This is a genomic window from Nocardiopsis coralliicola (assembly GCF_054779695.1).
In genome coordinates this window covers 1-57671 of sequence record NZ_BAAGXT010000036.1, presented here as the reverse complement: position 1 = coordinate 57671, position 57671 = coordinate 1, and the positions used below count along the sequence as shown (strand labels likewise).

The following is a 57671-nucleotide window of genomic DNA, read 5'->3' as shown; positions in this document are numbered from 1 at the left end:
CCCCCCCGGCGGCGAGGCCGGTGCGCTGCCCGCCCGGGTGGGGCCCGTCCAGTGCTCGGCATCGACCCGCAGAACGACGGCTCCGCCGGAACGCCGCCCGGCAGGCGTGTCCCCGTGCCGGGCGCGCTACCGCGCGCCGGCGCAGGACGAGCAGGCGGTCTCCGCGGTCACGAGCGGGCGCTTCGCCCCGGCCGCGCCGGACGTAGGGACGGCGTGCCGACCCCGCTGGAGCGCCCGGGAGGCGCGGCCGCAGCGCCGGCACGGGCGTGCTGCCGAAGGGCCGTGTGGGCGGTGAGGCCGGTGCGGCCGAGCGGCCGGAGCCGGCTGCGCCGTGCCCACCGTCGCGCCGCGCCCGCTCCTTCTCCGCTGCCGGTCGGGGAACCGCCGCCCCGCTCTGCTCCGTCCCGCCTCAGCGGCCGGTCACGCCCTAGGCGCCGGCGACCTCGCCGTCGACGCCGGCGCCGACCGGGAGGTAGCGGTACAGGTGGGAGCGCTCGCCGCCGTCCAGGCGGCGGACGCCCTGCCGCTCCAGGTCGAACCCGACCATCACCGACGTGCCGCGCAGGTACACGTGCTCCTCGTCGGCCAGCACATACCGGAGCCGGAAGCTGGCCGTGCGGACCTCGGCCACGTCCATCCGCACGGTCACCGGCGCGCGGCGCAGCAGCAGCGGCCGCACGTAGTCGACCTCGTGCCGCGCCACCACCAGCGACCCGAACAGCGGGCCGCCCTCCTCGTCGGAGGCCCACTTCAGGAAGCCCACCCGGGCGTCCTCCAGGTAGGTGAGCATCCGGACGTTGTTGACGTGGTTCAGCGGGTCCAGATCGGCGAACCGGATCTGCGCCTCGTGGACGTGCACCTGCCCGCCGCCGAGCGCCGCACCGGACTCCGCCGCGCCCTCGGCCACCGTCTCCACCACTGCCGCTCCTCGCTGACGACGTCGAACGGCCCCGCCCGTTATGGGCGGGGCCGCCATCAATCCTCCCAGCCGCCGGGCCGGCGGGGCGGGGCAGCCCCGCCCTGCGGGACTACGCCGTGCCCGACGGGACCGCGAGGCCGGTTCCGCGCGCAAGGTAGGCGAGCTGCTCGGCGCCGAGCTGGATACTCCGGCTCACCGACCGCGCCGAATGCCCCACCTCCGACTCGCGGCGCAGCAGCACCGGGCGCTGCGAGGGCGGCGACGCCGTCGCGTACTGCAGCGCCGCGCACATCTTGCGGGCGTGCAGCGGATCCACCCGGGTGTCGTTGTCGAACACGGTGAACAGCACCGAGGGGTAGTGCACCCCCTCCGCCACCCGGTGATAGGGCGAGTAGCCCAGCAGCCAGCCGAGCTGCTCCGGGTCGTCGGCCGAGCCGAACTCGACGTTCCACAGCCGGCCCAGGCCGAACCGCTCATAGCGCACCATGTCCAGCAGCGGCGCCGAGCAGACCGCTGCGGCGAACAGCTCCGGGCGCTGCGTGATGGCCGCTCCGACCAGCAGGCCGCCGTTGCTGCCGCCCATCACGGCCAGCCGCTCCGGATCGGCGGTGCCGCGCGCCACCAGGTGCTCGGCGGCCGCCGCGAAGTCGTCGAAGACGTTCTGCTTGCGGTCGAGCATGCCGTCCCGGTGCCACTCCTCGCCCTCCTCCAGGCCGCCGCGCAGCCCGGCGATGGCGTAGGCCCCGCCGGCCTGCACCCAGGCGAGCGCGTTCGCGCTGTAGCCGGGCGTCAGCGGCAGCCGGAAGCCGCCGTAGCCGTACAGGACCGTGGGCAGCGGGCCGCGCGCACTGCACGGCGTCAGCACGAGCATCCGCACCGTGGTGCCGTCCGCGGACGCGAACGCGGCCTGCTCGACCCGCACGCCCGGCAGGTCCAGCTCCGCCGCGCCCGGAGCCTGCGCCCACGGCTCCAGCGCGCCGGTGTTCACGTCGAGCCGGTACACCGCCGGGGGAGTGGTGTGGTCGGTGTAGGAGAGCCAGACCTCGTGGCCGCCGTCGTCGCGCACCGTCGCCGCGGTGACGCTGCCCAGGCCCGGCAGCTCGACCCGGCCCAGCAGAGCGCCGGTCTCCAGGTCGTGCCGTGTCACCTCGCTCACCGCGTGCCGCGACCAGAGCGCGACCAGCTGCGCCTGCTCGGCGCCGGCACCGTCGGCGATCACATAGCCGTCCAGCACCGCCTGCGGGTCCGGGCCGACCAGCGTCCGCCACTGCGCATAATCCGGCTCGGCCGGGTCGCAGACGCACACCCGGCCGCGCGGGGAGTCGCGGTCGGTGAACAGGTACAGGCGGCCGTCCCGCCCGATCCGCGGGTCGACCTCGGCGTCGGCGCCGACCTGGATCGGGGTGAAGCGCGGCGCCTCGGGCCCGGTCGCCGACAGGTCGGCCACCCAGGCGTCGTTGGCCGCGGAGGTGCCGAGGGCCGCCGTCAGCAGCAGGTACCGGCCGGAGTCGTCGGTGTCCAGCGCGTAGAACTCCGTCATGTCCCGGCCCGCGCCGAAGACGAGCACGTCCTCCTCAGTCGGGCGGCCCACCCGGTGCAGGTAGACGCGGCGGTGGTACTGGGCCTCGCCGGCCGGCACCTCCTCCGGCGGCAGCCGGCGGACGTAGTAGAAGGCGTCCCCGCCGGGCAGCCACGCCGGTGCGTGGTGGCGGGTCCGGTCGATCGGCCCGTCGACGGTCTCCCCGGTGGCGATGTCCATCACGCGCAGCCGCGACTCCTCGTCGCCGCCCTCGGAGAGCAGATAGGCGAGGAGCCGGCCTTCCTGATCGGGGAACCAGCCGTCGAGGGTGGTGGTGCCGTCCGGGTCCAGCGCCCCGGGGTCGATCAGCACGCGCTCCGGCTCGCCCGGCGCCGCGGTGAGCAGCACGCCGTGCTCCTGCCCCGGCGCGCGGCGCATCCAGAAGGAGCGCTCGCCGCGCCAGACCGGCGCGGCCGTGTAGCCCGCACCGAGCAGCCGCTCCAGTGCGGCGGTGAAGTAGCCGGTGGCGCCGTCGCGCGGCTCGCGCTCCTGCGCCCACCGCCGGTAGAGCTCGTCCTGTGCCGCGGACCAGTCCTTTGCGGCCGCCGAATCGGCGTCCTCCAACCAGCGGTAGGGGTCGGCGACGGGCTGCCCGTGCAGCATCTCGACGGGGCCCGAGCGGGCGGCATTGGGGTAGCGGAGATCGGCCATGGCGGCAGCCTATCGGCGCGCTTTCCCGGCCCGGGCGGATCCGTGCGCGATGATCGGAAGGCAGCACCGCAGGATAATTGGGGTGGCGCGGTACCGTCCGGACCCAGCACACTGAATGCGGGACGCAACACTGCGGGAACCACCTACGGGAGGTCCGTGTGAACGAGTCGACAGCGCCGGTCCCCCGACCGGCCCACAAGGAGGTCTCCTGGCTGGCCGACTGGCTGGCTGGGGTAGAGACACGCACGGTCGGGGCGGGACGATGAGCGCGCCCGCGACAGGGGAGCTACGCCGCCACGTGCTCCTCCTCAACGCCAGCTACGAACCCCTCACTACCCTGCCCCTTCGCCGAGCCGTGCTGCTCGTGCTGCGCGATAAGGCCGAGGTCGTCCACGGTGACGAGGCGGGTGCCGTCCTCCATTCGGCGACATCCGTGCTCTCGGTGCCGTCGGTGATCCGGCTGCGGCGCTACATCCGGGTGCCCTACCGGCGGCGCGTGCCGCTCACCCGGATCGCGCTGATGCGGCGGGACAGCAACCACTGCGCGTACTGCGGTAAGCGTGCCGAGACCATCGACCACGTCATCCCGCGCAGCCGCGGCGGCGCGCACGTGTGGGAGAACGTCGTCGCCTCCTGCAAGCCCTGCAACCACCGCAAGGCCGACCGGCTGCTCGACGAACTGGGCTGGACGCTCAACGTCACGCCGAGCGTGCCGCGCGGACTGCACTGGCGGCTGATCAACGGTGATCAGCACGGCGACCCCCAGTGGGCGCCGTACATGGCGAAGCAGGCGGCCTAGGCGGTCTCGGGGCGGTGCCGCCCCGGTGCGGCCGTCGGTGGCACGGTCGCGTTGACTGCCCGCGGCACCCCTGCGGTGCCGCGACAGGCTCCGCCATCGGCGGCGCCGGCTCAGCGAAGGGCGTTCCCGGACCGAACCGGCCCGGGGGCGCCCGTTCTGCTGTCTGCACCGGCGTCGTGGTGCTCCGGTGCCCGGCGGCAGCCGCCCGCGGCGGCGCCGGGGGGAGGGGCGGTCTGCTGGCCGCACGTCCGGTGCTGCGGTGGCCGGGGAGCCGCGACGCCAGCCGCGGCCTGCGGGGATGGGCGTGCCGGACGCGCCGGGCTGCCGGCTCGGCGTGTGGCTGGCGGGGGTCGGCTGTCCCGTGTACCACGGCCCCTGCGCGAGTGAGCGGGGCGGTGAGGGGGCTGTCGGTCGGGCGAGTCCAGCGCGGCCCGACGTGCTCTGTGAGCCGCGGTGACGCCGTCCGCGGTCCGGCCGGGTGGTGGCCGGAGCCGGCGCCGGGAGCGACGGTGTCTGTATGGCGCGTCGGCGCTTGCCGCTCCGCTGCCGTGTGCGGGTCGACCGCAACGTCCGCGCCGGTGCGGTGGTGAGCAGCTGTCCTTGCGGCGGGTCCGGGGGCGCTGGACGGGGTGCCGGCGGCGCGGCACCGCGTGAGGTGCTCGCAGAGCGGCGATGGCTCCGCCGGCGGGATTCGGGGAGGTGGCCGCTGCCGGGTGCGCGGCGATGTCTGCGCGGCGCGGGCCGGCCGGGGCCGCTGCCCCGAGCTGGTCGTCCACAACCTCCGTGCCGGGCCTCCGCCGGCGGGGCGGGCTCCCTATCCTGGGTCCATGCCTCGTTACGAATACGCCTGCCGCACCTGCGGCGACTCGTTCGAACTCTCCCGCCCCATGGCAGAGTCGTCCGACCCGGCCTCCTGCCCGTCCGGGCACGGCGACTCCGTGAAGCTCCTGTCCAGTGTCGCCGTCGCCGGCAGGGCCGCGGCCCCCGCGCCCCAGGGCGGCGGAGGCTGCTGCGGGGGCGGCTGCTGCGGCTAGGGCGTGTTGGGTGGGCACCTGTCCTGCTGCGCTGCGCCCTGGCACGCCCCTCGCGGGGTTCTCCTTAGTCGACAGGAAAACCCGCCCTGACTCCTTCGTCGGCCTGGCGATGGGTGCACCAGGACGCCGCTCGCGGTGAACGCCACCCGCCCAACACGTTCCGGACGTGTTGGGCGAACACCTGTCCTGCTGCGCTGCGCCCTGGCACGCCCCTCGCGGGGTTCTCCTTAGTCGACAGGGAAAACTCGCCCTGACTCCTTCGTCGGCCTTGCGATGGGTGCACCAGGACACCGCTCGCGGTGAACGCCACCCACCCAACACGCCCTCGGGCGGGTTCGGCGAACACCTGCCCTGCTGCTTCTCGCCCCGGCGCGCCCCTCGCGGCGTGCTCCCGATCGAGCAGAAGCCTGCCCTGGTTCCCCTGTCAGCCGTGCGGAGGGTGTGCCTGGCGACGCCGCTCGCGGTGAACGCCATGACATCCCCGGGGGCCGGCTCGGCCGCCGTGCCGACTGCGCAGGCCGGCACCGTGTCGGAGCGGGGGCCGGTGCAGGCAGCGCAGCCGCCGTGCGCTGCACCGGAGTGCAGCACCGCAGGTCCGGGTTTCCGCCCGTGTGCGCCGCCGGAATCCGGTGGTGCCGGGCCGACGGGGCGAGAGCCCGTTCTCCGGTCGCGGCCGTGCGCGCCGGTGAGAGCGGTGCGGCCCGCCTGCCGAATCGCGGCCCTCCGCGGCCCCACTTCCTGACTTCCTGCGCTGCACGGGCGAATCCCCGGCCGGCGTGGGGCCGTGGCTCGCCGCGGCTTCCGTGCCGGCTCTACCCAGCGGTTCGGCGAACCGCTGCGCTCCGCTCCGCCGGGCCTGAGCCGAATGCGGACCCGGGCCGATGCGCGGACCGAGGCGGCCTGCCGGCCCGGCGAGGGAGGTTCGCGCCGACAGTCTTGGAAGGGCGGCACACGGGGGCGGGGCGGGTGCCGGGCGCCGCAGCCGCACCGTGTCGGCAGGGCAGGCCCGGTCAGCACCGTGTGCGTCCCGGAGCCCGGATCCGGCAGCGGGCCGTCAGCGGGGGACGGCCGGATGCGTGCCGGGTGCGAGCGGAACCGGAGGAGCGGGCCGGCGCCGGCCGAAGCGCTGCGGCCCTCGTGCGATGCTCCGGCCTGCTGCTCCAGCCCGGATTGGGCCTTGCCCCGCTCGGCGGCGGGCTCGCCCCGCCGCGACGCGGAGGCGCTCGACCGCGGCGGCCGCGGCACGCGAACGGCCGGATCCCGCCGGGAAGGCGGGGTCCGGCCGTCCGGTACTGCCGGGCGCGGTCAGGAGGTGCGGTCCGCCGCGCGCTGCTCGATCTGGGCGACGTCGCGGGCGGCACCGGTCGAGGCCGAGGTGGCCATGGCCGCATAGGCGCGCAGCGCCGCGGTGACCGGGCGCTCGCGGTTGCGCGGCTGGAAGCCGCCCAGCTCCTTCAGCAGCCGCTCGCGGCGCGCCCCCAGCTCCTCGGCGCTGACCTCCAGGGTGAGGCCGCGGTTGGGGATGTCGATGGTGACGGTGTCGCCGTCCTCGACCAGGGCGATGTCGCCGCCGGCCGCCGCCTCGGGCGAGGCGTGCCCGATGGACAGCCCCGACGTGCCGCCGGAGAACCGGCCGTCCGTCACCAGCGCGCACGCCTTGCCCAGGCCGCGGCCCTTCAGGAAGCTGGTCGGGTACAGCATCTCCTGCATCCCGGGGCCGCCCTTGGGGCCCTCGTAGCGGATCACCACGACGTCGCCGGGCTCGATCCGCTTGTTGAGGATGCCGTCGACCGCCTCCTCCTGGCTTTCGAACACCTTGGCCGGGCCGCTGAAGGTCAGCAGCTCCTCCTCGACGCCGGCGGTCTTCACCACGGCGCCGTCCTCGGCCAGGTTGCCGAACAGCATCGCCAGCCCGCCGTCGGCGCTGTAGGCGTGCTCCACGGAGCGGATGCAGCCCTCGGCGCGGTCGGTGTCCAGCGAGTCCCACCGCACGTTCTGCGAGTAGGCCTTGGTGGTGCGCTTGCCGCCGGGGGCGGCGTGGAACAGCTCGACCGCCTCCGCGGTCGCGGTGCCGGCGGCGATGTCCCACTCGGCGATGAACTCGCCGACGGTCTTGCCGTGCACGGTCGGCAGCGACGTGTCGATCAGCCCGCCGCGGGCCAGCTCGCCGAGGATCGCCGGGATGCCGCCCGCCCGGTGGACGTCCTCGACGTGGTACTTCTCCGTGTTCGGTGCGACCTTGCACAGGCACGGCACCCGGCGGGAGAGCGCGTCGATCTCGGGCAGGCCGAAGTCGACGCCGGCCTCGGTGGCGGCCGCCAGCAGGTGCAGGATCGTGTTGGTGGAGCCGCCCATCGCGATGTCCAGCGCCATGGCGTTGCCGAACGCCTCCGGCGTCGCGATCGACAGCGGCAGCACCGAGGAGTCGTCGCCCTCGTAGTAGCGCTTGGCGACCTCCACCACCAGGCGGCCGGCGTCGCTGTAGAGCTGCTTGCGGGCGACGTGGGTGGCGAGCACCGTGCCGTTGCCGGGCAGCGCCAGGCCCAGCGCCTCGGTCAGGCAGTTCATCGAGTTCGCGGTGAACATGCCCGAGCAGGAGCCGCAGGTGGGGCAGGCCGCCTCCTCCAGGACGCTGAGCTCCTCGTCGGAGACGCTCTCATCGGCGGCGGCGATCATCGGGTTGATCAGGTCGAGCTTGCGCTCCTTGGTGGCGGTGCCCTCGACCACCGTGACCTTGCCGGCCTCCATCGGGCCGCCGGAGACGAAGACCGTGGGGATGTTCAGCCGCATCGCGGCCAGCAGCATGCCCGGCGTGATCTTGTCGCAGTTGGAGACACACACCAGCGCATCGGCGCAGTGCGCGTTCACCATGTACTCGACGGCGTCGGCGATGTGCTCGCGGCTCGGCAGCGAGTAGAGCATGCCGCCGTGGCCCATGGCGATGCCGTCGTCGACCGCGATGGTGTTGAACTCGCGCGGGACGCCGCCCGCCTCGCGCACCCCGTCCGCGACGACGTCGGCCACCTCGCGCAGGTGCACGTGGCCCGGAACGAACTGGGTGAAGCTGTTGGCCACGGCCACGATGGGCTTGCCGAAGTCCTCGCGCTCTACGCCGGAGGCGCGCATGAGGGCGCGGGCGCCGACCATGTTGCGGCCGTGGGTGACGGTGCGTGAGCGCAGCTGCGGCATGGGGATGCTCCCAACGGATACGGGTTTTCATCCCGATGGTAGCGCTGCCCGCGACCTGCTTGTGTCTCGAAAAAGAAGATCGCCGTTCCGCATCGTGAGATGCAGGGCCGGGTGCCCCGGTGCGCCGGGGATGCGGTCCCGTGCGGCGGCGCTGCCCGGGTCGGCGGGAGGGCGCCCTCGGGTCCGCCGGCCCCCCCGGGCCACGCAGAACGGCCCGCCCGGGGTGCAGGGGGCGGGCCGTCGACTTGCGGTGCGGCGGGTGCCGCACACCGGCGGCGGAGCGGAAGGGGGCCGCCGGTCACTCGGTGGGGCGCAGCACCTTCTCGGCAGCGCGGTGGATGTCCTCGATCTCCTGCTCGTTCAGCCGGCTCTTGCCGGTGCGCAGCCACTTGCGGACCTTGGTGCCGCGGATGATGTCGACACCGCGGAGGTTGTGGCTGTCCCAGGGCATGCCGGGGCCGTAGATCGCCAGCGAGGCGCGCACCCGGACGTCCTTGCCGAGCTCGGTGCTGATCAGCTCGGCCGCGGTGCGGGCCTCCTCGAGGGCTTCGTCGATGCGCTCGTTCTTGGAGAACCGGCCGTGGTAGAGGCTCTCCAGCTTGTTGCGGAGGGGGAGGCGCTTGTCCCACGCCTCGGAGTCGATGGCGAACGCGCCCCGCCGGCCGACGATGAAGTGGTCGATCTGGCCGTTGCCGCCGGGGGTGGCGCGGGCGTGCAGGACGCGGTAGCCCATGCGCTTCATGACGCGCAGCTGCGCCTCGGTGCGCCGCTGGGCCATGTTGGGCTTGCGCCAGCGGGGCACCTCGGAGCGGCGCCGCGACTGGTGCACGATCAGGCCGATCAGGACAGCGGCGGCTGCGGTGGCGCCGATCCTGGGGTCGTCACTGGTCAGCCCGAAGACCAGGCCGGCGGCGATGGCGGCCGCGCCGCGCACGCCCCACTGGCGGAGGACCTCCGGGGTGACGAGATCGCCGAGTGCCGGGCCCGGGCTGTCGCGCGAGCCGCGCTTGCCGTCTTGGACGAAGAAGGGCGACACCGGGCTCGTCTCGGTGTCCCGTGCGCCGTTCTTCTCGCTCGTTGCCGATTCCACATTGGAGAGACTAGTTCGATCCATATGCGAGTCCCAGTCTGTAGAAACTCACACTTTTCTTGCCCCAACCTCGTGGATCTCTCACGTGTCCGGAGTGCCCGACAGGGAAAGATAACCGGTTCGCCGGCATCTCTAGAGAGGTTGCCGCCGGATAGGGCGATCCGATACCGCGGTGCCAGCGGCGTCGGCGCGCAAAGCAGGGCATACGGCGCCAACCGGGCGGTTCGGGGGGTCTGATGGCCGCCCAAGTGCCGCGCGGTGGGTCGCCGGTCCCGCCCCTCGGGGCGCAGGGCCCCCGCGCGCCCCGTTTTCGGTCATTGGGTAATGCAGATTTCGGAACCGAATAAACAGGGGAAAATCGGACGGGATTGCGACACGCGCGCGCCACCCGGATGCGAGCGGCTCTGGGGAGGGCGGTAATGGAGCGTGCCGGAGTCCGGGTACCGGTCCGTCCGGGTCCGGCCGCCGGGTCCGCGGGGAGGGTGCCGGGCCCTAGCTTGCGGCGCTGTGCGGTTCGACGGGCCCCTCGGGGCCGCCCTGCTGGGCGGCGGGGGACTCCTCGGCGGGGGCCCGCAGCGCCAGGCTGAGCAGCGCCGCGGCAACCGCGAGGCAGGCCGCGCCCGCCACCCCCAGCGCGATGCCGCCCTGGTCGACCAGCCAGCCGGTGAGCGGCGAGGCCAGCGCGATGCCGCCGGTGGTCGCCGTCGTCATCCAGCCGTACGCCTCGCCGCGGCGGTGCTCCGGCGCAAGCGCGCCGACCCGCTCGGTGACGGCCGCCACCGTCGGCGCGATCGCCAGCCCGGCGGCGAACAGCACGGGGGCCACCAGCCACGGCGTCGGCAGGTGCAGGACCGGCGGGAGCAGCGGGATCAGCAGCAGCGGCCCCGCGGCCGCCCCGAAGGCGCGCCGGGCGATCCGCGGGCGCCCGGCCAGTGTGCCGGCGATCAGGCCGCCCACCAGCGACCCGAAGGCGTAGACCGCCATCAGGCCGCCCGCATAGGAGGGCGCGCCGAGCTCGCGTGCCCAGGCCACCATGTTCAGGTCGATCGAGCCCAGGCCCGCCACCAGCAGCATGATCACGCCGATGACGATCAGGATCTGCCGGTCGGCCAACAGGGAGCGGCTCTTCGCCGGAGCGGCGCCCCTGTCGCCGGGCGGGGCGGTGTGGCCCGCCCGGCGCAGTGCCGCGGCGAAGCCGGCCGCGCCGACGCAGGCGATGCCGCCCAGGACGGCGATCCCGATCCGGCCGCCGCCGAAGCCGACGACCAGGGCGGCGAGCAGCGGGCCCACGATGAAGAGCAGCTCCTGCAGGGTGGCCTCGGCCGCGAAGAGGGTCTGCCGCACCTCGCCCTTGGTGATGCGCGGCCAGAGCGAGCGCCCGATCTGGGTGGCCGGCGGCTGGAACAGGCCGGTGGCCACGGCCAGCGGCACCGCCGCCCACCACAGGTCGGCCGGAAGGACCGCCATGGCCGCCAGGCCGGTCCCGTAGACCGCGGCGGAGACGGTGAGCAGCCGGTCGGCGGGGCGCCGGTCGGCCATCCGCCCGCGCACCGGCCCGCCGAGTGCGGTTCCGACCGTCAGTGCGCCGGCGACCAGCCCCGCGAACGCGTAGGAGCCCGTCCAGTCGGCGACCAGGAACGTGACCGCGATCGGCATCCCCGCGATGTGCAGCCGCGCCGCCAGCGACCAGAACATGAGCGAACCGAGCGAGGGCACGCTGAACAGGCGGCGGTAGGAGCTGAGCACCGGCCCAGTCAACCACAGGATCGTCCGATGTCTCGCCGGGTTTTCCGTTCGGCGGACCCCTCCGCGGCGGCTCCGATCCACTCCGTTCTGCCTCCGGCGGCGGGTGTCTGCGGCGGACGCTCGCGGGGCGCGGCCGCCCGGGGCGTGCAGGGTGCATCGCCCGGGTGGTCCGGGTCACCCGAATACCGCACCGGGGCGGGCACACGTGCGGAACGCGCCCCCGGCAGTGGACCGGTCTGGGCTGACGCTGCCTCCGCCGGCACATGTCTGCGTGCTCGGTGGCCGAGTGCCGGGGTGCGGCCGCCGGGGCGGGCGAGCTGTTGCGCCATGCCCGGGTACGCGCCGGGGCGCTTCGCGAAGGGCCCGCGGCAGGGCTGAGGACAACCGGCCAGGGGGCGGGCAACGCCGCAGCGACGGGGTCCCTGCGGCGGACTGTACCGGGGCGGACGCGCGTGTGGCGCTTGTCCGACGCACCGAACACTGGTCGGCCGGCCGCAGAGCTGCGGGAGCCTCCGGTCGTATCCCGGCCCGCGCCGCGACCAGCGGAGATCCCGGTCGCTCGCCGGTTCTGCAGTGGCGGGAGAGAGCCGATAAGGCTGTAGGCGAAGCCGCCCTTGTCTCGATGCCGTGAGCCCAGCCTGCGAGCACCGACGACTCTGGTTGGAGCGCGCTGGAGCGGTGGACCGGCCTGGGTCGGCTCTGCTCCGGTCGCCGGACCCCCTGCGTGCTCGGTGGCCGCGTACCGGGGTGCGGCCGCCCGGGGCCGGTCGGCGAGGCGGGGCGATGGCCGAGGCGCAAGGCGGGCACTCCGGTGGCCGCGCCTGGCGGGGTGCCGGAAGGCGTTCCGCGGAGTGCGCGGCAGCAGTGCGGTGGGTGTGCCTGACGCCGGTGGTTCTCGGCGGGGGAGCGGGGGCCGCTGGGCCAGCGGCCGGAAGCGGCGCGTGGGCGGTCGGTCGGTACCGGGGCGGGCGGAGAACGGTCCGCCGCCCGCCGCGCCGGTGGTGCTCGGGGGCCGGCGACGAAAGCGGTCGTGGCCGGGGCGCTTTCGCATCCGGTGGACCGGGCGGACGGCGCCGTGGAGCGGCGGCGGGTCCGGCGGCGGACTGCGTCGGGGCGGACGCGCGTGTCGAGCGCACCGGGGCGGCGGCCGAGGTGTGAGGCGGACATGCCGGCGGCCGCGCCTGACGGGGTGCCGGAAGGCGTTCCGCGTAGTGCGCGGCAGCGGTCCGGCGGTTGTGCCTGCCTCCGGGGGCTCGTGGCGGGGGAGCGGAGGCCGCTGGGCCAGCGGCCGGAAGCGGGGCGTGGGCCGTTGGTCGACGCAGGGCGGACACCACGGCCGCGGCCGGTTCGGCGGGGTCGGCGGGGGAAGGGCGCATGGCGTTCCCACGCCGACACGGGCGGTATGGGGCATCATCGGATGCTGTGAGCGATGAGGACCTGGCCCTCCTGGCCGAAGAGCACGGTGTGTCGGCGACCTATGCGGACTGGCGCGGACACCGGAAGCGGGTCGGCGCCGACACCCTCCGGTCGATCCTGGGCGCGCTGGGGGTCGACGCCGCCGATCCCGGTGCGGCCCTCGGGGCGGCCCGCGAGCGGCGCGCCCGCGCGGTCCTCCCGCCGGCCGTCGTCACCCGGCAGGGGCGCTCGCCGCGGCCCGGCCTTCCGGAGGGGGCGCGGCTGCGCGTCGAGCTCGCCGACGGTACCGACGCCGAACCCGGCCCCGCCCTCCCCCTCGGCGTGCACACGCTCCGCGCCGAACACGGCCGCACCGTCGCCTCGGCGCCGCTCCTCGTCGTCCCCGAGCGGCTCGATCCGCCGCCGGCCAGCGCCGCGGGCCGGCTGTGGGGCATCACCACCCAGCTCTACTCGGTCCGTTCCCGGGCGTCCTGGGGCATGGGCGACCTGCGCGACCTCGCCGAGCTCGCCGACTGGAGCGCCCGCGACCTCGGCGCCGCGTTCACCCTGGTCAACCCCGTCCACGCCACCGAGCCCCTGCCGCCGCTGGAGCCCTCGCCCTACCTGCCGGTGGGACGCCGCTACGCCAGCCCGCTCTACATCCGCGTCGAAGACGTGCCGGAGTACAGCCGGCTCGAACCCGCCCAGCGCGAAGCCGTGCAGCGCCTCGCCCGACCGCTGCGCGAACGCGGCCGCACCGCCGACCTGCTCGACCGGGACGCCGTGTGGACCGCCAAGCGCGCCGCCCTCGAAGCGCTGTACCGGGTGGCGCGCTCGCCCTCGCGAGAGGCCGCCTACCACGCCTACCTGGAGCGGGAGGGCGCCACCCTGATCGAATACGCCACCTGGTCGGCGCTGGCCGAAGAGCACGGCCCGGACCATCGGCGCTGGCCGTCGCTGCTGCGCGACGTCTACGGCCACGAGGTCGGCGCCCTGGCCCTGCGCGAGTGGGACCGGATCGACTTCCACCGCTGGATGCAGTGGATCCTCGACGACCAGCTCGCCGCCGCACAGGCCGGCGCGCGCGCCGCGGGCATGCCCATCGGCATCGTGCACGACCTCGCGGTCGGTGTCCGGGCCGGCGGCGCCGACTCCTGGATGTTCGGCGACGCCCTGGTGGACGGGGTGAGCGTCGGCGCGCCGCCGGACGAGTTCAACCAGCAGGGCCAGGACTGGACGCAGCCGCCATGGCATCCCCGCCGCCTCGCCGAGCGCGGCTACGAGCCGCTCCAGCAGATCCTCCGGCAGAGCATGCGCCACTCCGGCGGCGTGCGCATCGACCACGTGATGGGGCTGTTCCGCCTCTGGTGGATCCCCGAGGGCGGCTCGCCCGCCGACGGCGCCTACGTCCGCTACGACCCCGAGGGCATGGTGGGCTCGCTGCTGCTGTGCGCGCAGGAGACCGGATCGCTGGTGATCGGCGAAGACCTCGGCACGGTGGAGCCCGAAGTCCGCGAGCACCTCGACGAGCGCGGCGTTCTGGGCACCTCGGTGCTCTGGTTCGAGCGCCGCGCCGACGGCACACCCAAGGAGCCGCAGGAGTGGCGGAGCGACTGCCTCGCCACCGTCGCCACCCACGACCTGCCGCCGGTCGCCTCCTACCTCACCGCCGAGCACGTCGACCTGCGGCACCGGCTCGGTCTGCTGGACCGGCCGGTCACCGATGAGCTCGCCGAAGCCGAGGCACTGGTCGGAGCGTGGCGGGAGCGGCTGATCGGTCTCGGCCTGCTCGACCCCGCCGTCGACCCGGTCTCCGACCCGCACTCCGTCGTCGCCGCCCTGCACGCCTACCTGGTGCGCACGCCCGCGCGGCTGGTCGGCGTCGCACTGACCGACGTGGTGGGGGAGCGGCGGATGCAGAACCAGCCCGGCACCGCCGACGCCTACCCGAACTGGCGCATCCCGCTCACCAGCGGAGAGGGCGAGCCGGTGCTGCTCGACGAGCTGATGGCCGACCCGCACCTGTCCGGCGTGGTCCGGCGCGCACTGCAGCCGCTCACGGCCGCGCCCACCTGACCCGCCGCGGCGCACCGGCAGCAGCAGGGCCCCGCCCCGCCGGATCCGGTGCATGCCGGTCCGGCGGGACGGGGCCCGCCAGCGGGTGCGCCGCCGGTGCGCCGCGGGGCAGCGGCACCGGCCGGCGTCACTGCGCCGTGCAGCCGACGCCGGTCAGGCGTCCTCCTCCGCGTCGCGGCGCTGGGCGCGGAGAGCGCGCTCGACGCCGGCCCGTCCTTCGATGAGGAGCCGGCGCAGCGCCGGCGCCGGCGCTGCCGACTCCAGGTAGGCGTCGGTGGCGCGCAGCGTCTCCTCCTCCACCAGCTGGCCCGGGTAGGCCATCGCGGCGAAGGTCTGCGCGAACTCGCCCGACCAGGTCTGCCACAGGCCGGCCAGCCGCTCGAAGTAGTCCGGCACGAACGGCCGGACCAGCTCGCGGTGGCCCGGCTCGCTGAACCCGCCCAGCGTTGCGCGGAACTCGGTGTTGGCCAGGTCGGAGCCGAGCACCCGATCCCAGGCGCGCGCCTTGGCCTCGGCGGTGGGCACCGCCGCCCGCGCACCCGCGGCGTTGCGCTCGCCGGCCGCGGTCGGGTCGGCGTCGAGCTCGGCCGCGATCTCCTTCTCCTCGGCGCGGCCCGCGGCGACCAGCCGGCGCAGCAGCGTCCACCGCAGGTCGGCATCGACGGTCAGGCCGTCCACGGTGATCGCGCCGTCGTAGAGGCCGCGCATCAGCGACAGGTGCTCGTCGCCGACCGCGGCGTCGGCGAACCCGTTGGCGTAGACGAGCTGCAGGTCGCTGCCGGGCTCGGCGGCGGTCAGCAGCTCGCGCAGCCGGCCGGCGAGCCGGTCGAACCCGGTCTCCCGCCAGCTCGGCGCCGCGTAGTTGACCAGCGCCGACACGGCCTGGCGGAGCAGCATCTGGGCGACCGACACGTCGCTGACGCCGCCGATGCCGCTGATCACCAGCTGCACGTAGTCGCGGGCCGCCATCTCGGCGTCGCGGGTCATGTCCCAGGCCGCGGAGAAGCACAGCGCGCGGGGCAGCGACTCGGTGATCTCGCCGACGCCCTCGATGACGGTGCGCAGCGACCGCTCATCGAGCCGGATCTTGGTGAAGGTCAGGTCGTCGTCGTTGACCAGCACCAGGTCGGGCCGGCGCTGCCCGACCAGCGCCGGCACCTCGGTGCGCGGGCCGCTGACGTCGAGCTCGACGCGCTCGCGGCGGACGATGCCCTCCGGCGTGCGGTCGTAGAGGCCGATCGCCAGGCGGTGCGAGCGCAGCGTCGGGTAGTCGGCCGGCGCCTCCTGCAGGACGGCGAACGAGGCGAAAGCGCCGTCGGCGTCCTCGGTGAACTCCGGGCGCATCGTGTTGACGCCCGCGGTCTCCAGCCACTCGCGGGACCAGCCGGAGAGGTCCCGCCCGGACGCCGTCTCCAGGTGCCGCAGCAGGTCGCGGAGTTCGGTGTTGCCCCAGGCGTTCTCCGCGAAGTAGGCGCGCACGCCGGCGAAGAACGCCTCGGTGCCGACATAGGCCACCAGCTGCTTGAGGACGGAGGCGCCCTTGGCGTAGGTGATGCCGTCGAAGTTGACCTCGACCGCCTGCATGTCCGGGATGTCGGCGGCGATCGGGTGGGTGGAGGGCAGCTGGTCCTGGCGCAGCGCCCACGCCTTCTCCACGTTGGCGAACGTGGTCCAGGCGTCCGTCCACCGGGTGGCCTTGGACTGGCAGTAGGTACTGGCGTAGGTCGCGAACGACTCGTTCAGCCACAGGTCGTCCCACCACCGCATGGTGACCAGGTCGCCGAACCACATGTGCGCCATCTCGTGCAGGATCGTCTCGGCGCGCCGCTCGTAGCGGGCGTCGGTCACCCGGGAGCGGAAGACGTAGTCCTCCAGGAAGGTGACGGCGCCGGCGTTCTCCATCGCGCCGGCGTTGAACTCCGGCACGAACAGCTGGTCGTACTTGCCGAACGGGTACCGCAGCCCGAACAGGCCGTGGAAGAAGTCGAAGCCCTGCTTGGTGACCTCGAAGATCGCGCCGGCGTCCAGGTATTCGGCGAGCGAGGCGCGGCAGTAGACGCCCAGCGGGATGCCGTCGTGCTCGTCCCGCTCCACGTGGTACGGACCGGCGATGAGCGCGGTGATGTAGGTCGAGATCGGCTCGGTCGCCGGGAAGCGCCAGCGGACCTTCTCCGCGTCGGCGCCGCCGCCCGCGAGCTGCTCGCGCTCGCCGCTGGGCGCGCTGTTGCTGACGACCTCCCAGTCGGCGGGTGCGTCGACCGCCAGCGCGAAGCGCGCCTTCAGGTCGGGCTGGTCGAAGCAGGCGTACATGCGGTGCGCGTCGGCGGTCTCGAACTGCGAGTACAGGTAGACGCTGCCGTCGACCGGGTCGACGAAGCGGTGCAGCCCCTCGCCGGTGCGGGTGTAGAGCGCCTCGGCCACCACCCGCAGCTCGTTCTCGGCCTGCAGGTCCGGCAGCGTGATCCGGTCGCCGGAGACGACCTCGGCGGGGTCCAGCCGCGTGCCGTTGAGCACCACCTCCGACACCGACTCCGCGACGAGCTCGATGAAGGTCGAGGCGCCCGGCTCCGTGCAGCTGAAGCGGACCGCGGTGGCGGAGCGGAAGTTGGTGTCCCCGGTGGTCAGGTCGAGCTCGACGTCGTAGGAGGCGACGTGGAGGAGCCGCGCCCGCTCCCGTGCCTCATCGCGTGTCAGATTGCCCGCCACGTAGTGCTCCCTCCGTGGCCGTCGCCGTCGACGGCCGCCGTCCGATGGCCCCGGTGCGCCGCACGCGCCGCGGCCCTGCTTCGTCTGGTTTCCCGGCCCGATCCTGCCACCTTCTCGGCGGATACGCCGCCCCGACGCCGATGCGCGTGGTCGCTCCGGCCGCGTATCCGCCCCGGTGGCGGCCTGATGCCGGGGCCGGGGCGCGGAGCGGAGCACCGGGCGCCGGTGCCGCCGCGATCGGGGGAATGCCGTGGCCCAGGCCGCGGTTGTGGTTCTCCAGCGGGACCGGGGCGGCGGCTGGGGCCGCACGCCGGACGAGACGAGACCGAGGAGCAGCACGTGAACGCCACCGCATCCCCCTCCAAGACCGCGGACTTCTGGTTCGACCCGCTCTGCCCGTGGGCGTGGATGACGTCGCGCTGGATGCTCGAGGTCCAGAAGGTGCGGCCGGTCGAGGTCCGCTGGCACGTGATGAGCCTGGCGGTGCTCAACGAAGGGCGCGACCTGCCCGCGGAGTACCGCGAGCTGATGGACCGCGCATGGGGGCCGGTGCGGGTGGCGATCGCCGCCGAGCAGCGCTTCGGCAACGGGGTCCTGGGCGGGCTCTACACCGCGATCGGCGAGCGCGTCCACCTCCGCGGCGAGAAGACCGACGACCCGGCCATGCTGCGCGGCGCCCTCGCCGACGCCGGCCTGCCCGAGGACCTGGCCGAGGCCGCGCAGAGCGGGGAGTACGACACCGAGCTGCGCCGCTCCCACCAGGACGGCATCGACCGCGTCGGCCAGGAGGTCGGCACCCCGGTGATCTCCGTTGAGGGCGTCTCCTTCTTCGGGCCGGTCGTCACGCCGGCGCCGAAGGGCGAGGACGCGGGGAAGCTGTGGGACGGCGTCGTACTGGTCGCCTCCACCGACGGCTTCTTCGAGCTGAAGCGGAGCCGCACCCGCGACCCGATCTTCGACTGACCGCTGCCGCAGCTGCCCCAGCTGCCCGCGCCGGCCGCACCGGCCGCCGCGGTGCCGGGCACGCGGCAGACTGGGGGCGGACCACCCTGACGCGGTGCGTCTCCGAGGGCCCGGCCGGGCCCTCGGAGACGCACCGCCGAGCGCACGGAGGCGCGCCATGACAGCACCCGACGGGGAGCGCCGGGTCGCCCCCTCGTTCTTCGACGACGACCTGGAGATCCTGCCGGACATCACCGATGACGAGCGGGGCGACTCCTGGGGCGAGTCCGGCGCCGACGACGACACCGCGCGGCTGACCGCGGACCGGCCCCCGCACTGGGGCTGACCTCCGCCCGCGGGCCCCGTCCCGCCGCCGCATAACCGGCCCCCGATGCGGGAAGGGGGGCCACATGCGATCCCTCTACATCGACGGCGCGTGGACGGCGTCCGCGTCGGATGCTCCCCTCGACGTCGTCAACCCCGCCACAGAGACCGTCATCGACACCGTGCCCGCCGGCGACCCGGCCGACGTCGACCGCGCGGTCGCGGCCGCGCGGGCCGCCTTCCCCGGCTGGGCGGCGACCGGCGTCGCCGAGCGCCGCGCGGTCCTCGCCCGCGGCCTCCAGCTCTTCAACGAGCGCGCCGAGGACATCGCCGCCACCATCGCCACCGACATCGGTGCGCCGCTCAAGTTCTCCGCGAAGGTCCAGGTGGGCCTGCCCCAGCTGATGTGGGGCACCTTCCTCGACGTGGCCGAGCGCGTCGGCGAGCAGTACTTCACCGGCGAAGAGGTGAACAACTCCCTGATCGTGCGCGAGCCGTTCGGCGTCGTCGGTGCGATCACCCCGTGGAACTATCCGCTCCACCAGATCATCCTGAAGGTGATCCCGGCCGCGCTCGCCGGCAACACCGTCGTGCTCAAGCCGACCGAGGTGGCCCCGCTGGGGGCCTACGCCTTCGCCGAGGCGCTGCACGACGCTGGCCTGCCGGCCGGCGTGTTCAACATGGTCAGCGGCACCGGTCCGGTGGTGGGCGAGGCCATCGCGGCGCACGCCGACGTCGACATGGTGTCCTTCACCGGCTCCGGCCGGGCCGGCAAGCGCATCACCGAGGTCGCCGCAGCGACCGTCAAGAAGGTCGCCCTCGAACTCGGCGGCAAGTCGCCCAACGTCGTCCTCGACGACGCCGACCTCGGCGCGGCCGTGAAGAACGGCATCGCCGACGTCATGCGCAACACCGGCCAGAGCTGCAATGCGCTCACCCGGATGATCGTGCCCCGGGAGCGCTACGACGAGGCGGTCGAGCTGGCCAAGGCGGCCGCCGAGAAGTACTCCACCGGCGACCCGTTCGACGAGTCCACCCGGATGGGCCCGGTCGTGTCCGAGCAGCAGCTCAAGCGGGTGCGCGACTACATCAACGCGGGCGAGGCCGAGGGCGCGCGCATCGTCACCGGCGGGGCAGAGCCGCCGGAGGGCGCCGACCGCGGCTACTACGTCCGGCCCACCGTGTTCGCCGACGTCAGCAACGACATGCGGATCGCCCGGGAGGAGATCTTCGGCCCGGTGGTGGCGCTGATCCCGCACTCCGGTGAGGACGACGCGGTCGCGATCGCCAACGACACCGTCTACGGCCTGGCCGCGGCGGTGTGGTCGGGCGACGCTGAGCGGGGCCTGGAGGTGGCGCGGAAGCTGCGCGCCGGGCAGGTCTCGGTCAACGGCGGCGGTGTGAATCCGCTCGCACCGTTCGGCGGCTACAAGCAGTCCGGCACCGGCCGCGAGTGGGGCCAGTTCGGCCTGGACGAATTCTGCGAGGTCAAGGCGATCCAGCGGTAGCCCTGCCGGGACCGCGGTGCCGGATGGGGCCGGTGCCGAGCGGTGGGGAACCCGGAATACCATGTGGGCGACGTTTGTCCGGGTTCCCCATCATTGGCAGGTGTGTGTTGAGCAGCAAGCCCGCGGTGTCGAAGGCCGGTCCGATCTCCAAGGACCTCAAGGCCATCGTGGTGATCAACGCGGTCGCCGTCATCTCCATGGTCCTCTTCGCCGTTCTCGGGCTCTCGGTGGCCTACGCGGCCAACGGCTCGTTCGCCTTCTAGCGGCGCCCCTTCCGGCCTCGCCGCGCCCGGAAGCACCGGCGGCCCGCCCCGCACCGCGGGGCGGGCCGCTTCGCGTGCGCGGCGGAGCTCCCCGCGGCAGCGCGGGCTGGCCGCTGCAGGCGCGCTGACCTGCCACACTGGGGGCGTGCGAGTTTATCTGGGATCCGACCACGCCGGCTTCGAACTGAAGGAGCACCTCGTCTCCTGGCTCAAGGAGAGGGGGTACGAGGTCGTGGACGCGGGTCCGGCGGTCTACGACGCGGTGGACGACTACCCGCCGTTCGTGCTGCGCGCCGCCGAGGGCACCGCCAACGACCCGGGGTCGCTCGGCATCGTCATCGGCGGCTCCGGCAACGGCGAGCAGATCGCCGCCAACAAGGTGCAGGGCGTCCGCGCCGCCCTCGCCTGGAGCGAGGAGATCGCGGTGCTGTCCCGCGAGCACAACGACGCCAACGTCGCCGGCATCGGCGCCCGCCAGCACACCCTGGACGAGGCCACCCGCATCGCCGAGGCCTTCCTCACCACGCCCTACAGCGACGAGGACCGCCACTCCCGCCGGATCGCCATGATCGGCACCTACGAGGAGACCGGCGAGCTCCCGCCGCTCCCGTAGCCGGAGCCTCCGCGGCACCCCGCCGCGCGGTCCAGGGCCGCCGCTGCGCGCTTGCACGCAGCGGCGGCCCTGCTGTGTTCCCGGAGCAGGCCGCCGGCCAGGGACGGCAGGCGCACGGCGCGCTCGCGCGCTGCAGGGGCAGAGCGGGTCCCAGCGGGGGCGGTGCGCCTGCGCGCTCAGTGCAGCGGCCGGTGCGAGTGCAGGATCCGGTCCGGATCGAGCCGCGCGGCCAGCGCGGTGAGGCGCGGCTGGTCGGCCGGGTCGTACGCCTCGGCGACCTCTCCGGGCGTCTGCGGTCCGAACGCCAGTGTCGCTGAGCGGCCGACCGCGTGCTCGGCCAGCAGTCCCGCGGCCGTATCGCGGAAGCCGCGCATTGCGGCGGTGTCGGCCGGGTCGCCGCCGACGCCGGTGAAGGCCAGCGCCGTCGCGGCGAAGGCGGCCGAGCGGTGGCCGACCGCGTTCGCCACCGCCGGCGGGCGGGCGAGCGCGCCGCCCAGATGGCGCAGCCCCGCCACCGTGAAGAAGGGCGCGTCCGCGACTGCGTGCACGAGTCCGGCGCCGGCGCTGCCGGGCAGGTCGTCGACGAGGACACTGCGGCCCGCGAATGCCGCCGGGTCCTCGGGGTCGTTGAAGATCCGGCCCGATTCGGCGTAGGGGAGCGGGCCGAGGGCGCCGTCCAGGACCGGTGCCGCCGCCCGCAGCGGCTCGACCAGCGCGGCGCCCTCTGCCGGAGGCCCGGACCAGGCCAGCGACACCTGCGCCACCGTGCGCCCGCGCACCGGCGGAGGGAAGGCCGGATCGTCGGGGAACCCGGCCACCGAGAGCCCGGAGGTGAACTCGTCGGGCAGCGTCGTGCACCAGGACCGCCACGCCTCCACCACGCCGGGCTCCGCGGCCGCGTCGAAGGAGAGGCTGCCGCCGTAGAGCTCGCCGACCGGGAACAGCCCGATCTCGATGCCCGTCGCCACACCGAGCGAGGCGCCGGCGCCGCGCACGGCCCAGAACAGCTCGTCGTCGGAGCCGGCCGCCACGGTCCGCGCGGCACCGTCCGGGGTCACCAGGTCGATGCGGTGCACGTGGTCGGCCGCGAACCCGTACCGCCGGGCGAGCAGCCCCACTCCGCCGCCGAGCGTGTAGGAGACCGCCCCGACGCCGGGCGCGCTGCCGGACAGCGGTGCCAGCCCGTGCGGAGCCGCTGCGCCGATGACATCGGCCCAGCGCGCTCCGGCCGGCACCCACGCCGTGCGCCGCCGCGGGTCGACCCGGACGCCGCTGAGCCCGGCCGTGGCGATCAGTACGCCGCCGGACATGCCCGCACCGCGCCCGTGGCCGGTCCGGTGCGCGGCCACCGGCACCCCGAACCGGGCCGCGGTCTGCACGGCCGCGCGCACATCGCCGGCGTTCTCGGCGGCCACCACCACGGACGGCCGGTGCGCGTCCAGCAGCTGCACACCGGTCCGGTGCGCATCGAACCCGGCCGATCCCGGCACGTGCACCGGCCCGGTGGTCCGCGGCCGCAGTGCCGCGGCGAGCTCTTCGGCAGCGGCGGCCGGCTCGGCGCTGTCCTGCGTGGTCTGCTTCGTCGTCTCCATGGCGGCCACGCTAGACACCATCGCGGCCACATCATGGCCGCGATGCGTGCGATCGTGGAGAACATGACCGAACAGGGCCGATCCGTCCGCGCCGACCTCCCCCAGCGCCTGCTCCGCCTGCTGTCCCTGCTGCAGACGCGCCGCACCTGGACCGGCCCCGAGCTCACCGAGCGGCTCGGCGTCAGCCCGCGCACCCTGCGCCGCGACGTCGAGCGCCTGCGCTCCCTCGACTACGCGGTGGAGAGCGTCTCCGGTGCGGCCGGCGGCTACCGGCTGGGGCCGGGGAGCGGGGTCCCGCCGCTGGTGCTGGACGATGAGGAGTCCGTGGCCGTCGCGGTCGGCCTCACCACCGCGACCGGGGTGGGTGAACCCGCGCTGCGCGCGCTGGCCAAGCTGGAGCGGATCCTGCCCGCGCGGCTGCGGCCGCGGCTGGCGGCCGTGCGCGGCAGCACTGACACCGTGCAGCACCCGCGCGGGGCCGACGTCGACCCCGCGGTGCTGGGAGTGCTGGCCGGCGCCTGCCTCGACCGCGCCGTGGCGGACTTCGTGCACCAGTCCCGGTCCGGCCGGGCCACCGAGCGCCGCGTCGAGCCGCACCACCTCGTCGTGCACGGCGGCAACTGGTACCTCCTCGCCCACGACACCGACCGGGACGACTGGCGCACGTTCCGGGTCGACCGGGTGCGCGAACCGCGCACCACGCACCGCAGGTTCGTGCCGAGGGAGCTGCCCGCGCCCAGCCCGGCCGCGTTCATGCTGCAGCTGTTCGGCGCGGCGGTCTACCGCTACACGGCCGACATCGCGCTGGCGCTGCCCGCAGAGGAGGCCGGCCGCCGGCTGTTCGGTCCGGTGCTGGGCCGCATCGAGCCGGACGGCCCCGGCGCCTGCCGGGTGCACATCAGCGCCGACTCCCTCGACCTGGTCTGCCAGTACGCCGCGCGGGTCGCCTCTCTCGGCGCCACGACCGGGGTCGGCGGCCACCCGGACGCCGTGGCGCGGCTGTCGCGGATGGGCGGGCAGCTGGTCGCGGCCGGCCCGCCGCAGGACACGGGAGAGGGACGAGCACTGCCGTGACCCGCTTCCGGCCCACCCCGGCGGCAGTTCGGGTGCGCGGCTGCCGGGGTGGGCTCGCCGGAGTCGGAGGGCGCCCGGCCCGGCGCCGGGCTAGAAGATGACCGAGCAGTGCGGGGCCCGGGGCAGGGTCAGGGCGGTGTCGAGGGCGTGCGCGGCGGACGGCGTGCGCTCATCGACCAGGCCCGCGTCCGCGGCGGCGGCGAGGCGGTGGGCCCCGAAGTAGGCGGCCGCGAGGCGGGACACGTCCAGGCGGAGGTCGGGTTCGGCCCCGGTGGGCAGGCACTCGGCGCCGCCGGGGCCGGCGCGCAGGCGCCACCGGCCCGCGTTCCACGGGGCGTCCCGGTCGGCGACCTCCAGCACGGTGTCGACCGGCGCCGCCCACGAGCGCTCGGTGAGCGCCGCGGCGACGTCCACCAGGCGCAGCCACAGGCTGTCCGCCAGCAGCGCGCGCACCCGGAACGGGTCGGTGGCCAGGTGCAGCAGCACGTCGTCGACCGGCAGCATCTCCGCCTCGATCCGGGTCACCAGGTCGCGCTCTGCCAGGTGCCGCCAGAGTGCCGTGCGGACCCCCGGCCGCTCCCCGTACACCTCGACCACCTCGGCGGAGGAGTCGGCCGGCCCGTGGTCCTGCCAGTGGCGCCGGACCCGGTAGACGATGTGTCCGGCCGGCTCGCCGCCGACCAGGGCGACCGCCGCACGCGGCAGCGGCGCGTCCTTGTCCTCCAGCTGCCGGCGCAGGGTCGTCCACCAGGCGTCGGTGCGGCGGAACTCGCCGACCCGCGCGGCGAACGCCGCCTCGTGCGACGCGCGCAGCAGCGGCAGCAGCTCCGCCGCGGTACCGAAGCGCAGCTCCACCTCGCCGGAGCCGGGCAGGGCCCCGAGGCCGCCGGGCATCGCGTCGCGCAGCCGCAGCCCCCGCAGGTCGAGCTGCGCGGCGAGCCGCCGTGCCGCAGGGCCGTAGCCGAACCGCTCGTAGATCCCGCCCTCGCTGGCCCAGAGCGCCGCCGTGCTCACGCCGCGCGCGCGGAAGCCGGCCAGCTGCCGGCGCATCAGCGCGGTGAGCACGCCGCGGCGGCGGTCGGTGGGCCACACGCCGACGATGCTGACGCCGCCGACCTCCCGCACCCCGCCCGGCATCGCCATCTCCAGGCCGTAGTGCGCGGTGGCGCCGACGATGCGCTCGCCGTCGAAGGCGGCCAGGGTGCGCTCCGGTTCGAGGAGCAGGCTGGGCGGCAGGTCGATCGGGTCCGGCTTGTGCAGGGCCTCGGCGGTGACGCGGCGGAAGGCGGGCAGCTCCTCCGCCGTCACCGGGCGCAGGGTGAAGGGGTGATCGCTCATCCTGGCTGGATACCACCGGGCCGCGGACCGCCGCGAGCGCATTTCCCGCCCGGTTCCGGGGCGCGCCGCCGGATCGGAGCCATCCGCAGCGGCCGCGCAGGCCGGCGGGGTGCGGGCGGTGGACGGCCGCCGCCGAAATACCGAACCGGCTGACGTAGCCGGCCGATCCGGCCCATACTGGACCATGAGTTCTGCTGTGCGTATTCCGGGCTGCACGCTGCACCGATATCGGTCGGCCCCCTTCCGAGGGTGCCGTTGCGGCGGGCGCCGGGGCGGCGTGCCCGGCGCGAGTGCGCGCGCTACAGTGCGGGCACGATGAACGCACGGCTCTCCGCCACCACCGCCCGACGACTCCGCTCCGTGTGGCAGCGCGGTGCCGCGTTCCTGCGCCGCAAGGTGCTGTTCCGCTACCGGCTCGTGCTCATCACCCTGGTCCTGCTCGCGGTCGGCATCGGCGTCGGCGCGGTCTGGGGCCCCACCGGGTGGTTCCCGCCCAGCGCCGTCATCCTCACCGTCCTCGCCGGCGGGCTGCTCCTCAAACGCAAGAGCCTCGCCTTCCTGCTGGTCGTCGTCGCCTCGGTGCTGCTGTTCACCGCCTTCGCCCTCGACTTCGGCCACGTCGGCCCCGGGCTCCTGGTCACCATCGGAGTCACCGCCGTGCTCGCCTATCTGCTGTCCGGCGTGCGCGAGCGGCTCGGTGTGCAAGGGCTCGGCGGGGAGAAGATGCTGCTGGAGCTGCGCGACCGGCTGCGCGCCCAGGGCCGGCTGCCCGAGCTGCCGGCGGGCTGGGGCGCCACCGCCATCCTGCGCCAGGCCGGCGGGAGCTCCTTCGGCGGCGACTTCATCGTGTCCCGGCTGCACGGGAACCGGCTCGACCTCGCCGTCGTCGACGTGTCCGGTAAGGGCATCGACGCCGGCACCCGCGCCCTGCTGCTCTCCGGCGCGTTCAGCGGCATGCTCAGCTCCGTCTCCGCCGACCGCTTCCTCGCCTACTGCAACGACCACCTCATCCGCACCGCGGAAGGCGAGGGCTTCGTGACCGCAGTCCACCTCAGCCTCAACCTGGAGACCGGGGACTACCGGATCACCTCGGCCGGCCACCCGCCCGCCGTCCAGTTCGACAGCGGCGCCGGGCAGTGGTCCACCACCGACGCCAAGGGCGTGGTGCTCGGCGTCATCCCGGAGATGAACTACGCCCCGGTCGAGGGCCGGCTGCGCCAGGGCGACGCCCTGATGCTCTACACCGACGGCCTCATCGAGCGTCCCGGCGAAGACCTCGATGCCGGGGTGGACCGGCTGCTCGGCGTGGCCGACGGCGTGCTCGCGGCCGGCTTCAAGCAGGGCGCCGCGCGCGTCGTCGACACCCTGGCCAAGGGAGAGACCGACGACACCGCCCTCGCGGTGATCTGGCGCACCTGACCCGGCGGCGCAGGCCCGCGGGCGGCCCAGGGCGGCCCGCGCGAGCACCCGGGCGGCGGCGGCCGCTCCGCCGCGCCAGGCCTGCGCCGCTCGGGGCGGCGCGAAGCAGTGCGGCGGTAGGGTCGCAGGGTGCTCCCGGCCGACTGCGCGGCGCTTCCGCGCGTCCGCTTCCGGGCGGCACACCGTCCCGCGGCGCGCGAAGGGGGTGCTCGGCATGGCCGAAGACGACGGCAACGACCTCGCCCGGCTGATCGAACAGAACGACCTCACCGGGATACGCCTCTGGCTCGCCGACCATCCGCCCTATGTGATCGCCGACGAGCTCGCCCGCATGGACGTGCTGATGGCCATCGTGCCGTTCCGGCTGCTGGACAAGGACCGCGCGCTCGAGGTCTTCGAGGAGCTCGACCCCGTCCACCAGCAGGAGATCCTGCTGGGCCTGCGGGACCACGCCTTCCGCGAGCTCATCGAGGAGATGGACCCCGACGACCGGGCCCGGCTGATCGGCGAGGCGCCCGCCAAGATCGCCACCCGCGCGCTCGCCGGCCTCAGCCCGGCCGAGCGGAAGATGACCGCGGCGCTGCTCGGCTATCCCGAGGAGTCGGTCGGCCGGTACATGACGCCGGAGACCGTCGTCCTCCACCGCGACCTCACCGTCGGCCGCGCGCTGGAGGTGGTGCGCGCCAAGAGCACCAACGCCGAGACGGTGTACACGCTCCCCGTCGTCGGCAGCGGGCGCCGCTTCGTCGGCACCGTCGAGCTCGGCGACCTGGTGCGCGCCGACGACGCCGAACCGGTCAAGGACATCGTCGACGTGCTCGTTCCGCGGGTGCGCGCCACTGAGCCCGCCGAGGACGCGGCCCGCCTCATGCAGGAGGCCAACCTCGTCGCGCTGCCGGTCGTGGACTCCGAGGAGCGCTTCGTCGGCCTGCTCACCTTCGATGACGCACTCGAGGTCATCGAGGCCGCCGACTCCGAGGACATCGCCCGCCAGTCCGGTGCCAGCCCGGTCGCCGGACACTACGTCGCCGCGTCGGTGTTCCGGCTCGCCCGGTCCCGCGCCACCTGGCTGCTGCTGCTCATCGTGGCCGCCACGCTCACCGTCAACGTGATGCAGGCGTTCGAGGCCACGCTGGAGCAGGTGACCGCGCTCGCGCTGTTCGTGCCGATGCTCACCGGCACCGGCGGCAACGTCGGCTCGCAGTCGGCGACCGCGGTGGTGCGCGCCCTGGCCGTCGGCGAGGTCAAGGTGCGCGACCTGCCCGGGGTGGCGTGGAAGGAGTCGCGGGTCGGCTTCCTCCTCGGCATCATGCTGGCCTGCGTCGCCCTCGTGATCGGCTCACTGCTGGTGGGCGGGCTCATCGCTTCGGTCGTGGCGGCCTCGGTGATCGTCATCTGCATCTGGGCGGCCACCATCGGCAGCTGCATGCCGCTGTTCGCCCGCAAGGTGGGGGTCGACCCGGCCGTGGTGTCGGCGCCGCTGGTCTCCACCCTCGTCGACGCGACCGGCCTGCTCATCTACTTCTCCATCGCCCGCATGGTCCTGCACATCTGACCTGGACATCGGCCCGCAGTCGCGGGGCGTCCTGCATGACCGCCCCCGGCCACGGGTATCGCAGTCGGCAAGGGGCACCGGGAGGACGCGCTTCTCCCGGCGCCGCCGGACGACCGAAGGGGGACGCATGCCCGGGATCGGCGACGCATTCGACAAGGTCAAGAAGGCCGCGGCGGAGAACAGCGAGAAGGTCGCAGACGGGGTCGGCAAGGCCGCCGAGTTCGCCAAGGAGAAGACCGGCGGCAAGCACGACGACAAGATCGACAAGGCCGGCGGCGCCGCCACCGAGTACCTGCGCAAGCAGGCGCGCAAGGACCGCGGCGAAACCGACTCCTGACCGCACACCCCGACGCGGGCCCGGACCGCGCGGCGCGAGCCGCCCGGTCCGGGCCCGCGAGCGTGCGGCAGGGCCGGACCCGGAGTCAGATCCGGGCGGTCCCTAGAGCGTGTTTGGTGGATGGCGTTCGTCGCGAGCGGTGTCCTGGTGCACCCATCGCAAGGCCGACGAGTGAGTCAGGGCGGGTTTTCCCTGTCGATTGAGGAGAACGCCGCGAGGGGCGTGCCAGGGCGACGCGCAGCAGGACAGTTGTTCACCAAACACGCCCTAGGTCGGCCGCCGCGGCGCGGGCGCTCCACCGGCCCGCGTGGCGCTCGATGCCGATCGGGTGGTCGAAGCAGGCCGAGATCGGCTTGGACCGGACCACCTCGTCGGCCGGACCCGCCGCGACCACCTGCCCGCCGCGCAGCAGCAGCGCGTGCGTGGTGGAGGCCGGGAGTTCCTCCAGGTGGTGGGTGACCAGGACGGTGGCGAGCTCCGGATGGGCGGCGCGGAGCCGGTCGACCGCCTCCAGCAGCCGCTCCCGGGCCGCGACGTCGAGCCCGGTGGCCGGCTCGTCCATCAGTAGCAGGGCCGGCCGCGGCATCAGCGCCCGCGCGATGAGCACCCGGCCGCGCTCCCCCTGGGAGAGGGTGGTCCAGCTCGCCTCGGCGATGCCCGCGGCGCCCAGCACGTCGAGCAGCGCTGCGGCGCGGTCGGTCTGCTCCGGGGCGGGGCTCCACCGCAGCGCCGTCTCGATCGTGCCGGTCGCGCCGGTGAGCACCACGTCCAGGGCGCGCAGCCCGGAGCGCAGGTCGTGGCGCGGGTTGACGTGGCCGATCAGCGCGCGCAGTTCGCGGACGTCGACCCGGCCCAGCCGCGACCCGAGGATGTCGACGGTGCCGCGGGTCGGGTGCCGCTCCGCGGCGAGCAGGCTGAGCAGCGTGGTCTTCCCGGCGCCGTTGGGGCCGAGCAGCGCCCAGTGCTCGCCGGGCCGCACCACCATGCTGACCTGGTCGAGCAGGGCGCGGCCGTCCCGCACCAGGTCGACGCTTTCGGCCGCCACGACCGGACTGCCGCCTGCGTGTGAACCCACTCCGCCTCCAACCACTGCCGCTGCTGCGCCGCCGCGCCTGATCGCGCCACCGTACCGCCGGCGCGGTCCGGGCCCGCGGGCGGCTACGGTGGAATGAACAGGTCAGAGCGGTGTATATCCGTCAGACGGCACGGATTCCGGCTCTGCGGGGGAGGGGAGTACCGGTGAGCGGCGTCGGTGGCAGCCCCTGCCGGCTGGTGGTGTGCCGCGGGTGCTGCTGCGGCCGCAAGAAGAAGGCGCCCGGCATCGACCACAAGGCCCAGCTCGAGCGGCTCAGCTCGCTGGAGGACCACGCGGCTCGCCCGGTCCCGGTCCGGATCAGCACCTGCCTGGGCATCTGCTTCAAGCGCAACGTCGTGGTGGTCCAGCCGTCGTCGGCCGGGCGCGCTGCGGGCGGCCGCCCGGTCTGGTTCGGCGAGGTCGACGACCCGGCGGTCGAGCAGATCGACGACTGGGTGTTCGAGGGCGGACCGGGCATCGCGCCGGTGCCCGCGGAGCTGGCCGGCCACGTCACCTCCAAGGACGCGAAGAAGCCCAAGAAGGCGAAGAAAAAGAAGAAGGACGCCAAGGACAAGAAGGCGCGGAAGAAGGAGCGCCGGCGCGCTGATCAGGCCGGCGGCGAGCCGTCGGCCAAGGGGAAGAAGAGCGGGAAGAAGGCGCGCGCGAAGGCAGAGAGGGCCGGACCGTCCTGAACCCCCGCCGCGCCGCGCGTGCCGTGCGCCGTGAGCCCGCCCGCGCCCCCGGCCGCCCGCCCCCGCGGAGGCGGCCGAGAGCGCCGTGCGCGACGCCTCAGGCGTGCGTGCGCTGGGCCGGCCGCTGCGCGCGCTCCTGGCCGGCGAACTGGGTCCGGTACAGCGCGGTGTACAGGCCGCCGCGGCTGAGCAGCTCCTCGTGCGTGCCGCGCTCCAGAATCCGGCCGTCCTCCAGGACGAGGATCTGGTCGGCGTCGCGCACCGTCGCCAGCCGGTGGGCGATGACCAGCGAGGTCCGCCCCTCCAGCGCCGTCGTCAGCGCCTCCTGCACCGCCGCCTCGGACTCGGAGTCCAGGTGCGCGGTCGCCTCGTCGAGCACCACCACGGACGGTGCCTTCAGCAGCAGCCGTGCGATCGCCAGCCGCTGCTTCTCCCCGCCGGACAGCCGGTAGCCCCGGTCGCCGACCATGGTGTCCAGGCCGTCCGGCAGCGTCCGCAGCAGGTGGCCCAGCTGCGCGGCCTCCATCGCCTGCACCAGCTCCTCGTCGCCGGCGTCCGGCCGCGCGTACCGCAGGTTGGCGCCCACGGTGTCGTGGAACAGCTGGGTGTCCTGGGTGACGACGCCGACCGCGTCCCGCACCGAGTCGCCCTGCGCGTCCCGCAGGTCCAGCCCGCCGATGCGCACCGCGCCCTCGGTCGGGTCGTACAGCCGGGACACCAGGTGGGTGAGCGTGGACTTGCCCGCGCCGGACGGCCCGACCAGAGCGGTGAGCGTGCCGGCGGGCGCCGTGAACGCCACTCCGGAGAGCACCTGCGCGTCGTCGCCGGCAGCGGCCTGCGGGGTGAGCTCCAGCGACTCCAGCGAGGACTCGGCCGCCGTCGGGTAGCGGAAGGAGACGCCGTCGAACTCGACGTCGACCGCGCCGCCGGGCAGCGGGCGCGCGTCCGGCTTCTCCGCCAGCATCGGCTTCAGGTCGAGCACCTCGAACACCCGGTCGAAGCTGACCAGCGCCGTCATCACCTCGACGTGCACGTTGGACAGCGCCGTGATCGGCGCGTAGAGCCGGGTGAGCAGCGTGGTCATCGCGACCAGCGTGCCCAGTTCGAACGCGCCGCCGATGACCAGCGTGCCGCCGACGCCGTACACGACGGCCGTCGCGAGCGCTGTGATCAGGCCGATGCTGGTGAACAGCAGCCCGCCCACCACCGACTGGCGGATGCCGACGTCGCGCACGCCCGCCGCGCGGTCGGCGAACGCCGCCGACTCCTCGCGCGGACGGCCGTAGAGCTTCACCAGCATCGCGCCGCCGACGTTGAACCGCTCCGTCATCAGCGAGCTCATCTCGGCGTTCAGGTTCATCCCGTCCCGCGAGATACGGGCCAGCCGGCGGCCGATCAGCTTGGCGGGGACGAGGAAGAGCGGCACCAGCAGCAGGGCGATGAGGGTGATCTCCCAGGACAGCACCAGCATCGTCGACACCACCGCGACCACGCTGATCAGGTTGGAGACCACCGACTGGAGCACCGAGGTGATGGCCCGCTGCGCGCCCACCACGTCGGTGTTCAGCCGGCTGATCAGCGAGCCCGTCTGGGTCCGGGTGAAGAACGCGATCGGCATCTTCTGCACGTGCTCGAAGACCTGGGTGCGCAGCCGGTAGATGACGCCTTCGCCGATGAGCGCCGACATCCACCGGTTGACCAGGCCGAGCAGCGCCTCCAGTACCGCCAGCGCGCCGACCGCCACCGCGAGCGCGGCCACCAGGCCGCCGTCGGCCCGGCTGACACCGTCGTCGATGATCTGCTTGAGCAGCAGCGGGTTGGCGACGACGATGCCGGACGCGATCGAGGTGCCGATCAGGAACAGCACGATCGAGCGCCAGTGCGGCCGGGCATAGCCGGCGACCCGGCGCACCACACCGGGGGACAGGGAGGATCCGGTGGAACTGCCGTCGTTCACCAGGGACCGGTAGATCGGCGGACCCGACATCGCCATTGTCGACCTCTTTCAGCTGCGCGCGGAGTGCACGCCGCCGCCGGCCGGGCGCGGGGGAGGACGCGCGGAGCTGTTCGCGAGCGCGGTATGCCGGTCGTGCCCTCCGCAGGTCGTGGCTGGACGGTGCGCGTGCAGGGTCGACAACAGCGTGCAGGGCCGGTGTGTTCCCCGCGCGGAGTGTGTGCAGCGCCGCCGCATCCGGCCAGAGGCCCGGGAATGCGTCCGCGCCGGCCGCGGCGCGGCCGGCGGGAGACCGGCGGGGATCCGGGCCCAGCCGCCGCCGACAGCGGCTACAGAGTGGGGGAGAGGCGCTGCAGGGTCGCGCTCGTGGAGCGGCCGCGGGTGAGCGGAAGCTCCCACGCCTGGGCGCCGATCGCCTCGGCGCCGCGGCGCTTGGCGCCGGTGTGCGGATCGCCGGCGGTGAACGCCAGCGCGGCCGGGTGGATCGGCCGCAGCAGCTCGGCGTAGGCGTCCCAGCCGTGGACTTCCGGCGGACCGGAGACGATGAAGACGCCGTCGACGCAGCGGAGCGCGGCCAGCAGCTCGGCCCGCTCGGCGTCGGGGTTGACCGGCCGGTCGGGGCCCTTCCAGGCGCTCACCCGGCGGTCGTCCTCCACCCCCACGGCCAGCGGCAGGCCGCGGTCCCGGATGGCGTTCAGGAAGCGCAGGTGCCCGACGTGCAGGACATCGAAGACGCCGGTCACGACCGCCGGACGGGTCCCGGCGGGCGGCGCGGCGACCCAGTGCGCGGCCAGTGCCGCGGCAGCGGAAGCCGGTTCACCGGCAGACGACATCTCCCCCACCCCCTTCGCGCGCGATCGGCGCACGCGCTGCGCACCAGCGGTGCAGGACCGCGCGTGCAGCGCCCGGACCAACATACCTGCCGGGCCCGGTGCGCGCGGGCGCCGCTCCCGCTGTGCGGCCGGCCGGCAGCGCTCCGGGGCAGTGCTGCACCGCCCGGAACGGCGGAGGGCCAGGCCGGGTCTCCCCGGGCCTGGCCCTGTCGCGCTGCGGAGCGGGCGACGGGAATCGAACCCGCATGGCCAGCTTGGAAGGCTGGAGTTCTACCATTGAACTACGCCCGCGTGGCGCCGACCCCGCCGAGTTTCCTCTAGACTCGGGGAGCCGCCGGGGACCACATTACCGTCTCTGCAGCGCCGGTCGTACACGGATTTCCCGGAACGGCGCGGTGCCGGGGAGAGCGCCGGCGGAAGCGGGGAGTAGCGCAGCTTGGTTAGCGCGCATGCTTTGGGAGCATGAGGCCGCGGGTTCGAATCCCGCCTCCCCGACGATGCCGTACCGCTCCGGCGGGCGGCTGGCCTGTCGGAGGTGCCGGGGCACCGCCTCCGGGCTCGCGTCCGAAGGCCGTGAGCCCCCGCATGTCTGCCCTAGACTTGGTGTGATCAGCAGGGGACGCACGTGAGATTCTTCGATCCCGCTGGGCGGGATCCCTCAAAGAACCCCCACGGCGCGGTCGATCGGGCGGCGCGTGGCGCCGCGGCCGCGGAGCGTGCCCCCACATGCCGGGTCGACCCGGAAAACTGCCGGAAATCTAGGAGTACCGCCCCGTGAAGACCGATGTCGAGGAGCTCAGCCCGACCCGGGTCAAGCTGACCATCGAGGTTCCCTTCGAGGAACTGGATCACGCGTTCGACGTGACCTACAAGTCGCTGGCCAAGCAGGTCCGGATCAAGGGCTTCCGCCCGGGTAAGGCGCCGGCCCGGCTGATCGACCGCTACGTCGGGCGCGGAGCGGTCATCAGCGAGGCCGTCAACCACGCCGTCCCCGAGCTCTACAACGAAGCCATCCAGAAGACCGAGGTCTTCGCGCTCGGCCAGCCCGACGTGGAGATCACCCGCCTGGAGGACAACGACGAGCTGGCGTTCACCGCCGAGGTCGACGTCCGCCCGTCCTTCGAGGTGACCGGCTGGGAGGGCATCGAGGTCACCGTCGACGACGCCGGGGCCACCGACGAGCAGGTCGAGGACCAGCTCGGCAACCTCCGCGAGCGCTTCTCCACGCTGGTCGGCGCGAACCGCGCCGCGCAGAGCGGCGACCACGTCTCCATCGACCTCTCTGCCGCCATCGACGGGGAGAAGCTCGACGACGTGCAGGCGTCCGGTGTCTCCTACGAGGTCGGCACCAACACCATGCTGGAGGGCCTCGACGAGGCCATCGAGGGGCTGTCCGAGGGCGAGGACACCACCTTCACCACCACGCTCGTGGGCGGCGAGTACGAGGGCCGCGAGGCCGAGGTCACCGTCACCGTGCACTCGGTCAAGGTGAAGGAGCTCCCCGAGCTGGACGACGAGTTCGCCCAGCTCGCCAGCGAGTTCGACACCATCGAGGAGCTCCGCGCCGACGTGCGCAAGCGTCTCGAGGACAACCGCGGCGTGCAGCAGGTCTCCCAGGCCCGCGACCGCGCCATGGAGAAGCTCGTCGAGTCGATCGACATCCCGCTGCCGGACTCGGTCATCGACGACGAGGTGAAGCGCCGCCGGGAGAGCCTGGAGCAGCAGCTGCAGCAGGGCGGGCTCGGCAAGGAGTCCTACCTGGAGATGCAGGGCCAGTCCGAGGAGGAGTTCGAGGAGGAGCTCAAGACCAGCTCCACCTCCGCCGTCAAGGCCGGCTTCGTCCTCGACCAGCTCGCTGTGCAGGAGGAGCTCGCCGCCGGCCAGGAGGAGCTCAGCGCCTACATCATCGAGCAGGCGCAGAGCATGGGCGTCTCGCCCGACCAGCTGGTGCAGCACCTGGTGCAGTCCAACCAGATCCAGGTCGCCTACACCGAGGTCGTCCGCTCCAAGGCGATGGACCTCGTGGTCTCCAAGGCCGCGGTCACCGACGAGTCCGGCAACCCGGTCGCCACCGCCGACGCCGCTCCGGAGGCTCCGGCTGAGGCTGACGCCGAGGCCCCCGCCGCAGAGGAAGCCGCCGCAGAGGAGGCCGACGAGGCCCCCGCCGCGGAGGAGGCCGCCCCGGCCGAGGCCGAGGAGGAGCCCAAGGCGAAGGCGGCCAAGAAGCCGAAGGCCAAGAAGGCCGACGCCGAGGACGGTGCCGAGGAGCAGTCGGACGAGGCGCAGGACGCCGCCGCCGAGAAGTAGCACTCCCGTCCGGGACGGCTGCGGCCGCCCGGCAGCACCGGCCCCCGGCCGCGCACCGCGCGGCCGGGGGCCGCGTGCGTGCGCACCCGGTCAGCAGGGGGTTTCGGCGCTAGGGAACACGCGCCGGGAACCTGCGCTCAAAGCGAACAGGCCGCTGATCGGTCCGAGCAGGGCGGCCGCGACCGTTAGTGTCGCAAGCGTCGCAACAGTTTCGAATTCGGAGCAGGTGACGAGAGTGCCGCCGACCAGTACTGAGTCCACGCGAGTCGATGCCCGTACGGCCGAGTCGCCGATCCCCCCCATGTTCGAGCAGACGTCCCAGCGCCTGCTCCGCCAGCGCATCGTGTTCCTCGGCCAGCAGGTCGATGACGAGATCGCCAACCGCATTGTGGGTGAGCTGCTGCTGCTGTCCGCCGAGGACCGCAACCGCGACATCACCCTCTACATCAACTCCCCCGGCGGCTCCGTGACCGCCGGCATGGCGATCTACGACGTCATGCAGTACATCCCCAACGATGTCCGCACGGTGGGCATGGGGATGGCCGCCTCGATGGGGCAGTTCCTGCTCTGCGCCGGCGCGCCGGGCAAGCGCTTCGCGCTGCCGCACGCCCGCGTCATGATGCACCAGCCGAGCGGCGGCATCGGGGGGACCGCGTCGGACATCCGGATCCTCGCCGACGACCTGCTCTACGTGAAGAAGATGTTCCAGGAGCGGATCGCCTTCCACACCGGCCAGACCGTGGAGCAGGTCGAGAAGGACTCCGACCGCGACCGCTGGTTCACCGCCGAGGAGGCCCGCGAGTACGGCTTCATCGACGAGGTCCTGCAGGGGACGCTGGACGTCTCCGGCAACTCGTGACGTTCCGGCGACCCGTTTCCCGATCCGCTCGGTGCACCGTGGAGGGCCACAGACCATGAACCACTACGACATCCAGGCGTACGGCGCCGGCGGCACCGCCCCGGCCGGCCCGCAGAGCCGCTACATCCTTCCGTCCTTCGTCGAGCGCACGTCGTACGGCGTCAAGGAGATGAATCCGTACAACAAGCTCTTCGAGGAGCGGATCATCTTCGTCGGCGTCCAGATCGACGACACGTCGGCCAACGACATCATGGCGCAGCTGCTCACCCTGGAGCAGATCGACGCCGACCGCGACATCCAGATGTACATCAACAGCCCGGGCGGGTCGTTCACGTCGCTGATGGCGATCTACGACACCATGCAGTTCGTCCGCCCGGACATCCAGACGGTCTGCATCGGCCAGGCCGCATCCGCGGCCGCCGTGCTGCTCGCCGGCGGCACCAAGGGCAAGCGCGGCTGCCTGCCCAACGCCCGGATCCTGATCCACCAGCCCGCCACCGACGTGACTCGCGGGCAGGCGAGCGACATCGAGATCCAGGCCAACGAGATCATGCGGATCCGCAAGCAGCTCGAGACGACCCTGGCGCGGCACACCGACCGCTCCGAGGAGCAGATCTCCACCGACATCGAGCGCGACAAGATCCTCACCGCCGATGAGGCGAAGGACTACGGGATCGTCGACTTCGTCCTGCCCTACCGCAAGACCTCGATGAAGTAGTGCGCACCGAGGGGGCCACCAGCCGGGACGGCCCTAGGGTGTTTTTGGTGGGCGACGCGCAGCAGGGCGGTTGCCCACCAAACACGCCCTTCAGGCGCCCCTGAGGGGACCGGAATCAGCACACGCCGGGGACCGCCGGGTGGTGAAGCCGGTCCCCTTCTTCGCTTACGCTCGAATGAACGACGCACAGATCACCCCGTACGGGTGCGGCGCCGAAGGGCATATCCTGCAGGAGCGGGAGTCCGCTGGACGGCGGTCCCAGACCGTCCAGGCGGGTACGGGCGCTGTGACGGGGCGGCCGACGTTATAAGGAGTGGCTGGGTGGCACGCATCGGCGACGGTGGAGACCTGCTGAAGTGCTCGTTCTGCGGCAAGAGCCAGAAGCAGGTGAAAAAGCTCATCGCCGGCCCCGGGGTCTATATCTGCGATGAGTGCATCGACCTGTGCAACGAGATCATCGAAGAGGAACTCGCCGAGACCGCCGAGCCCAAATGGGACAGCCTGCCCAAGCCGCGTGAGCTGTTCGAGTTCCTCGACTCCTATGTGATCGGCCAGGAGCAGGCGAAGAAGGCCCTGTCGGTCGCGGTCTACAACCACTACAAGAGGGTCCGCTCGGAGCCGGAGCGCGGGCGCGACGAGGACGTGGAGATCGCCAAGTCCAACATCCTCCTGCTCGGCCCCACCGGTTCGGGCAAGACACTCCTTGCGCAGACCCTCGCCAAGATCCTCAACGTGCCGTTCGCCATCGCCGACGCCACCGCGCTCACCGAGGCCGGCTACGTCGGCGAGGACGTCGAGAACATCCTGCTGAAGCTGATCCAAGCCGCGGACTACGACGTCAAGAAGGCCGAGACCGGCATCATCTACATCGACGAGGTCGACAAGGTCGCCCGCAAGAGCGAGAACCCGTCGATCACCCGCGACGTCTCCGGTGAGGGCGTCCAGCAGGCGCTGCTGAAGATCCTGGAGGGCACCACCGCGAGCGTTCCGCCGCAGGGCGGGCGCAAGCACCCGCACCAGGAGTTCATCCAGATCGACACGACCAACGTGCTGTTCATCTGCGGCGGCGCCTTCGCCGGGCTCGACTCGCTGATCGACTCCCGCGTCGGCAAGCAGGCGATGGGCTTCAACGCGGTGCTGCGGGCGTCCGGCCCCGGCGCCGGCGAGGACCCGTTCTCCGCGGTCATGCCGGAGGACCTGCTGAAGTTCGGGATGATCCCGGAGTTCGTCGGGCGCCTGCCGGTCATCACCAGCGTGCACGACCTCGACCGGGACGCCCTGGTCCAGATCCTCACCGAGCCGCGCAACGCGCTGGTGAAGCAGTACCGCCGCCTGTTCGAGCTGGACGGCGTTGACCTGGAGTTCTCCGACGAGGCGCTCGCCGCGATCGCCGACCAGGCGATCCTGCGCGGCACTGGGGCGCGCGGCCTGCGCGCCATCATCGAGGAAGTGCTCCTGTCGGTGATGTACGAGGTGCCGTCCCGCGGCGACGTCGGCCGGGTCATCATCACCCGGGAGGCCGTGCTCGAGCACGTCAACCCGACGATCGTGGGCCGCTCCCGCGCCGACGACGAGGAGCCCGAGGAGAAGTCGGCCTGACCGGGCACGGGCCCGCCCCGCGGGCCCCGGAGACTGCCGGCGGGCCCTGCAGCGCCTTCCGAGGCGGTGCAGGGCCCTTCTGCTGCGCCCCGCTGCCCCCGCCCTGTTCGCCCGGGTATCCGCGGTGCGGCGGGGCCGGGTTCCGGGACGCGCGGCACCGCTGGCGCCGGCCCGGCATGCCGGGAGCGATCCGCGGCGCCTGCACCCGGGTTCTCCCTCCGGCCGCGCGCCCGCTGATCCGCCGGCCCGCCGCTGGTCAGTCCTCCAGCTGCTCCTCCATGCGGTTGATGTCTGCGCGCTGCTCGGCCATCACGTCGGAGGCCATCCGGAGCACCTCGGTGTGCTTGCCGTCGGTGCTGGCGGTCTCGGCCATCTCGATGGCGCCCTCGTGGTGGGCCGTCATCAGCTCGACGAAGAGCTCGTCGGCGTCGGCGCCGGCGGCGTCCTCCAGTTCGTCCAGCTGCTCCGGGGAGGCCATGCCCGGCATGTCCTCGTGGCTGACGCCGATCGGGCAGTCGCCGCCGCCGTGGTGGCCGCCCCCGCCGCCGTCCGCGCCGTCCCGCCACTCGGTGAGGCCGCACTGGTCGGCATAGTTGGGGTTGCCTTCCGCCGGGCCGTAGACGTTGTCCTCGAGCCACTTCTCCATGGCATCGATCTCGGGATCCTGCGCCGCTTCGATGCGCTCGGCGATCTTGGTGAGTCCGCCGTTCTCCAGGTCGCCGTCGACGGCCTCGGTCATCACCAGCGCCTGCCGGTGGTGCTCGATCATCATCACGACGTAGCGGACGTCGGCCTCGTTGTGCGTGATCTCCTGGTTCGCCGCGTCGATGTCCTCCTCGGAGGCCGGGGTCGCCTCGTCCCCGGGGCCGCCCGGTTGAAGGACCGGCGGATCGGCGCTGCCGCCGTCGCCACCGGAGCATCCGGCGGACAGCGCTAGGGCGAGGGCGGCGGTGACCGGAAAGGCCCTGCGGAGCACGGGGCCTCCTTCCAATGGAGCAGCGGGTAGGGGGTTTCTACTTCCGTGTGGGGCGTTTTGTCCAGCGTGAACCCCGTGTAACCGGGCGTATCCGATGCGCTCCGTATTTCGGCTCCCGGTTAATTTTGTCAATGGTCTTCCGAAAATGGGTGGATCGGCTCGGCCGGAACGGGTCGGGGTGCGGTACTCCTCGAATCCCCGGACGGGCGCCGCCAAATGCGGAAACAGGGGATCGGAGGGTGCAGAGGGGCGGAGGGCGACGCCGGAGATGTGCTGCGCCGCCCCGGCCGGAAGGGGTTCCGGGTGTGTCGCTCGGGTTACGCCCCTAGGCAGTGCTTGTCGCTTGTCGGTAGTTTTCTGCTGGTTTTTGTATCCACGGACGGATCCGCACCGCGGATGCTCCACGGACGACAGGAGTCCGGATGCCCACATCCCCCGGGCGGCGCTCCCGCGGGCCTTTGGCCCGCTTCGCCGCGTTCGCCGCCGCAACCGTCGTCGCACTGGGCCTGGCCGCGGCACCCGCGGCCGCCGACGTGCCGCCTGACGACAGCGTCGACAAGAGCGACAACGTCGAGCACCTGGCGAACCTGCCGAAGCCGGCCGGCCTGGACTCGACCGCGTCCTACAACAGCGACCTCGCGTTCACCGGCGACTACGCCATCGGCGGCAACTACGACGGCTTCGTCATCTACGACATCGAAGAGCCGTCCGAGCCGGAGATCGTCAGCACCGTGCTCTGCCCGGGAGGGCAGGGCGACGTCTCGGTCTCCGGCGACCTGCTCTACTTCTCGGTGGACTATCCGCGGGAGAGCGACGAGTGCGGCGCTGCGGAGTCGGATGCCTCCGACGCGGACGCGTTCGAGGGGATGCGGGTCTTCGACATCTCCGACAAGTCCCAGCCGGAGTACATCGCCTCGGTCGACACCGACTGCGGGTCGCACACCAACAGCCTGCTGCAGGGCGAGGACGCCGACTACATCTACGTGTCGTCGTATGCGCCGTCGGAGGAGTTCCCGAACTGCCAGCCGCCGCACGACAAGATCTCCATCATCGAGGTCCCGCACGATGATCCGGCCTCCGCGGCGATCGCGTCCGAGCCGGTGCTCTTCCCGGACGGCGGCAACGACGGCTCCGGCCCCAGCCGCGAGACCACCGGCTGCCACGACATCACCATGTTCCCCGAGCGCGACATCGCGGCGGGCGCCTGCATGGGCGACGGCGTGATCATGGACATCAGCGACCCGGTGGCGCCCGAGGTCGTGGAGACGGTGCGCGACGACAACTTCGCGTTCTGGCACTCGGCGACGTTCACCAACAACGGCAAGACCGTGCTGTTCACCGACGAGCTCGGCGGCGGGGCCGGCGCCACCTGCAACGAGGAGGTCGGTCCGGAGCGCGGTGCCAACGCCATCTACTCGCTCAAGGGCGGCAAGGGCGACCCGAGCCTGGAGTTCCAGAGCTACTTCAAGATCGACCGGCACCAGACCGATACGGAGAACTGCGTCGCGCACAACGGCTCGCTCATCCCGGTCAAGGGCAAGGACTACTTCGTCCAGGCCTGGTACCAGGGCGGTGTCTCGGTGATCGACTTCAACGATCCGGAGAACCCCGAGGAGATCGCCTACTTCGACCGCGGCCCGTTCGGCGGCGACGACCTCAGCGGCTCCTGGTCGGCCTACTACTACAACGGCCACGTGTACTCCTCGGAGATCCAGCAGGGCTTCGACGTCCTCTATCTGGACGACGACCGGGTCCGGAAGGCCGAGAAGCACACCTACGAGGAGTTCAACCCGCAGAACCAGCCGCGGTACTGACCGCCCCGGCCGGCTGCGCCGCTCCCGACCGCCGTTCCCAGCTGTCCGCCCGCCCCCGGGCTCCCCGGGGGCGGGCGGCTCGGCGGTACGCCGCTCCGCGCGCCGTACCGCACACCCCCACCCCGCTCACAAGGAGAACGCATGTCGCGACCCCCCACACGCCGGCGCGGCCGGTGGCGTGCAGCCGCCGCCCTCGCCGGAGCCGCGGGCCTCGCACTGAGCCTGCTCGGCGCAGCACCGGCAGCGGCCGACGCCGCGGAGCCGCCCTCCGACGCGATCATCAGCGACAACCTGGAGCACGTCGCGAACGTGCCCAAGCCCGAGGGCCTCGGCGAGACCAACAGCGACCTGGCCTTCACCGGCGACTACGCCATCGGCGGCAACTACAACGGCTTCGCGATCTACGACATCTCCGACCCGGAGAACCCGACGGTGGAGAGCACCGTGCTCTGCCCCGGCGGGCAGGGCGACGTCTCGGTCTCCGGCGACCTGCTCTACTACTCGGTGGACTATCCGCGGGAGAGCGACGAGTGCGGCGCTGCGGAGTCGGACGCCTCCGACGCGGACGCCTTCGAGGGCATGCGCATCTTCGACATCTCCGACAAGTCCCAGCCGGAGTATGTCGCGGCCGTTGACACCGACTGCGGGTCGCACACCAACAGCCTGCTGCAGGGCGACGGCACCGACTACATCTACGTGTCGTCGTATGCGCCGTCGGAGGAGTTCCCGAACTGCCAGCCGCCGCACGACAAGATCTCCATCATCGAGGTCCCGCTGGACGACCCGGCCTCGGCGGAGATCGCCGCGGAGCCGGTGCTCTTCCCGGACGGCGGCAATGAAGACCAGGACGGCCTGCTCCGGCCGACCGAGGGCTGCCACGACATCACCATGTTCGCGGAGCAGGACATCGCCGCTGGCGCCTGCATGGGCGACGGCATCATCATGGACATCAGCGACCCGGTCGCCCCCGAGGTCGTGGAGACCGTCCGGGACGACAACTTCGCGTTCTGGCACTCGGCGACGTTCACCAACAACGGCAAGAACGTGCTGTTCACCGACGAGCTCGGCGGCGGCGGAGCCCCGACGTGCACCGAGGAGATCGGTCCGGAGCGCGGGGCCAACGCCATCTACTCGCTCAAGGGCGGCAAGGGCGACCCGAGCCTGGAGTTCCAGAGCTACTACAAGATCGACCGCCACCAGGGCGACCAGACCTGCGTCGCGCACAACGGATCGCTCATCCCGGTCAACGGCAAGGACTACTTCGTCCAGTCCTGGTACCAGGGCGGCGTCTCGATCATCGACTTCAACGACCCGAAGAACCCCGAGGAGATCGGCTTCTTCGACGCCGACTCGCGGGTCGACCCGTCGATCGAGACCGACAGCGACACCTGGTCGACCTACTACTACAACGGCTACGTCTACTCCAACGACATCGAGCGCGGCCTCGACGTCCTGAAGATCGACGACGAGCGCCTCAACGGTGCCGAGAAGAACACCTACGAGGAGTTCAACCCGCAGAACCAGCCGAGGTTCTGATCCGGAGCCGCCGGCCCGCCGGCGTGCACCGGGTCTGACCGGGTCCCGGCGCCCCCGCACCGCTCGGCGGTGCGGGGGCGCCGCTGCGCGGGGTCAGCCGCCCGGGGCGCGGTCCGGCACGCGGAACAGCGCGTCGGTGTCGGCGCCGACGGCCTCCAGCAGGTGCGCGGCGAAGTAGACGGTGCCGAACGCGAGCACGCGCGGCCCGCGCGCCTCGATGGCGGCCGCGGTGAGGCCGGCGTGCCCGATCCGCTCCCAGGACGGCGGCAGCGGGTGCTCGAAGCGCAGATGCGCCAGCGGAAGGTCAGAGGCGGTGACCGGCAGCCCGGCCAGCTCCGCGATGGCTCCGCCGACGTCCTTGTGGTCCGGAAGCCCGACCAGGACCCGGTCGATCCGCGGCCACACCGACCGCGCATACGCCAGCGCCGCCTGCATGCCGGTCCGGTCGATCGCGCAGTCCACCAGGAGCTCGGCCCCGCCCACCCGGTGCCGGGAGAGCCGGCCCGGCAGCCGCACCGAGCCCAGCACCGCTGCGATCCGCGCGGGATCGTCGGCGGCGGGGTCGCGGCCCAGGACGGTCAGCATCCGCTCGGCCGCGGCGTATCCGACCACCGCCGAATGCGCCGACAGCCCCGGCGGGCGCAGCTCCGGCGCGGGCTGCACCCCGGGCGCGGCCGGGTCGACCTCCTCGGCCACCACCCGGCCGCCGGTCGCGGCACCGGCGGCGCGGCGCAGTGCGGCCGCCACGTCCGGCTGCTGCGGCAGGTGCACGAGCGCACGCGTGTCCGGGCCGGACACACCCGCCTTCTCATCGGCGATCTCGGCCGGGGAATCGCCGAGCACGCCGAGGTGCTCGCCGAAGACGGCACCCATCGAGACCACCCGCGGCCGGGTGAGCGCCAGATCGTCGCGGCGCCCGCCCTGGCCGGCCTCCAGGACGGCCACGTCGGCGCCGATCCGCTCGGCCTCCAGCAGCCCCGCGGCCAGGAACAGGCCGCTCGGCGCGAGGTGGCCGGCGGCCACCGGGTCGGCCGACCCCGGGTCGACCGGCGGCAGCCCCTCCGCGGCGGCGCCGACGGCGGCCCCCAGCTCCGCCATCCGCTCGGCGGTGGCCGAGCACCCGGAGACGCGGACCCGCTCCCGGTGCGACCGGTAGCTCGGCCCGGTCACCGTCACCACCCGCAGGCCCGCGGCGGCAAGCCGCGCCGAAGCGACGGTGGCCGCGGTGCCCTTGCCCTTGGATCCGACCACGCCGAGCACCGGCACCCGGTCCTGCGGGTCGCCCAGGGCGCGCAGCAGCGCTGCCATCCGCGGCAGACTGCGCCGCTGTCCGGGCGCGCGCCGCTCCCATTCGCGGGTGAAGACGGAGCTCATCGGCATGGCCCCTTCCTACCGCACCGCTGCCGGCGGCCTTGGCGCCGCGTCCCCGCTGCGGGCCCTCGGGGCCGCCGCCGCCCCGGGGGAGAGGGACTCCTCACGGCGGCTCGGGGCGGGGCCGGGCGCCGCGGCGGCCGTCCGTCAGTAGTGTGGAGGCGTGCGATGCGTGACGGGGGAGGCGCCGGCCGGCAGGGCCGCGGCGCAGACGGAGACGGGGGCCCAGCGGTGAGCAAGGACGGCGTGCATCCGCGCTACCGGGAGGTCGCGGCCGCGATCACCGCCCGCCGGGTGGAGAGCGATATCGACCCCACGCTGGAGCGGGTCGCCGAGGTCCTCGACCTCCTGGGCGACCCCCAGCGCAACTTCCGCGTCGTGCACGTGACCGGCACCAACGGCAAGACCTCGACCGCGCGGATGATCGACGCGCTGCTGCGCGAGCGCCGGCTGCGCGTCGGCCGCTACACCAGCCCGCACCTGCGCACGATGCGCGAGCGCATCGTCGTCGACGGAGAGGCGGTGACGGAGGAGGAGTTCGTCGCCGCCTACGACGACGTAGTGCCCTACGTGCGGATGGTGGACGACTCCACCGGCACCCCGCTGTCCTTCTTCGAAGTCCTCACCGTGATGTCCTACGCCCTGTTCGCCGACGCTCCGGTCGACGTGGCCGTCGTCGAAGTCGGCATGGGCGGAACCTGGGATGCGACCAACACCGCCGACGGCGACGTCGCCGTGGTCACCCCGATCGGCATCGACCACACCGAGTTCCTGCCGGACACCGTCGACGGCATCGCCGAGGAGAAGGCCGGCATCATCAAGCCCGGTGCGATCGCCGTCCTCGCCCAGCAGCCGCTCGAAGCGGCCGAAGTGCTCGTCCGCCGCGCCTCGGAGGCCGACGCCGTGGTCGCCCGCGAAGGCATCGAGTTCGGCGTCCGGCACCGCGAGGTCGCCGTCGGCGGGCAGCTCGTCACCGTGCAGGGCCTGCGCGGCACCTACGAGGGCCTGTTCCTGCCGCTCTACGGCGCCCACCAGGCCGGCAACGCCGCGGTGGCCATCGCCGCAGCGGAGGCGTTCGCCGCTCCGGGCGAGGGCGACGACGCCCTCGACCCCGAGCTGGTCGCCACCGCGCTGGCCGGCGCCGAGGCGCCCGGCCGGCTGGAAGTGGTGCGCCGCGGGCCGACCGTGATGGTCGACGCCGCGCACAACCCGGCCGGCATGGCGGCCACCGCCGCAGCGGTGGAGGAGTCCTTCGGCTTCACCCGGCTGGTCGGGCTGGTCTCGATCCTGGCGGACAAGGATGTCGAGGGCATCCTGGAACCGCTGGAGCCGCTGGTGACCGAGATCGTCGTGACCAGGAACTCCTCGCCCCGCGCGCTGCCCGCCGCCGAGCTCGCCGGCATCGCCGAGCAGATCTTCGGCCACGAGCGCGTGCACACGGTGGACCGGATGGACGACGCCATCGCCGCCGCGGTCAACCTCGCCGAGGAGACCGGAGAGACCTCCGGGACCGGTGTCCTGATCACCGGTTCCGTCGTGACCGCCGGCGACGCCGGCCTGCTGCTCAAGGGGGAGTGACGGTGCGGACCATCTGCACGGTCGTGCTCGCGTTCGAGGTCGTGGTGATCGCCCTCGCCGTTCCGGTGGCGGTGCAGCTCGCCGGATTCTCGCTGGCCACCGCCGGCGCGCTCTACGGCGGGCTGGCGCTGGCCGCGCTCGTGCTCGCCGCCCTGCAGCGCTACACGTGGGCGCACTACGCGGGGTGGGTGCTGCAGGGCGCGTTCCTGATCACCGGTTTCATGGTGCCCGGCCTGGCGTTCCTCGGCGTGGTGTTCGCCGGACTGTGGATCGCCGGCGTGTGGCTGGGCCGCAAGACCGACGCGGCCAAGGCCGCGCACGAGCACCGGGAGCGCCTCGCCGCCCAGCGGGCCGAGGCGGAGGAGTCCGGCGCCGAGCCGCCGCGGCCGACCGCCACCGCCTGAGCACCGGGCGAGGGCGGCGCCGCGGTCCGGTCGGCGCGGCCGCTCCGCTGCGGGCGCGGCGAGGGCGGGGTGCGCGGTAGGGTGCCATCACGCTCGGGACCATCCGCGCCCGCCGCACCCCCTGCCGCGCGCGGTCCCTCCGCCCGCCGCCGTCCGGCCCCCGGGGCCGACGGCCGCATGCCAGCGGAGCGAGCCGATACGTTGCACACCCCTGTTGCGAGGAGAGAAGTCACCGTGGAGCGCACCCTTGTCCTGATCAAGCCCGACGGCGTGCGGCGGAACATCATCGGCGAGGTGATCTCCCGCATCGAGCGCCGCGGCCTGAAGATCGTCGCGCTCGACCTGCGCACCCTCGACGAGGAGACCGCGAAGACGCACTACGAGGAGCACGCCGAGCGGCCGTTCTTCCCGTCGCTCGTCGAGTTCATCACCGGCGGACCGCTGGTCGCGATGGTCGTCGAGGGCGAGCGCTCGGTGGAGGCGTTCCGCGCCCTGGCCGGCGCCACCGACCCCGTCTCGGCCGGGCCCGGCACGATCCGCGGCGACTTCGCCCTGGAGGTCCAGGCCAACATCGTGCACGGCTCGGACTCGACCTACTCGGCCGAGCGGGAGATCAAGCTCTTCTTCCCCGACCTCCAGCACTGAGGAGGCGCTGAGGCAGGCTCCTCAGCACAGCTCCGCCCCGCAGGGGCGGCGGCGTCCGCGGGCGCCGGGCGGTAGCGACCGCCCGGCGCCCGTTCTGCTGCTCCGGCAGGGCTTCGGCGGTGCTGCCCGCTGCCAATCCGGAGGCTCCGCGCCGGATGGCGCAACGATTCGGTGTGTTTGCGTAACGGGACAGATGCTCAGCGTTACGATACGGGTGCTGGATACACATCCGTTCACGAACGAGACCGTATTGCCCGCCCCGCGCGCGACGCGCCGCTTTGGTGCCGCTGAGGACGAAAAATGCCCAACAATCTCGCCTTTCTCGGCCGCGACATGGCGGTCGATCTCGGTACCGCGAACACGCTGGTGTACGTGCGGGGCCGGGGGATCGTGCTGAACGAGCCGTCGGTTGTGGCGCTCAACACCGCCAACGGCAAGATTGTCGCGGTCGGCATCGACGCCAAGCAGATGATCGGCCGCACCCCGAGCAACATCACCGCCGTGCGCCCGCTCAAGGACGGCGTCATCGCCGACTTCGAGATCACCGAGCGCATGCTCCGCTACTTCATCCAGAAGATCCACCGCCGCCGCCACTTCGCCAAACCGCGCGTCGTGGTCGCCGTGCCCAGCGGCATCACCTCGGTCGAGCACCGCGCGGTCAAGGAGGCCGGCTACCAGGCGGGCGCGCGCCGGGTGCACATCGTCGAGGAGCCGATGGCCGCCGCGATCGGAGCCGGCCTGCCGGTGCACGAACCGACCGGCAACATGGTCGTCGACATCGGCGGCGGCACCACCGAGGTCGCCGTCATCTCCATGGGCGGCATCGTGACCTCCCAGTCGATCCGGGTCGGCGGCGACGAGCTCGACCACTCCATCTCCACCTACGTGAAGAAGGAGTTCTCGCTGATGATCGGGGAGCGGACCGCCGAAGAGCTCAAGGTGGCCATCGGCTCCGCCTATCCGACCGGCTCCGAAGAGATGCACGCCGAGGTGCGCGGCCGGGACCTCATCTCCGGGCTGCCGAAGACGGTGGTGCTTTCGGCCGCCGACGTCCGCCAGGCCATCGAGGAGCCGGTCACCGCCATCGTGGACGCGGTGCGCACCACCCTGGACAAGTGCCCGCCGGAGCTGTCCGGCGACGTGATGGACCGCGGCATCGCGGTCACCGGCGGCGGCGCACTGCTGCGCGGCCTCGGCGACCGGCTCCGGCACGAGACCGGCATGCCGATCCACCTCGCTGAGAACGCCCTGGACTCGGTGGCGATCGGCTCGGGCACCTGCGTGGAGAACATCGAGCGCCTGAACCAGGTCCTCGTCCCGGAACGGCGGCGCTGAGATGCGGCGCGACAGCACGCGCCCGCGCCTGGTCCTGGCCCTGCTGATCGCCGCGTCGCTCGGGCTCATCGCGCTCGACGCGGGCGAGGAGCCGCAGCCCGCGGTGGCCGGGGCCCGGTCCGCCGCGGGCACCGCGTTCGGCCCGGTGGCCGCCGCGGTGTCCACGGTCTCCCGGCCGCTGGCGTCGTCGCTGTCGGCGGTGCGGGCCGCCCCCGGGGCGCAGCAGCGCATCAGCGAACTGGAGGAGCGCAACCGGGAGCTCACCGCCGAGCTGGACGCGAGCGCCGCCGACGAGAAGCGCTCCACCGAGCTGGAGGACCTGCTCGGCCTGTCCGGGCTGGGCGGCTACACCGTGGTGCCGGCCCAGTCGGTCACCCGCCTGGGCTCCGGCGGCTACGCCGACACGGTGACCCTGGACGTCGGCGAGCGGGACGGCGTACAGGCCGACATGACGGTGCTCAACGGCGACGGCCTGGTCGGCCGGGTCGTCCGCACCTCACACGCCACGGCCACCGTGCTGCTCTTCACCGACGGGGCCTCCTCGGTCGGCGCGCGTATGGAGGGGTCGCGCCAGATCGGTGCCGTGCACGGCAACGCGCGCCCGCTCAAGGCCGACGCGCCCGCGGTCCTGGAGCTCATGCAGTCCGACGCGCGCATCGAAGAGGGGGATCGCATCGTCACCATGGGGTCGCACGCGGACACGCCGTTCGTTCCGGGGGTGCCGGTCGGCACCGTGACCGAGGTCCGCGACACGCCGGGGGCGCTGAGCCGCACCGCCGAGGTGCGGCCGGCGGCCGACCTCGGGGCACTCGACATCGTCGGGGTCGTGGTCGCCGCACCGGAGAAGGACCCGAAGGACGGCGTGCTGCCGCCGAAGCCGGAGGCCGACGCCGAGCGCACGCCCGGGGAGGAGCGGTGAAGGGGCTGCTGAGCGCTGCCGTACTGGTGGCCGCGGTGCTGGTCCAGACGGCCGTCGTCAACCGCATCCCGCTGCCGTGGGGGGTCGCGCCGGACCTCGCCGTGGTGGCGGTCGTCGCGGTCGCGCTGCGCAGCGGCCGCACCTCCGCCGCCATCGGCGGATTCCTGACCGGGCTCGCCGTTGACCTGCTGCCGCCGGCCGACCACGAGGTCGGCCGCTACGCGCTGCTGTACTGCCTGGCCGGGTATCTGGCGGCGGCCTGGTCGCGCGGCGACGTCCACTCGTTCTGGGCCCGCTACTCGGCCGCCGCCACCGCCGCCGCCGGCACCGCACTCGGCTACGCGCTGCTCGGCGCCGCCCTGGGCGACCCGCGGGTCGGACTGGTGGCCGCGGCGCTCGGTGTTCCGGCGACGGCGCTGGCCACGGCGGTCGCGGCGCCGCTCGTGCTGTGGCCGGCCGACCGGCTGCTGCGCACCGCTGACCCGGACCGCTACGCCGCATTCCCCGCACTGGGGACGCCGCTGCGCACCGAGGGGTGGATCCGATGAGCCGGCCGCGCCGCATCTGGAGCGGCAGGAAGCGCCCCGACGACACCCCGCCGGCGCCGCCCGGCGAGCGCACCCCGCCGGTGGTGGGCGGACACCTGAAGATGGCCGTCGCCCAGGTGCTGGTACTGGTGCTGTTCGCGGTGCTCGCCGGCCGCCTCTGGTACCTGCAGGTGCCGATGGGCGACCACTACGCCGAGCTGGCCGCGTCCAACCGCACCCAGGAGCTCATCGTGCCCGCGACCCGCGGGCAGATCGTCGACTCGGCCGGCCGGTCGCTGGTGCGCAACCGCACCGAGCTGGTGGTCTCGGCCGACTACCACAAGCTCAAGGAGCAGCCGGACGGCGGCAAGGCCGTTCTCGCCCGGGTTGCCGACGCCGTCGGCGAGCCGGCGGACGAGATCGCCAAGCGGCTGCGGCTGTGCGGCCCTGAGGTGAGCCGCCCCTGCTGGCCCGGGTCGCCGTACCAGCCCGTCACGCTCGCCGAAGGCGTCGACGCGAAGGCCGCGCTGCAGATCATGGAGCAGCGCGAGGAGTTCCCGGGTATCTCCGCCCAGCAGCTCGCGGTCCGCGAGTACCCGCGCGGCGAGAGCGCGTCCCAGGTCCTCGGCTACCTGCAGCCGGTCTCCCAGGAGGAGCTGGAGGCCCGCGAGGAGCTGCGCGCCCAGTTCAGCGGCGTCGACCAGGTGGGCCGGGACGGCCTGGAGGCCGTCTACGACGAGGAGCTGCGCGGCACCGCCGGTGTGCGCACGCTCGCGGTGAACAACCGCGGCGACGTCACCGGCACCGTGCACGAGCAGGCCCAGGAGCCGGGCAAGCACCTGGTGACCACGCTGGACGCCGACGTCCAGAAGATCACCGAGAAGGCGCTGCAGAACGGCATCGAGCGGGCCCGCGGCGACGGCAAGCCCGCGAAGTCGGCCGCCGGCGTGGTGATGAACGTGCGCACCGGCGGCATCCTCGCGATGGCCAGCCTGCCCACCTACGACCCGACGGTCTGGGACGGCGGCATCGACCAGCAGACGTTCGACGAGATGCTGAGCGAGGAGGCGGGCGAACCGCTCACCTCCCGCGCGCTGCAGGGCCAGTACCCGCCGGCGTCCACCTTCAAGGTGGCCTCGCTGGCGGCGGGCGTGAACGGCGGCGCGTCGCTGAACGGCACCTACGGCTGCCCGTCGTCGATCACGGTCGGCAACCGGTCCTTCGAGAACTACGAGGGCACCACGCACGGCAGTCTCAGCCTGCACCGCGCCATCGTCGTCTCCTGCAACACGGTCTTCTACCAGCTGGCCTACGACCAGTGGAAGAAGGAGGGCGGCTCCGACCCGAAGAAGAACCCCGACGACGCGTTCCAGGAGGCCGCGGAGGGGTTCGGCTTCGGGCAGCCGACCGGCATCGACCTCCCGCACGAGGGCGCGGGCCGCGTCCCGGGCCGCGAATGGAAGAAGGAGCTCTGGGACACCACCAAGGACCAGAGCTGCAAGGAGGCCAAGGAGGGCTTCCCCGACATCGAGAAGGAGGACCCGCAGCGCGCCTCCTACCTGCAGTCGGTCGCCAAGGAGAACTGCACCGATGGCTACCGGTGGCGCGCCGGTGACGCGGTGAACTTCTCCATCGGCCAGGGCGACGTGCTCGTCACCCCGCTCCAGCTGGTCCGCGCCTACGCGGCGATCGCGAACGGCGGCACGCTGTACGAGCCGCACGTCGGCAAGGCCCTGGTCTCGGCGGACGGTTCGGAGACGCAGCCGATCAAACCGCAGAAGACCGGCGAGCTGCCGGTGGACGACGAGGTCGTCGAGTACCTGCAGTCCGCGCTCGCCCAGGTGCCGAAGCAGGGCACCGCCAAGGGCGCCTTCGGCGACTTCCCGCAGGACCAGGTCTCCATCGCCGGCAAGACCGGTTCGGCGTCGGCCATGGGCCAGGAGTCCTCCGCGTGGTTCGCCTCCTACGCTCCGGCCGACGACCCCGACATCGCCGTCGTCGTGCTCATCCCCAACGGCGGCACCGGCGGCGAGACGGCCGCCCCCGTCGCCAAGGAGATCTACGAGGGCATCTACGGGTTCTCCGGCAAGGGCGACGACGACAAGGGCAAGGACAAGGACGACAAGGACGAGGGCGACGGCGGCCCGGTCCTGCCGGGCGGCGAACCGCGCGAGGAGCTGCCCGAGGTCCGCCCGGACGGCTCGATCGCCGAGGACGACACCAAGCCGTGACCGCCCACCGACGAGGAGATTCCGGTGACCATCCGCACCGGCCCCGAACCGCAGCCGCAGGCCCCGCCCGCCGGCACCGCTGCCCGGCTCATCGCCGCCGCGCGGCCGCGCCGCCTCGACTGGATCCTGGTGGCGGCGGTCGCCGCGCTGTCGGCGGTGGGCGTGCTGCTGCTGGCCGCGGCGACCTACATCCCGGGCCACCCCGAGGAGACCCTGCACTACGTCCAGCGCCAGCTGCTCTACGTCGCGCTGGGCACCGCGGTCGCTGCGGTGGTGGCCGCGGTGGACTACCGGACCCCGAAGGCCTACGCGCCGATCGTGTACGCGGTGTCGCTGGTCGGGCTGGTGCTGGTGTTCACCCCCCTGGGCGCCACGATCAACGGCGCCCGGGCCTGGATCGTCATCGGCGGCCTGCAGCTGCAGCCGGTGGAGATCGCCAAGGTCGGGCTCATCCTGATGGCGGCGATGCTCCTCGGTGAGCCGCGGGACGGCGACCGGGAGCCCACGGCGCGCGACGTCCTGTTCAGCCTGGCGGTGCTCGCCGTGCCGGCGCTGCTCGTGGTGGGGCAGCCGGAACTGGGCTCGCTGATGGTCGTCGGCGCCACCTACCTGGGCATGCTCGCGATGTCCGGCGCGCCGCTGAAGTGGATCGTGGGCCTGGTGGGGTGCGCCGTCGCCGGCCTCGTCGCCGTCTGGTGGTTCGGCCTGCTGAAGGCGTACCAGCTCGCCCGGCTCACCAGCTTCGTCGACCCGGCCGCCGACCCGCAGGGGCGCGGCTACAACGCCAACCAGGCGATGATCGCGGTCGGCTCGGGCGGCGCCGGCGGCACCGGCCTGTTCCAGGGGGAGCAGACCAGTGGCCGCTTCGTCCCCGAGCAGCACACCGACTTCATCTTCACGGTGGCCGGCGAGGAACTGGGTTTCGCGGGCAGCTTCTGCATCATCGCGCTGCTCGGCGTGGTCCTGTGGCGGATCCTGGCGATCGCGTCCCGCTGCAAGGAGCCCTACGGCCGGCTGCTCTGCGTGGGCGTGGCGAGCTGGTTCGGCTTCCAGAGCTTCATCAACATCGGCATGACGCTGGGCATCGCGCCGATCACCGGCATCCCGCTGCCGTTCGTCTCCTACGGCGGTACCGCCACCATCGCCAACCTCGTGGGCGTGGGCCTGGTGCTCGGGGTGAAGGCGCGCGAACGCCAGTTCGCGTGACGCGCCGCACGCCGGTGCGGCGAGTGTCTAGGGTGGTGCGCGAGGGACGGGGCGGGCAGCGGACGCGGGCGCAGCGCTCCCGCGGCTCCGGAGCCCGCCGACACGCCAACCGGGTGCGAGGGTCGGATGCGGTTCAACGCGGGTGACAGTGTGCTGGCGGAGCTGGAGCGGCTGCTGCCGCGGGTGCGCAAGCCGGTCCAGTACGTCGGGGGCGAACTCAACTCGGTCGTGCAGGAGTGGGACGCGGCCGAGGTCCGGTGGGCGCTGATGTACCCGGACGCCTACGAGGTGGGCGTGCCCAACCAGGGCGTGCAGATCCTGTACGAGATCCTCAATGAGCGCCCCGGCGTACTGGCGGAGCGGACCTATGCGGTCGGCACCGACCTGGAGGAGCTGATGCGGGAGCACGGCATCCCGCAGTTCACGGTGGACGCGCACCGCCCGGTGGCCGGATTCGACGTGCTCGGCGTGAGCTTCGCCAGCGAGATGGGCTACACCAACCTGCTGACGGCGCTGGACCTGGCGGGTATGCCGCTGCACGCCGCGGACCGGTCGCAGGAGCACCCGCTGGTACTGGCCGGCGGGCATGCGGCGTTCAACCCGGAGCCGATCGCGGACTTCGTGGACGCGGCGGTGCTGGGCGACGGCGAAGAGGTGGCGCTCGCGATCACCGAGGTGGTCCGCGAGTGGAAGCGGGAGGGCCGGCCGGGCGGCCGCGACGGCCTGCTCGCCCGGCTGGCGGCGTCCGGCGGCGTCTATGTGCCGCGATTCTATGACGTCTCCTACGCCGAGGACGGGCGTATCGGCGGCTACCGGCCGAACCGGCCGGGCGTGCCGTGGCAGGTGCAGAAGCACACGGTGATGGACCTGGACCGGTGGCCGTACCCGAAGAGCCCGATCGTGCCGGTGGCGGAGTCGGTGCACGAGCGGTACAGCGTGGAGATCTTCCGCGGATGTACGCGGGGCTGCCGGTTCTGCCAGGCGGGGATGATCACGCGGCCGGTGCGGGAGCGCAGTGCGCGGACGGTCGCGTCGATGGTGGAGCGCGGTGTGGCGTCGTCGGGGTTCCAGGAAGTGGGGCTGCTTTCGCTGTCCAGCGCGGACCACAGCGAGATCGGCGCGATGGCCAAGGGCCTGGCAGACACCTATGAGGGCACGCACACCGGGCTGTCGCTGCCGTCGACGCGGGTGGACGCGTTCAACATCGACCTGGCGAACGAGCTGACGCGGAACGGCCGCCGGTCGGGGCTGACGTTCGCCCCCGAGGGGGGCAGCGAGCGGATGCGCCGGGTGATCAACAAGATGGTCTCCGAGCAGGACCTGATCCGCACGGTCGCGGCGGCCTACGCTGCCGGCTGGCGCCAGGTGAAGCTGTACTTCATGTGCGGCCTTCCGACGGAGGAGGACGCCGACGTCCTGGCGATCGCGGACCTGGCCAAGGAGGTCGTGCGGACGGGCCGAGAGGTGTCGGGCCGCACCGACATCCGGTGCACGGTGTCGATCGGCGGGTTCGTGCCGAAGCCGCATACGCCGTTCCAGTGGGCGGGCCAGGCGCCGGCGGAGGCGGTGGACGCGCGGCTCCGGAAACTGCGCGACGCGCTCCGGTCGGACCGGCGGTTCGGCAAGTCGATCGGGCTGCGCTACCACGACGGCGCGCCGTCGGTGGTGGAGGGGCTGCTGTCGCGCGGCGACCGCCGGGTGGGTGCCGTGGTGGAGCGCGTGTGGCGCGACGGCGGCCGGTTCGACGGCTGGAGCGAGTGCTTCGACTACGCCCGCTGGGAGCGGTGCGCCGCCGAGGTGTTCGCGGATTCCCCGGTGGGCCTGGAGTGGTTCACGCTGCGCGAGCGGGAGGAGTCCGAGATCCTGCCGTGGGACCACCTGGATGCCGGCCTCGACCGGGAGTGGCTCTGGCAGGACTGGTCCGACGCCCAGCACGCTGAGGAGTCGGTCGAAGTCGACGACTGCCGCTGGACCCCGTGCTACGACTGCGGCGTCTGCCCGTCCCTGGGCACCGAGATCCAGCTCGCCCCCGCCCCCGCCGATCCGTCCCGATCCCTGCCCCTGCACGTCCTGTAGCCGCACAGGGCGCCGGCTGCGGCGCGCGGAGGTCGGTGCGGACCCAGAGGCGCCGGGCGGAGGCAGCGGCAGAGGACGCGGCCACCTGCGGCGCGCAGCGCCGGTCTCTCCCCTGCACCGAGGGGTGACGGCCCGGCGGAGAGCGCCCATCCTCACACCCGTGGTGTGGTGGCCCCGAATGGGCGTCGCCTGGAGTGGGCGTGGGCCTATTGGAGGCTTCGGGGGCCCGTAGTGGGGATCGGCCCTCTGGGAAGCCGTGGCAACGGCTGGCAAGAGGAGGGGAGGGGTGTTCCTCGGCCCCGTGGTGTGGTGGCCCCGAATGGGCGTCGGCTGGAGTGGGCGTGGGCCTGTGGGGGGTTCGGGGGGTGTCCCCCCGGTGGGGATTGGCTCTCTGGGAGCTGCCCGCAGCGACAAGGGGAGTACCCGTGGCGATGGTGGGGGGTGTTCCTCGGCCCCGTGGTGTGGTGGCCCCGAATGGGCGTCGGCTGGAGTGGGCGTGGGCCTGTGGGGGGTTCGGGGGGTGTCCCCCCGGTGGGGATTGGCTCTCTGGGAGCTGCCCGCAGCGACAAGGGGAGGGGAAGCATGGCCCGGCGCCCCGCTCGCGCCGGGCCATACGTGCAGTAAGACGGACGGGGGGCGGGGATGGTTGGCAAGGCGGAGCGAAAAACTCGAAAAAAAATTGGGCTGTTGTATCGGAGCAGGTCACCGGGTTGCGGTTTGGCGGATTGGGGCGGGCCTCGGGTGTCGCGGCCGTGCTGAGGGGGCGGTTGGGGTGCGTGGGGTCGCGGTCGGGGCCGGCCACCCTGCTGGCGGGGGGCCGCCCGGTGGCTTAAGGGGGCGGTGGCGGGGGAAGAGCACCTGTGGAACAAGATCCACTCGCGGAGGGTGCCGCCCATCGCGTCGGATGATCGGTCGACACCGCCTGTCCGGTGGCGCGCGCCCCCTAGCGCGGGCCGTAGGCTGAACGGGACGTGGACTTCCGCGCGCGGTCTGACGGGAATGTCGGATCCGCCGCTGGAGTTGAGCATGAAAGGAGCACCACTGCCCCCGGTACCCCAGGGCACTGCACCGCCCTCGCCTGAGCCGCTCGGAGCGAAGCTGCGGGTCCGCTACGCCAAGCGCGGGCGGATGCGTTTCGCCAGCCACCGCGATATCGCGCGTGCGCTGGAGCGGGCTGTGCGAGCGGCGCGGGTGCCCGTCGCCTATTCGGCCGGGTTCACGCCGCATCCGAAGATCTCCTATCCGGGAGCCGCTCCGACCGGGGTGGCCAGCGAGGCGGAGTACTTCGAGATGGCGGTGGCGGAGCCGGCGGATGCGGCGGAGGTGCGCGCCAGCCTCGATGCGGCCCTGCCAGCAGGGCTGGATGTGCTCGAGGTCGCGGAGGCGGGTTCGGGCGGTCTGGCGGACCACTTGGAGGCATCGGAGTGGAGAGTGGAGCTGCCCGGCGTCGACCCCGGCGTCGCCGAGCAGGCCGCGGCCGCGTTTCTCGCGGCCGAGGGTGTCGAGGTTGAGCGCGTCACGAAGAAGGGCCGCCGCCGTTTCGATGCGCGGGCGGCCGTGCTCCGGTTGGAGCCCGAGGCGCGCGGCACAAGGGGACACAACGCGACATATGCCATACTTCGGATGGTCGTTCGGCATACCACACCGGCCGTTCGACCGGACGACGTAGTCACCGGCCTCCGCCGAGTAGCCGGCCTCGCGCCGCCGTCATCACCGATTATGACGCGGCTGGCGCAGGGGCTGCTGGACGGAACGTCCGACGGGATCGCCGATCCGCTGCATGCGGAGAGCACGGCGGACCCGACCGGGCGCGCGGCACAGGGACCGCGGCCGTCCGGGCCTGTGGAGGGGGCGCGCGGTGCGCCGCTCCCGTCGGGGGACACGGGCCAACCATGACGACTTCGCCCGGCTGCGCGGGAGCGCCGCCGGCGCCGATTACAGCGACGACAGCCTTCGCGAGCGGCGGCCGAGGCTACCGGCCCCGGCCGCGCCCGAAGGCTCTGACGGGAGACCGCCCGGATGCTCGAGAACGAGCCCAACAGCGGTGCCGACGGCACCGCGGGAACAACTGAAACCACTGCGGGCGCTGCTGCGCCCACGCCAGAGCCGGAAATCCGGGTCAGCGCGCCCACCCGCTCCGCCGGCGCCCGGCGTGCGGCGGGCCCACCGCCCGAACCCGAGCCGGCTGCGCCGCCCGCCCGCCCGCTGACCGCTCCGGCCGGCTCGGTGGAGCCGGAGGCGGCCGTCTCGGTGGCTGTCAGCCAGCCGTCCGGGAGAGGCGCGGGTGCTCGCCGCGCCGCCGCCGCGCCGCCCGAACCCGCAGCGAGCACCGCGGCAGCGGGAGGCGCAGAGCCCCCCGCCGCTGCAGCCGGCGAGGAGGCCGCCCCCAAGACGCGCAGTCGCCGCTCGGCGGCGGCGAAGCGCGCGGCCGCCCCGGCCGACGAGCCGGCCGGCGCCGGTTCCGCCGCGGAGAGCGGCGGCAGCACCGGCAGCGGAACCGCCGAGGAGGCGCCGGCCGAGCGCCCGCGCCGCTCCCGGCGCCGCACCGCGGCCCGCGCCGAAGAGCCGGTGGAGCCGGCTGCCGGCTCTGCTGAGGCCCCCGCCGACGACGAGGAGTCCGCAGCCGAGGCGAACGGCACCGGTGCCTTCCAGGCCCCGATGGTGCTCTTCCAGCCGCCGGTGGCACAGCCGGCGGCGGCCCAGCGCCCGGCCGGCCCGCCGGCCGAGGTTCCGGCCGACGAGCTCGCCGAGCAGGACGGCGCCGGCGCTGAGAGCGCTGCGGACAGCGGCGACGCTGACGACGAGGACGACGCCGAGGGCGGCGAGCGCCCCGCGCGCCGGCGCCGCCGGCGCGGAGGCCGCGGCCG

Annotated in this window: 42 protein-coding genes, 2 tRNA genes and 1 pseudogene; 31 read left to right on the top strand and 14 right to left on the bottom strand. The window is 73.4% G+C overall.

Translation table 11 applies throughout. The features are described 5' to 3' along the window. Positions 1–427 precede the first annotated feature (427 nt). Both ACYVGT_RS21055 and ACYVGT_RS21050 read right to left on the bottom strand, forming a co-directional pair. A complete protein-coding gene (locus ACYVGT_RS21055; protein ID WP_460861193.1) occupies positions 428–916 on the bottom strand; it encodes an acyl-CoA thioesterase in 489 nt (162 codons plus the stop codon). A 112-nt stretch (positions 917–1028) separates the two neighbouring features. Beyond that, complete coding sequence (locus tag ACYVGT_RS21050; RefSeq protein WP_460861167.1) at positions 1029–3149, bottom strand: prolyl oligopeptidase family serine peptidase; 2121 nt, start codon at positions 3147–3149, stop codon at positions 1029–1031. Positions 3150–3447: 298 nt separating this feature from the next. Here ACYVGT_RS21050 and ACYVGT_RS21045 point away from each other — a divergent pair, with 298 nt between their 5' ends. After that, positions 3448–3948 (top strand): HNH endonuclease, encoded by a 501-nt coding sequence (locus ACYVGT_RS21045; RefSeq protein ID WP_460861164.1) that lies wholly within the window; start codon positions 3448–3450, stop codon positions 3946–3948. 827 nt (positions 3949–4775) lie between these two features. After that, complete coding sequence (locus ACYVGT_RS21040) at positions 4776–4982, top strand: FmdB family zinc ribbon protein (RefSeq protein ID WP_460861162.1); 207 nt, start codon at positions 4776–4778, stop codon at positions 4980–4982. Positions 4983–6287: 1305 nt separating this feature from the next. On the opposite strand, the gene ilvD is transcribed toward ACYVGT_RS21040, so the two are convergent. From ilvD to ACYVGT_RS21025, 3 genes are all read right to left on the bottom strand, one after another. Continuing rightward, entirely contained in the window at positions 6288–8171 is a 1884-nt protein-coding gene (gene ilvD / locus ACYVGT_RS21035; RefSeq protein WP_460861161.1) for a dihydroxy-acid dehydratase, read from the bottom strand. 298 nt (positions 8172–8469) lie between these two features. Continuing rightward, positions 8470–9261: a nuclease-related domain-containing protein gene (locus ACYVGT_RS21030; RefSeq protein WP_460861158.1), complete on the bottom strand. Its 792-nt coding sequence runs from the start codon at positions 9259–9261 to the stop codon at positions 8470–8472. 492 nt (positions 9262–9753) lie between these two features. Continuing rightward, positions 9754–11007 (bottom strand): MFS transporter, encoded by a 1254-nt coding sequence (locus tag ACYVGT_RS21025; protein WP_460861155.1) that lies wholly within the window; start codon positions 11005–11007, stop codon positions 9754–9756. Between the two features lie 1422 nt (positions 11008–12429). Here ACYVGT_RS21025 and malQ point away from each other — a divergent pair. Then, positions 12430–14478, top strand: a complete 2049-nt coding sequence (gene malQ, locus ACYVGT_RS21020) for a 4-alpha-glucanotransferase (protein ID WP_460861152.1) — start codon at positions 12430–12432, stop codon at positions 14476–14478. 153 nt (positions 14479–14631) lie between these two features. Here the strand turns inward: malQ and pepN are convergent, their stop codons facing one another. Next, entirely contained in the window at positions 14632–17184 is a 2553-nt protein-coding gene (gene pepN, locus ACYVGT_RS21015; protein WP_460861150.1) for an aminopeptidase N, read from the bottom strand. A gap of 339 nt (positions 17185–17523) precedes the next feature. Between pepN and ACYVGT_RS21010 the strand changes: the two genes are divergently transcribed. From ACYVGT_RS21010 to ACYVGT_RS20990, 5 genes are all read left to right on the top strand, one after another. Beyond that, complete coding sequence (locus tag ACYVGT_RS21010; protein ID WP_460861146.1) at positions 17524–18147, top strand: mycothiol-dependent nitroreductase Rv2466c family protein; 624 nt, start codon at positions 17524–17526, stop codon at positions 18145–18147. Between the two features lie 157 nt (positions 18148–18304). After that, entirely contained in the window at positions 18305–18472 is a 168-nt protein-coding gene (locus tag ACYVGT_RS21005) for a hypothetical protein (protein WP_460861144.1), read from the top strand. A 64-nt stretch (positions 18473–18536) separates the two neighbouring features. Next, entirely contained in the window at positions 18537–19958 is a 1422-nt protein-coding gene (locus ACYVGT_RS21000; RefSeq protein WP_460861141.1) for an aldehyde dehydrogenase family protein, read from the top strand. 107 nt (positions 19959–20065) lie between these two features. Further along, complete coding sequence (locus ACYVGT_RS20995) at positions 20066–20221, top strand: hypothetical protein (RefSeq protein ID WP_460861139.1); 156 nt, start codon at positions 20066–20068, stop codon at positions 20219–20221. Positions 20222–20366: 145 nt separating this feature from the next. Continuing rightward, positions 20367–20834: a ribose-5-phosphate isomerase gene (locus ACYVGT_RS20990; protein WP_460861135.1), complete on the top strand. Its 468-nt coding sequence runs from the start codon at positions 20367–20369 to the stop codon at positions 20832–20834. Positions 20835–21010: 176 nt separating this feature from the next. Here the strand turns inward: ACYVGT_RS20990 and ACYVGT_RS20985 are convergent, their stop codons facing one another. After that, positions 21011–22426: an FAD-binding oxidoreductase gene (locus ACYVGT_RS20985; protein WP_460861131.1), complete on the bottom strand. Its 1416-nt coding sequence runs from the start codon at positions 22424–22426 to the stop codon at positions 21011–21013. Between the two features lie 42 nt (positions 22427–22468). On the opposite strand from ACYVGT_RS20985, the gene ACYVGT_RS20980 reads away from it, so the two are divergent. Further along, positions 22469–23500, top strand: a complete 1032-nt coding sequence (locus tag ACYVGT_RS20980) for a helix-turn-helix transcriptional regulator (protein ID WP_460861129.1) — start codon at positions 22469–22471, stop codon at positions 23498–23500. Positions 23501–23590: 90 nt separating this feature from the next. Here the strand turns inward: ACYVGT_RS20980 and ACYVGT_RS20975 are convergent, their stop codons facing one another. Then, positions 23591–24838, bottom strand: a complete 1248-nt coding sequence (locus ACYVGT_RS20975; RefSeq protein WP_460861127.1) for a GNAT family N-acetyltransferase — start codon at positions 24836–24838, stop codon at positions 23591–23593. Between the two features lie 315 nt (positions 24839–25153). On the opposite strand from ACYVGT_RS20975, the gene ACYVGT_RS20970 reads away from it, so the two are divergent. From ACYVGT_RS20970 to ACYVGT_RS20960, 3 genes are all read left to right on the top strand, one after another. After that, complete coding sequence (locus ACYVGT_RS20970) at positions 25154–26257, top strand: PP2C family protein-serine/threonine phosphatase (protein WP_460861125.1); 1104 nt, start codon at positions 25154–25156, stop codon at positions 26255–26257. 214 nt (positions 26258–26471) lie between these two features. After that, positions 26472–27812, top strand: coding sequence for a magnesium transporter (gene mgtE, locus ACYVGT_RS20965; protein ID WP_460861124.1), 1341 nt, complete (start codon positions 26472–26474; stop codon positions 27810–27812). Positions 27813–27939: 127 nt separating this feature from the next. Then, a complete protein-coding gene (locus ACYVGT_RS20960; RefSeq protein ID WP_460861121.1) occupies positions 27940–28149 on the top strand; it encodes an antitoxin in 210 nt (69 codons plus the stop codon). 253 nt (positions 28150–28402) lie between these two features. Here the strand turns inward: ACYVGT_RS20960 and ACYVGT_RS20955 are convergent, their stop codons facing one another. Continuing rightward, positions 28403–29224 (bottom strand): ABC transporter ATP-binding protein, encoded by an 822-nt coding sequence (locus tag ACYVGT_RS20955; protein ID WP_460861118.1) that lies wholly within the window; start codon positions 29222–29224, stop codon positions 28403–28405. Positions 29225–29388: 164 nt separating this feature from the next. Here ACYVGT_RS20955 and ACYVGT_RS20950 point away from each other — a divergent pair, with 164 nt between their 5' ends. Then, positions 29389–29916 (top strand): (2Fe-2S) ferredoxin domain-containing protein, encoded by a 528-nt coding sequence (locus tag ACYVGT_RS20950; protein WP_460861114.1) that lies wholly within the window; start codon positions 29389–29391, stop codon positions 29914–29916. Between the two features lie 97 nt (positions 29917–30013). Here the strand turns inward: ACYVGT_RS20950 and ACYVGT_RS20945 are convergent, their stop codons facing one another. From ACYVGT_RS20945 to ACYVGT_RS20935, 3 genes are all read right to left on the bottom strand, one after another. Beyond that, complete coding sequence (locus ACYVGT_RS20945; protein ID WP_460861112.1) at positions 30014–31909, bottom strand: ABC transporter ATP-binding protein; 1896 nt, start codon at positions 31907–31909, stop codon at positions 30014–30016. A 290-nt stretch (positions 31910–32199) separates the two neighbouring features. After that, positions 32200–32703, bottom strand: a complete 504-nt coding sequence (locus tag ACYVGT_RS20940; protein ID WP_460861111.1) for an adenylyltransferase/cytidyltransferase family protein — start codon at positions 32701–32703, stop codon at positions 32200–32202. 220 nt (positions 32704–32923) lie between these two features. Then, positions 32924–32994, bottom strand: a tRNA-Gly gene (locus ACYVGT_RS20935). Between the two features lie 129 nt (positions 32995–33123). On the opposite strand from ACYVGT_RS20935, the gene ACYVGT_RS20930 reads away from it, so the two are divergent. The 5 genes from ACYVGT_RS20930 to clpX all read left to right on the top strand — a co-directional run bounded on the left by ACYVGT_RS20930 (position 33124) and on the right by clpX (position 38186). After that, positions 33124–33198, top strand: a tRNA-Pro gene (locus tag ACYVGT_RS20930). A 279-nt stretch (positions 33199–33477) separates the two neighbouring features. Further along, positions 33478–35010, top strand: a complete 1533-nt coding sequence (tig, locus tag ACYVGT_RS20925) for a trigger factor (RefSeq protein WP_460861109.1) — start codon at positions 33478–33480, stop codon at positions 35008–35010. A gap of 292 nt (positions 35011–35302) precedes the next feature. Then, a complete protein-coding gene (locus tag ACYVGT_RS20920) occupies positions 35303–35869 on the top strand; it encodes an ATP-dependent Clp protease proteolytic subunit (protein ID WP_460861191.1) in 567 nt (188 codons plus the stop codon). 55 nt (positions 35870–35924) lie between these two features. Continuing rightward, on the top strand, positions 35925–36587 hold the full coding sequence (locus tag ACYVGT_RS20915; RefSeq protein WP_460861107.1) for an ATP-dependent Clp protease proteolytic subunit: 663 nt from the start codon (positions 35925–35927) through the stop codon (positions 36585–36587). Between the two features lie 321 nt (positions 36588–36908). Continuing rightward, positions 36909–38186, top strand: coding sequence for an ATP-dependent Clp protease ATP-binding subunit ClpX (gene clpX / locus ACYVGT_RS20910; RefSeq protein WP_460861105.1), 1278 nt, complete (start codon positions 36909–36911; stop codon positions 38184–38186). 256 nt (positions 38187–38442) lie between these two features. On the opposite strand, the gene ACYVGT_RS20905 is transcribed toward clpX, so the two are convergent. Further along, complete coding sequence (locus ACYVGT_RS20905; protein WP_460861101.1) at positions 38443–39162, bottom strand: DUF305 domain-containing protein; 720 nt, start codon at positions 39160–39162, stop codon at positions 38443–38445. 422 nt (positions 39163–39584) lie between these two features. Here ACYVGT_RS20905 and ACYVGT_RS20900 point away from each other — a divergent pair, with 422 nt between their 5' ends. After that, complete coding sequence (locus ACYVGT_RS20900) at positions 39585–40976, top strand: LVIVD repeat-containing protein (RefSeq protein ID WP_460861099.1); 1392 nt, start codon at positions 39585–39587, stop codon at positions 40974–40976. A 141-nt stretch (positions 40977–41117) separates the two neighbouring features. After that, positions 41118–42512 carry an LVIVD repeat-containing protein gene (locus tag ACYVGT_RS20895; RefSeq protein WP_460861097.1) on the top strand — a complete coding sequence of 465 codons (1395 nt, stop codon included), beginning with the start codon at positions 41118–41120 and terminating at the stop codon, positions 42510–42512. Between the two features lie 93 nt (positions 42513–42605). Here ACYVGT_RS20895 and ACYVGT_RS20890 read toward each other — a convergent pair whose 3' ends face one another. Further along, positions 42606–43892, bottom strand: a complete 1287-nt coding sequence (locus tag ACYVGT_RS20890) for a hypothetical protein (RefSeq protein WP_460861092.1) — start codon at positions 43890–43892, stop codon at positions 42606–42608. Positions 43893–44114: 222 nt separating this feature from the next. On the opposite strand from ACYVGT_RS20890, the gene ACYVGT_RS20885 reads away from it, so the two are divergent. The 11 genes and pseudogenes from ACYVGT_RS20885 to ACYVGT_RS20835 all read left to right on the top strand — a co-directional run. Further along, positions 44115–45461 carry a bifunctional folylpolyglutamate synthase/dihydrofolate synthase gene (locus ACYVGT_RS20885; protein ID WP_460861189.1) on the top strand — a complete coding sequence of 449 codons (1347 nt, stop codon included), beginning with the start codon at positions 44115–44117 and terminating at the stop codon, positions 45459–45461. Between the two features lie 2 nt (positions 45462–45463). Further along, positions 45464–45865 (top strand): DUF4233 domain-containing protein, encoded by a 402-nt coding sequence (locus ACYVGT_RS20880; RefSeq protein WP_460861089.1) that lies wholly within the window; start codon positions 45464–45466, stop codon positions 45863–45865. A 234-nt stretch (positions 45866–46099) separates the two neighbouring features. After that, positions 46100–46510 carry a nucleoside-diphosphate kinase gene (gene ndk / locus ACYVGT_RS20875; protein WP_460861085.1) on the top strand — a complete coding sequence of 137 codons (411 nt, stop codon included), beginning with the start codon at positions 46100–46102 and terminating at the stop codon, positions 46508–46510. 300 nt (positions 46511–46810) lie between these two features. Next, a complete protein-coding gene (locus tag ACYVGT_RS20870; protein ID WP_460861082.1) occupies positions 46811–47845 on the top strand; it encodes a rod shape-determining protein in 1035 nt (344 codons plus the stop codon). A 1-nt stretch (position 47846) separates the two neighbouring features. Further along, positions 47847–48764 carry a rod shape-determining protein MreC gene (gene mreC / locus ACYVGT_RS20865; RefSeq protein WP_460861078.1) on the top strand — a complete coding sequence of 306 codons (918 nt, stop codon included), beginning with the start codon at positions 47847–47849 and terminating at the stop codon, positions 48762–48764. After that, positions 48761–49312, top strand: a complete 552-nt coding sequence (mreD, locus tag ACYVGT_RS20860; RefSeq protein WP_460861075.1) for a rod shape-determining protein MreD — start codon at positions 48761–48763, stop codon at positions 49310–49312. Before mreC ends, mreD begins: the two co-directional genes overlap by 4 nt. Beyond that, positions 49309–51522: a penicillin-binding protein 2 gene (gene mrdA, locus ACYVGT_RS20855; RefSeq protein WP_460861072.1), complete on the top strand. Its 2214-nt coding sequence runs from the start codon at positions 49309–49311 to the stop codon at positions 51520–51522. The genes mreD and mrdA overlap by 4 nt, the downstream gene beginning before the upstream one ends. 90 nt (positions 51523–51612) lie before the next feature. Beyond that, positions 51613–52728, top strand: coding sequence for a rod shape-determining protein RodA (gene rodA / locus ACYVGT_RS20850; protein ID WP_460861188.1), 1116 nt, complete (start codon positions 51613–51615; stop codon positions 52726–52728). A 126-nt stretch (positions 52729–52854) separates the two neighbouring features. Then, entirely contained in the window at positions 52855–54804 is a 1950-nt protein-coding gene (locus ACYVGT_RS20845; RefSeq protein ID WP_460861070.1) for a TIGR03960 family B12-binding radical SAM protein, read from the top strand. 1026 nt (positions 54805–55830) lie between these two features. Further along, positions 55831–56700 carry a TIGR03936 family radical SAM-associated protein gene (locus tag ACYVGT_RS20840; protein ID WP_460861186.1) on the top strand — a complete coding sequence of 290 codons (870 nt, stop codon included), beginning with the start codon at positions 55831–55833 and terminating at the stop codon, positions 56698–56700. 123 nt (positions 56701–56823) lie between these two features. Continuing rightward, positions 56824–57671: pseudogene (locus ACYVGT_RS20835) on the top strand (ribonuclease E/G); the annotation flags it as partial.

Bases quoted from the DNA above. Each gene is read 5' to 3' on its own strand.
- ACYVGT_RS21050 (WP_460861167.1), bottom strand. From the start codon at position 3,149: ATGGCCGATCTCCGCTACCCCAATGCCGCCCGCTCGGGCCCCGTCGAG.
- ACYVGT_RS21040 (WP_460861162.1), top strand. From the start codon at position 4,776: ATGCCTCGTTACGAATACGCCTGCCGCACCTGCGGCGACTCGTTCGAA.
- ilvD (WP_460861161.1), bottom strand. From the start codon at position 8,171: ATGCCGCAGCTGCGCTCACGCACCGTCACCCACGGCCGCAACATGGTC.
- ACYVGT_RS21005 (WP_460861144.1), top strand. From the start codon at position 18,305: ATGACAGCACCCGACGGGGAGCGCCGGGTCGCCCCCTCGTTCTTCGAC.
- ACYVGT_RS21000 (WP_460861141.1), top strand. From the start codon at position 18,537: ATGCGATCCCTCTACATCGACGGCGCGTGGACGGCGTCCGCGTCGGAT.
- ACYVGT_RS20985 (WP_460861131.1), bottom strand. From the start codon at position 22,426: ATGGAGACGACGAAGCAGACCACGCAGGACAGCGCCGAGCCGGCCGCC.
- ACYVGT_RS20980 (WP_460861129.1), top strand. From the start codon at position 22,469: ATGCGTGCGATCGTGGAGAACATGACCGAACAGGGCCGATCCGTCCGC.
- ACYVGT_RS20975 (WP_460861127.1), bottom strand. From the start codon at position 24,838: ATGAGCGATCACCCCTTCACCCTGCGCCCGGTGACGGCGGAGGAGCTG.
- ACYVGT_RS20970 (WP_460861125.1), top strand. From the start codon at position 25,154: ATGAACGCACGGCTCTCCGCCACCACCGCCCGACGACTCCGCTCCGTG.
- mgtE (WP_460861124.1), top strand. From the start codon at position 26,472: ATGGCCGAAGACGACGGCAACGACCTCGCCCGGCTGATCGAACAGAAC.
- ACYVGT_RS20960 (WP_460861121.1), top strand. From the start codon at position 27,940: ATGCCCGGGATCGGCGACGCATTCGACAAGGTCAAGAAGGCCGCGGCG.
- ACYVGT_RS20945 (WP_460861112.1), bottom strand. From the start codon at position 31,909: ATGGCGATGTCGGGTCCGCCGATCTACCGGTCCCTGGTGAACGACGGC.
- ACYVGT_RS20940 (WP_460861111.1), bottom strand. From the start codon at position 32,703: ATGTCGTCTGCCGGTGAACCGGCTTCCGCTGCCGCGGCACTGGCCGCG.
- ACYVGT_RS20915 (WP_460861107.1), top strand. From the start codon at position 35,925: ATGAACCACTACGACATCCAGGCGTACGGCGCCGGCGGCACCGCCCCG.
- ACYVGT_RS20900 (WP_460861099.1), top strand. From the start codon at position 39,585: ATGCCCACATCCCCCGGGCGGCGCTCCCGCGGGCCTTTGGCCCGCTTC.
- ACYVGT_RS20895 (WP_460861097.1), top strand. From the start codon at position 41,118: ATGTCGCGACCCCCCACACGCCGGCGCGGCCGGTGGCGTGCAGCCGCC.
- ACYVGT_RS20890 (WP_460861092.1), bottom strand. From the start codon at position 43,892: ATGCCGATGAGCTCCGTCTTCACCCGCGAATGGGAGCGGCGCGCGCCC.
- ACYVGT_RS20870 (WP_460861082.1), top strand. From the start codon at position 46,811: ATGCCCAACAATCTCGCCTTTCTCGGCCGCGACATGGCGGTCGATCTC.
- mreC (WP_460861078.1), top strand. From the start codon at position 47,847: ATGCGGCGCGACAGCACGCGCCCGCGCCTGGTCCTGGCCCTGCTGATC.
- mrdA (WP_460861072.1), top strand. From the start codon at position 49,309: ATGAGCCGGCCGCGCCGCATCTGGAGCGGCAGGAAGCGCCCCGACGAC.
- ACYVGT_RS20845 (WP_460861070.1), top strand. From the start codon at position 52,855: ATGCGGTTCAACGCGGGTGACAGTGTGCTGGCGGAGCTGGAGCGGCTG.
- ACYVGT_RS20840 (WP_460861186.1), top strand. From the start codon at position 55,831: ATGAAAGGAGCACCACTGCCCCCGGTACCCCAGGGCACTGCACCGCCC.